Origin of the sequence: Stappia albiluteola (assembly GCF_014050225.1) — a bacterium.
In the GTDB taxonomy this organism is placed as follows: Bacteria; Pseudomonadota; Alphaproteobacteria; order Rhizobiales; family Stappiaceae; genus Hongsoonwoonella; species Hongsoonwoonella albiluteola.
Genome location: NZ_JACFXV010000048.1, coordinates 179136 through 235210, shown reverse-complemented (window position 1 = coordinate 235210; position 56075 = coordinate 179136). Strand labels below are relative to the sequence as shown.

General features: G+C 63.7%; 56 protein-coding genes and 1 other RNA gene (2 of these 57 cut by a window edge). 32 read left to right on the top strand and 25 right to left on the bottom strand.

Features of this window, described 5'->3' with window-relative positions; genetic code table 11:
- The 3 genes in view from H2509_RS09285 to H2509_RS09275 are tightly spaced (at most 45 nt apart) and all read left to right on the top strand, a layout consistent with a single transcriptional unit that may run on beyond the window.
- Positions 1-649, top strand: the 3' portion of a protein-coding gene (locus H2509_RS09285) for an N-formylglutamate amidohydrolase (RefSeq protein WP_182164828.1). Its footprint begins 167 nt before the window's first position; the window shows 649 of its 816 coding nt (coding positions 168-816); the start codon falls outside the window, past its left edge; it ends in the stop codon at positions 647-649.
- A gap of 26 nt (positions 650-675) precedes the next feature.
- Positions 676-981 carry a DUF1244 domain-containing protein gene (locus H2509_RS09280; RefSeq protein ID WP_182164585.1) on the top strand — a complete coding sequence of 102 codons (306 nt, stop codon included), beginning with the start codon at positions 676-678 and terminating at the stop codon, positions 979-981.
- A gap of 45 nt (positions 982-1026) precedes the next feature.
- Positions 1027-1290, top strand: coding sequence for a DUF2312 domain-containing protein (locus H2509_RS09275; protein ID WP_182164583.1), 264 nt, complete (start codon positions 1027-1029; stop codon positions 1288-1290).
- 68 nt (positions 1291-1358) lie between these two features.
- On the opposite strand, the gene H2509_RS09270 is transcribed toward H2509_RS09275, so the two are convergent.
- Together H2509_RS09270 and H2509_RS09265 are read right to left on the bottom strand one after the other, a co-directional pair.
- A complete protein-coding gene (locus H2509_RS09270; protein ID WP_235974844.1) occupies positions 1359-3173 on the bottom strand; it encodes a DUF882 domain-containing protein in 1815 nt (604 codons plus the stop codon).
- 316 nt (positions 3174-3489) lie between these two features.
- Complete coding sequence (locus tag H2509_RS09265; RefSeq protein ID WP_182164579.1) at positions 3490-5043, bottom strand: sigma-54-dependent transcriptional regulator; 1554 nt, start codon at positions 5041-5043, stop codon at positions 3490-3492.
- A gap of 191 nt (positions 5044-5234) precedes the next feature.
- On the opposite strand from H2509_RS09265, the gene H2509_RS09260 reads away from it, so the two are divergent.
- The 7 genes from H2509_RS09260 (at position 5235) to H2509_RS09230 (ending at position 12958) form a co-directional block, all read left to right on the top strand.
- Complete coding sequence (locus tag H2509_RS09260; RefSeq protein WP_182164576.1) at positions 5235-7070, top strand: M3 family oligoendopeptidase; 1836 nt, start codon at positions 5235-5237, stop codon at positions 7068-7070.
- Positions 7071-7082: 12 nt separating this feature from the next.
- Positions 7083-8030, top strand: coding sequence for a heme-dependent oxidative N-demethylase family protein (locus H2509_RS09255; RefSeq protein ID WP_182164574.1), 948 nt, complete (start codon positions 7083-7085; stop codon positions 8028-8030).
- Positions 8027-9412: an ABC1 kinase family protein gene (locus tag H2509_RS09250; RefSeq protein WP_182164572.1), complete on the top strand. Its 1386-nt coding sequence runs from the start codon at positions 8027-8029 to the stop codon at positions 9410-9412. The genes H2509_RS09255 and H2509_RS09250 overlap by 4 nt, the downstream gene beginning before the upstream one ends.
- A gap of 170 nt (positions 9413-9582) precedes the next feature.
- On the top strand, positions 9583-9867 hold the full coding sequence (locus H2509_RS09245) for an aa3-type cytochrome c oxidase subunit IV (protein WP_182164570.1): 285 nt from the start codon (positions 9583-9585) through the stop codon (positions 9865-9867).
- A 54-nt stretch (positions 9868-9921) separates the two neighbouring features.
- Positions 9922-11061 (top strand): Re/Si-specific NAD(P)(+) transhydrogenase subunit alpha, encoded by a 1140-nt coding sequence (locus H2509_RS09240; protein ID WP_182164568.1) that lies wholly within the window; start codon positions 9922-9924, stop codon positions 11059-11061.
- Positions 11062-11070: 9 nt separating this feature from the next.
- Entirely contained in the window at positions 11071-11550 is a 480-nt protein-coding gene (locus H2509_RS09235) for an NAD(P) transhydrogenase subunit alpha (RefSeq protein WP_182164566.1), read from the top strand.
- A gap of 13 nt (positions 11551-11563) precedes the next feature.
- Entirely contained in the window at positions 11564-12958 is a 1395-nt protein-coding gene (locus H2509_RS09230) for an NAD(P)(+) transhydrogenase (Re/Si-specific) subunit beta (RefSeq protein ID WP_182164564.1), read from the top strand.
- Positions 12959-13036: 78 nt separating this feature from the next.
- On the opposite strand, the gene H2509_RS09225 is transcribed toward H2509_RS09230, so the two are convergent.
- Positions 13037-13867 carry a tetratricopeptide repeat protein gene (locus tag H2509_RS09225; RefSeq protein ID WP_182164562.1) on the bottom strand — a complete coding sequence of 277 codons (831 nt, stop codon included), beginning with the start codon at positions 13865-13867 and terminating at the stop codon, positions 13037-13039.
- A 267-nt stretch (positions 13868-14134) separates the two neighbouring features.
- The gene (gene rpsU / locus H2509_RS09220; protein WP_182164560.1) at positions 14135-14362 is read right to left on the bottom strand and encodes a 30S ribosomal protein S21; all 228 of its coding nucleotides are present in this window, start codon (positions 14360-14362) and stop codon (positions 14135-14137) included.
- 370 nt (positions 14363-14732) lie between these two features.
- On the opposite strand from rpsU, the gene H2509_RS09215 reads away from it, so the two are divergent.
- Positions 14733-15524 (top strand): class II glutamine amidotransferase, encoded by a 792-nt coding sequence (locus tag H2509_RS09215; protein ID WP_182164558.1) that lies wholly within the window; start codon positions 14733-14735, stop codon positions 15522-15524.
- A 121-nt stretch (positions 15525-15645) separates the two neighbouring features.
- On the opposite strand, the gene H2509_RS09210 is transcribed toward H2509_RS09215, so the two are convergent.
- Positions 15646-16362: a hypothetical protein gene (locus tag H2509_RS09210; protein ID WP_182164556.1), complete on the bottom strand. Its 717-nt coding sequence runs from the start codon at positions 16360-16362 to the stop codon at positions 15646-15648.
- A 357-nt stretch (positions 16363-16719) separates the two neighbouring features.
- On the opposite strand from H2509_RS09210, the gene H2509_RS09205 reads away from it, so the two are divergent.
- The gene (locus H2509_RS09205; protein WP_182164554.1) at positions 16720-18111 is read left to right on the top strand and encodes an MATE family efflux transporter; all 1392 of its coding nucleotides are present in this window, start codon (positions 16720-16722) and stop codon (positions 18109-18111) included.
- A 21-nt stretch (positions 18112-18132) separates the two neighbouring features.
- On the opposite strand, the gene H2509_RS09200 is transcribed toward H2509_RS09205, so the two are convergent.
- The 3 genes from H2509_RS09200 to H2509_RS09190 form a co-directional block, all read right to left on the bottom strand.
- On the bottom strand, positions 18133-19224 hold the full coding sequence (locus tag H2509_RS09200) for a 5-(carboxyamino)imidazole ribonucleotide synthase (RefSeq protein WP_209001895.1): 1092 nt from the start codon (positions 19222-19224) through the stop codon (positions 18133-18135).
- A gap of 5 nt (positions 19225-19229) precedes the next feature.
- Positions 19230-19727: a 5-(carboxyamino)imidazole ribonucleotide mutase gene (gene purE, locus H2509_RS09195; protein ID WP_182164550.1), complete on the bottom strand. Its 498-nt coding sequence runs from the start codon at positions 19725-19727 to the stop codon at positions 19230-19232.
- 128 nt (positions 19728-19855) lie between these two features.
- Positions 19856-20065 carry a YdcH family protein gene (locus H2509_RS09190; protein WP_182164548.1) on the bottom strand — a complete coding sequence of 70 codons (210 nt, stop codon included), beginning with the start codon at positions 20063-20065 and terminating at the stop codon, positions 19856-19858.
- A gap of 426 nt (positions 20066-20491) precedes the next feature.
- On the opposite strand from H2509_RS09190, the gene H2509_RS09185 reads away from it, so the two are divergent.
- Positions 20492-20671: a YdcH family protein gene (locus H2509_RS09185; RefSeq protein ID WP_182164546.1), complete on the top strand. Its 180-nt coding sequence runs from the start codon at positions 20492-20494 to the stop codon at positions 20669-20671.
- 148 nt (positions 20672-20819) lie between these two features.
- On the opposite strand, the gene H2509_RS09180 is transcribed toward H2509_RS09185, so the two are convergent.
- On the bottom strand, positions 20820-22457 hold the full coding sequence (locus H2509_RS09180) for an acyl-CoA synthetase (protein WP_182164544.1): 1638 nt from the start codon (positions 22455-22457) through the stop codon (positions 20820-20822).
- A gap of 148 nt (positions 22458-22605) precedes the next feature.
- Positions 22606-23367 carry a sulfite exporter TauE/SafE family protein gene (locus H2509_RS09175; protein ID WP_182164542.1) on the bottom strand — a complete coding sequence of 254 codons (762 nt, stop codon included), beginning with the start codon at positions 23365-23367 and terminating at the stop codon, positions 22606-22608.
- Positions 23368-23640: 273 nt separating this feature from the next.
- Here H2509_RS09175 and H2509_RS09170 point away from each other — a divergent pair, with 273 nt between their 5' ends.
- Positions 23641-25548, top strand: coding sequence for a propionyl-CoA synthetase (locus tag H2509_RS09170; RefSeq protein WP_182164540.1), 1908 nt, complete (start codon positions 23641-23643; stop codon positions 25546-25548).
- A gap of 144 nt (positions 25549-25692) precedes the next feature.
- Positions 25693-26478 (top strand): SDR family NAD(P)-dependent oxidoreductase, encoded by a 786-nt coding sequence (locus H2509_RS09165; RefSeq protein ID WP_182164538.1) that lies wholly within the window; start codon positions 25693-25695, stop codon positions 26476-26478.
- Positions 26479-26493: 15 nt separating this feature from the next.
- Here the strand turns inward: H2509_RS09165 and H2509_RS09160 are convergent, their stop codons facing one another.
- On the bottom strand, positions 26494-28341 hold the full coding sequence (locus tag H2509_RS09160) for an ABC transporter transmembrane domain-containing protein (protein WP_209001885.1): 1848 nt from the start codon (positions 28339-28341) through the stop codon (positions 26494-26496).
- 477 nt (positions 28342-28818) lie between these two features.
- Here H2509_RS09160 and rpmE point away from each other — a divergent pair, with 477 nt between their 5' ends.
- Entirely contained in the window at positions 28819-29043 is a 225-nt protein-coding gene (rpmE, locus tag H2509_RS09155) for a 50S ribosomal protein L31 (protein ID WP_182164536.1), read from the top strand.
- A gap of 99 nt (positions 29044-29142) precedes the next feature.
- Here rpmE and rcdA read toward each other — a convergent pair whose 3' ends face one another.
- Both rcdA and H2509_RS09145 read right to left on the bottom strand, forming a co-directional pair.
- Complete coding sequence (gene rcdA, locus H2509_RS09150; RefSeq protein ID WP_182164534.1) at positions 29143-29685, bottom strand: protease adaptor protein RcdA; 543 nt, start codon at positions 29683-29685, stop codon at positions 29143-29145.
- Between the two features lie 451 nt (positions 29686-30136).
- Positions 30137-30334, bottom strand: a complete 198-nt coding sequence (locus H2509_RS09145; RefSeq protein WP_182164532.1) for a DUF1192 domain-containing protein — start codon at positions 30332-30334, stop codon at positions 30137-30139.
- Positions 30335-30477: 143 nt separating this feature from the next.
- Here H2509_RS09145 and H2509_RS09140 point away from each other — a divergent pair, with 143 nt between their 5' ends.
- Positions 30478-31476: an NAD(P)H-quinone oxidoreductase gene (locus H2509_RS09140; protein ID WP_182164530.1), complete on the top strand. Its 999-nt coding sequence runs from the start codon at positions 30478-30480 to the stop codon at positions 31474-31476.
- A gap of 159 nt (positions 31477-31635) precedes the next feature.
- Positions 31636-32361, top strand: coding sequence for a DUF1013 domain-containing protein (locus tag H2509_RS09135; RefSeq protein WP_182164528.1), 726 nt, complete (start codon positions 31636-31638; stop codon positions 32359-32361).
- Between the two features lie 69 nt (positions 32362-32430).
- Here H2509_RS09135 and H2509_RS09130 read toward each other — a convergent pair whose 3' ends face one another.
- The 11 genes from H2509_RS09130 to tkt all read right to left on the bottom strand — a co-directional run bounded on the left by H2509_RS09130 (position 32431) and on the right by tkt (position 44197).
- Positions 32431-32670 carry a DUF1272 domain-containing protein gene (locus H2509_RS09130; RefSeq protein ID WP_182164526.1) on the bottom strand — a complete coding sequence of 80 codons (240 nt, stop codon included), beginning with the start codon at positions 32668-32670 and terminating at the stop codon, positions 32431-32433.
- A 109-nt stretch (positions 32671-32779) separates the two neighbouring features.
- Positions 32780-33811: a peptidoglycan -binding protein gene (locus H2509_RS09125; RefSeq protein WP_182164524.1), complete on the bottom strand. Its 1032-nt coding sequence runs from the start codon at positions 33809-33811 to the stop codon at positions 32780-32782.
- Between the two features lie 6 nt (positions 33812-33817).
- Positions 33818-34813 (bottom strand): flagellar motor protein MotA, encoded by a 996-nt coding sequence (locus H2509_RS09120; protein ID WP_182164522.1) that lies wholly within the window; start codon positions 34811-34813, stop codon positions 33818-33820.
- A 205-nt stretch (positions 34814-35018) separates the two neighbouring features.
- Positions 35019-35813 carry an inositol monophosphatase family protein gene (locus H2509_RS09115; RefSeq protein WP_182164520.1) on the bottom strand — a complete coding sequence of 265 codons (795 nt, stop codon included), beginning with the start codon at positions 35811-35813 and terminating at the stop codon, positions 35019-35021.
- A gap of 126 nt (positions 35814-35939) precedes the next feature.
- Positions 35940-36503, bottom strand: a complete 564-nt coding sequence (gene efp / locus H2509_RS09110) for an elongation factor P (RefSeq protein WP_182164518.1) — start codon at positions 36501-36503, stop codon at positions 35940-35942.
- A gap of 173 nt (positions 36504-36676) precedes the next feature.
- A complete protein-coding gene (locus H2509_RS09105; RefSeq protein WP_182164516.1) occupies positions 36677-37768 on the bottom strand; it encodes an SEL1-like repeat protein in 1092 nt (363 codons plus the stop codon).
- On the bottom strand, positions 37768-38514 hold the full coding sequence (locus H2509_RS09100; RefSeq protein ID WP_328805033.1) for a thiamine phosphate synthase: 747 nt from the start codon (positions 38512-38514) through the stop codon (positions 37768-37770). The genes H2509_RS09105 and H2509_RS09100 overlap by 1 nt, the downstream gene beginning before the upstream one ends.
- Positions 38515-38517: 3 nt before the next feature.
- Positions 38518-39582, bottom strand: a complete 1065-nt coding sequence (gene fba, locus H2509_RS09095; RefSeq protein ID WP_182164512.1) for a class II fructose-bisphosphate aldolase — start codon at positions 39580-39582, stop codon at positions 38518-38520.
- Positions 39583-39812: 230 nt separating this feature from the next.
- Positions 39813-41006 (bottom strand): phosphoglycerate kinase, encoded by a 1194-nt coding sequence (locus tag H2509_RS09090; protein WP_182164510.1) that lies wholly within the window; start codon positions 41004-41006, stop codon positions 39813-39815.
- A gap of 95 nt (positions 41007-41101) precedes the next feature.
- A complete protein-coding gene (gene gap / locus H2509_RS09085) occupies positions 41102-42109 on the bottom strand; it encodes a type I glyceraldehyde-3-phosphate dehydrogenase (protein ID WP_182164508.1) in 1008 nt (335 codons plus the stop codon).
- A gap of 96 nt (positions 42110-42205) precedes the next feature.
- A complete protein-coding gene (tkt, locus tag H2509_RS09080; protein WP_182164506.1) occupies positions 42206-44197 on the bottom strand; it encodes a transketolase in 1992 nt (663 codons plus the stop codon).
- A 483-nt stretch (positions 44198-44680) separates the two neighbouring features.
- Between tkt and H2509_RS09075 the strand changes: the two genes are divergently transcribed.
- From H2509_RS09075 to H2509_RS09050, 6 genes are all read left to right on the top strand, one after another.
- On the top strand, positions 44681-44980 hold the full coding sequence (locus H2509_RS09075; protein WP_182164504.1) for a DUF4164 domain-containing protein: 300 nt from the start codon (positions 44681-44683) through the stop codon (positions 44978-44980).
- A 6-nt stretch (positions 44981-44986) separates the two neighbouring features.
- On the top strand, positions 44987-45364 hold the full coding sequence (locus H2509_RS09070) for a cell division protein ZapA (RefSeq protein WP_182164502.1): 378 nt from the start codon (positions 44987-44989) through the stop codon (positions 45362-45364).
- 161 nt (positions 45365-45525) lie between these two features.
- Positions 45526-45682, top strand: a non-coding RNA gene (gene ssrS, locus H2509_RS09065) — 6S RNA.
- Positions 45683-45802: 120 nt separating this feature from the next.
- A complete protein-coding gene (locus H2509_RS09060) occupies positions 45803-46405 on the top strand; it encodes a 5-formyltetrahydrofolate cyclo-ligase (RefSeq protein ID WP_328805031.1) in 603 nt (200 codons plus the stop codon).
- A gap of 1 nt (position 46406) precedes the next feature.
- On the top strand, positions 46407-47240 hold the full coding sequence (locus H2509_RS09055) for a TIGR00282 family metallophosphoesterase (RefSeq protein WP_182164500.1): 834 nt from the start codon (positions 46407-46409) through the stop codon (positions 47238-47240).
- 191 nt (positions 47241-47431) lie between these two features.
- Positions 47432-48181, top strand: coding sequence for a YebC/PmpR family DNA-binding transcriptional regulator (locus tag H2509_RS09050; protein ID WP_182164498.1), 750 nt, complete (start codon positions 47432-47434; stop codon positions 48179-48181).
- A 293-nt stretch (positions 48182-48474) separates the two neighbouring features.
- On the opposite strand, the gene H2509_RS09045 is transcribed toward H2509_RS09050, so the two are convergent.
- The gene (locus H2509_RS09045; RefSeq protein ID WP_182164496.1) at positions 48475-49239 is read right to left on the bottom strand and encodes a sulfite exporter TauE/SafE family protein; all 765 of its coding nucleotides are present in this window, start codon (positions 49237-49239) and stop codon (positions 48475-48477) included.
- A 320-nt stretch (positions 49240-49559) separates the two neighbouring features.
- On the opposite strand from H2509_RS09045, the gene H2509_RS09040 reads away from it, so the two are divergent.
- The 8 genes from H2509_RS09040 to H2509_RS09005 form a co-directional block, all read left to right on the top strand.
- Positions 49560-51515 carry a putative bifunctional diguanylate cyclase/phosphodiesterase gene (locus tag H2509_RS09040; RefSeq protein ID WP_235974823.1) on the top strand — a complete coding sequence of 652 codons (1956 nt, stop codon included), beginning with the start codon at positions 49560-49562 and terminating at the stop codon, positions 51513-51515.
- 126 nt (positions 51516-51641) lie between these two features.
- Entirely contained in the window at positions 51642-52163 is a 522-nt protein-coding gene (ruvC, locus tag H2509_RS09035; protein WP_182164492.1) for a crossover junction endodeoxyribonuclease RuvC, read from the top strand.
- Positions 52160-52777: a Holliday junction branch migration protein RuvA gene (gene ruvA / locus H2509_RS09030; protein ID WP_182164490.1), complete on the top strand. Its 618-nt coding sequence runs from the start codon at positions 52160-52162 to the stop codon at positions 52775-52777. The genes ruvC and ruvA overlap by 4 nt, the downstream gene beginning before the upstream one ends.
- Positions 52774-53814: a Holliday junction branch migration DNA helicase RuvB gene (ruvB, locus tag H2509_RS09025; protein ID WP_209001883.1), complete on the top strand. Its 1041-nt coding sequence runs from the start codon at positions 52774-52776 to the stop codon at positions 53812-53814. Before ruvA ends, ruvB begins: the two co-directional genes overlap by 4 nt.
- Positions 53807-54292 carry a tol-pal system-associated acyl-CoA thioesterase gene (ybgC, locus tag H2509_RS09020; protein WP_182164488.1) on the top strand — a complete coding sequence of 162 codons (486 nt, stop codon included), beginning with the start codon at positions 53807-53809 and terminating at the stop codon, positions 54290-54292. Before ruvB ends, ybgC begins: the two co-directional genes overlap by 8 nt.
- A gap of 321 nt (positions 54293-54613) precedes the next feature.
- Positions 54614-55327: a protein TolQ gene (gene tolQ / locus H2509_RS09015; protein WP_182164486.1), complete on the top strand. Its 714-nt coding sequence runs from the start codon at positions 54614-54616 to the stop codon at positions 55325-55327.
- A 3-nt stretch (positions 55328-55330) separates the two neighbouring features.
- Complete coding sequence (tolR, locus tag H2509_RS09010; protein WP_182164484.1) at positions 55331-55777, top strand: protein TolR; 447 nt, start codon at positions 55331-55333, stop codon at positions 55775-55777.
- A gap of 3 nt (positions 55778-55780) precedes the next feature.
- On the top strand, positions 55781-56075 hold the start of the coding sequence (locus H2509_RS09005; protein ID WP_182164482.1) for a cell envelope integrity protein TolA. Its footprint extends 689 nt past the window's final position; only the first 295 of its 984 coding nucleotides appear in the window; its start codon is at positions 55781-55783; the stop codon falls past the right edge of the window.

Below are 56075 nucleotides of genomic sequence, written 5' to 3'. Positions count from 1 at the left end.
CGGATATGACATCGGCGTACGGGACCTTACGCTGCTTCTGGCGGAGCGCTTCGATGCCCCGGCCGTGATGACGACCTATTCGCGCCTGCTGATCGATCCGAATCGGGGCGAGGACGATCCTACGCTGGTGATGCGATTGTCCGACGGGGCAGTGGTGCCGGGCAACGCCCGCGTGGATGAAGCCGAGCGCAGTGCGCGGTTGCAGCGCTTCCACAAGCCATATCATGCCGAGATCGATCGGCTGATTGACGTCCATCTCGAGGCGGGAAGGGTCCCCGCGCTTTTGTCAGTGCATTCCTACACGCCGGTCTGGCGAAGTGTGCCGCGCCCCTGGCACGCCGGTGTCCTGTGGGATCGCGACCCGCGCTTTCCTGTAGCGCTGCTGGAAGCGTTGAAAGAGGACGCGGAGCTTGTCGTCGGTGACAACGAACCCTATGACGGTTGTCTGAAGAACGACTGCATGTACAGGCATGGCACGGTGCGCGGGTTGCCGCATGCGCTTCTGGAAGTCAGGCAGGACCTGATCGGCGAGCGCAAGGGCGTCGAAGCCTGGGCCGACCGGCTGACCCCTATTCTGCAGCGACTGCTGAGACTGCAGGAGTTGCATCGTATCGAGCATTTCGGCTCTCGTGCCGACAGTCGGGTGTGAAGATCGTTTCAGCGGAGCGATGACCAGTGACCGAAATTGACGAGAAGACGCAGATCGAGCTTGAAGCTGCCGCATTCCGGCGGTTGCTGTCGCATCTGCGCAACCGTACGGACGTTCAGAATATCGACCTGATGAACCTCGCTGGCTTTTGCCGCAATTGCCTCTCGAACTGGTATCAGGACGCGGCGCGCGACAAGGGGCTCGAATTGGACAGGGAAGAAGCGAGAGAGATCGTCTACGGCATGCCCTATGGCGAGTGGAAGGCGAAGTACCAGGCGGACGCCAGCAAAGAGCAACTGGCGGCCTTCGAGGACAACAAGCCGGATCATTGAGAGGCTTTGGCCTCGGAAATTTCTTGAAGCAGGAGAAAGAGCGTAATGGCCAATCCAGACGGAGTGGCAGCCGATCAGCTGCGTGCCTTCGTGGAGCGCATCGAGCGGCTGGAAGAAGAAAAGAAGGTGATATCGGACGATATCAAGGATGTTTATGCCGAGGCCAAGGGTACCGGTTTCGACATCAAGGTCTTGCGCAAGGTCATTTCGCTGAGAAAGAAAAAGCCTCATGAGCGCGAGGAGGAAGAAGCTGTCCTCGACCTCTACATGCACGCGCTCGGCATGGCCGGTGCGGCCGGCGAGGGCTAGGCAATTCGATACTCCGAAATAAAAAACGGCCCTTGCGGCCGTTTTTTATTTTCCGGATCTGCAATCTCTCAGCGGATAGTCATCACCGGCAGCAGGACAACGGCTTCGCCTTCGAAACTGTCGGCAAGCGGCCACTTGCGGGCTTTCTCGAAGCGAACCGGCAATATCCGGTTGGCCGTTGCCAGCAGTTCGCCAAGCTGACGCTGATTGGGGTGGCTGAAAGAGGCAAAGGCCATCGCCTTGGCGGAAACCCGGCCGGACATGATGCCCGGGGTAGCGGCCCTGTCAGGCAAGGCTGCGAATTGTGCCAGCGGGTCATCGATCGGTGCAATCGGGACCTGGCCCGACAGCGATGGACCGGTGCGCGCCGCCGGTCGAGCCGACTGCGGCGCGGCGTTTTGCGCGGCTCGTCCTGTGAGGGAAGGAGCCGTGCTTCCTCCAAGGCTTGCGGTTGTGGTCGGCGCTGCGCCATACGCGAGGACGGCGTTGCCGAGCGGGGCCTGTCCGCCCTTCTTGCGGCCGACATCGCCTTGAGTTGCAGCAGCGATCGCATCGACGCCATTGGCCGGCGCGGGCCGGGGTATCGCCGCGTGCGATGCAGCTGCAAGCGCCAGGACGGCTTCGGGTTTCACCTGCGGTCTGGAACTGAAGGCCGGCTCGAAGCGCTCGGCTGCCACTGGCGTTATTTCCTGGGCCGCCGACGCTGTCTGGATGAAGCCGCCAAGCGTGTCTGCCGCCGTTTCGATAGCCGGCTTGCCGGTGCGCAGGCGCTGGGCTTGTGCATCGAGCGTGCCCGGTGCCGCAGGCGCTTCGGCAACGGTAATCAGGTTCGCAGGCTTGGAACGGGGAAGGACGCCGGCAAGGATCGTGGCCGCCGGCGCGGCGTCTTCGCCATCCGCCGTATTCTCTTTCTGGATCGGTACGGGCGGTGCTGCGATGGCGACGGCGGCATCTTTGCCGGAGCTCGACCGCCCGGCCGCCTGATCCTGCGCGGCCTTCACGCCTGGGAGTGCGCCATTATCGGCTGTCTCGGGCCTGACGGCAGCAACGCGCACTTTCGTGTCTTCAGCCGAAGCGCTTTCTGTATCCGGACCATTGTCCTCGCCGTCCTCACCATCGCCCGAGAAGAGCGAGGCGAGGAAGCTCTTGCCGGAGGAATTGCCGCCACTCGGGCGGATAATGCCTCCCTGATCGCGGGACGCATTGGTCAGGCTCTGGCCCTTTGTGCTTGGTTCGTCGTTGGAGGCGACAAGCGTCGGTGTCGGGCCTCCCTTCTTGTGGCGAGCCAGGGCCTGCTGGTAACCCGGCATCGGCTTGCCGTCGGAAGGTACGTGGATCGTGACCCCGTCCGGGAAAACCTTGGCGAGCTGCGAACGGGTCATGCGCGGCCAGTGGCGCACGCTTCCGGTATCCATATGTACAAATGGCGATCCGGATGTCGGATAGAAGCCGACGCCGCCGACTTCCTTGCGCAGGCCGAGGGCGCGCAGCTTGGCCAGATCGAAACCGGGGATGAAGAAATCCATCGCCTTGCCGCGGGTGTGCTGGCTGTTTTTTGCCACCCCGCGGGAACGGGAGCGCAGCATGTTGTTCGTGGCGGGAGAACGATAGCCGGAGACGACATGGATCGGCTGGCTGGTGCCCGTCTTCTGGTAGACCTCCCAGATCAGATCGAACAGCTTCGGATCCATCTGGGTGCTTTCATTGCGCCGCCAGTCGCGCAGAAACCGGTTCAGATCGCGCAGGCCGGAAGACACGTAGCGGCCGTTCTTCTTGAAGGTGATCTCCACCCGTTCATGCGTATGGGTGTTGTAGAGCTTGAGCGAGCGCGTTTCGGCGGCTGCCTCGCTGCTAGCGGCAAAAAGCCCGACCCCGATAGTCAAAAGCGCCGCAGTCGCTAGCGACCGGGCGCTGTCTCGAAACTTGTGGACATACGCATCGAGCAAGGTTCGTGTCTCGCTAACTATCCGGCCGCTCAGGGCCGGCCCATCCACCCCCCGAGAAAAGGTTGTAGCGGGCACCGAGTTAAGAAGTTTTTACCGTATTCAAAAATGAGAGCAAATCGTGGCAGATACGCATCACCTCTCGAAATAATGCGCCCGTGGCATAGAAACCACTATCCACCGCCAGAGTCGAGTCGGTTCATTCCTTAAAGAAATCGGTGCCTTAACAATTCCGTAACGTCATGTGTGGGGTGCGTCATTCTGCTGCATCCCGATCGGCGGTTTCTTCGAGGCCATAGTCCTTAAGCTTGCGATAGAGAGTGGAACGGCCGATCGCAAGGCGCCGGGCAACTTCCGTCATTCGTCCGCTGTAATGATCTATCGCCGCTCGAATCATCTCTTCTTCGATTGTAGCGAGCGAGCGGATATGGCCCTCGTCGTCGTGGCTTCGGATGAAGCCGAAGGGGGGTAGCGAGGCGGAGAAGCCCGAAGCCGCTGCCGATGGCGGTTCCGGCGTTGCAGCGGCCTCTCGACGCTCAAGTTCTGCGGCCGGGGTTTCAGCTATCGGCTGCCTCGCGGGAGTGCCCGGGGCTGCATGGCGCGATGATCCCGGCTCCAGCGCCGACGCGATCTGCGGAAAGTCCTCGACCTGCAAATGATCGCCGTCGCACAGGACCACGGCGCGAAAGACAGCGTTCTCCAGCTGCCTGATATTGCCCGGCCAGTGATAGGCCATCAGCATGTTCATGGCATCCGGTGCGACCGAGCGCACTTGTGGCTTGCCCTCCTCAGCGGCGAAACGGGCAAGGAAATGGCGCAGGAGGTCCGGAATGTCCTCGATCCGGTCGCGCAGCGGCGGCAGCCATATCGGGAAGACATTGAGGCGGTAGTAAAGGTCTTCGCGGAAGCGGCCTTCCTTCACGAGATCTATCAGCCGGCGATTTGTCGCCGAAATCAGGCGGAAGTCGATCCGCGCCGGCCGGCGGGCGCCGATCGGATCGATCTCGCCCTCCTGGAGGGCGCGCAGCAGCTTCACCTGGATATCGAGCGGCAGCTCGCCGACCTCATCGAGAAACAGCGTGCCGCCATGCGCTTCCTGGAACTTGCCTGTGTGTTTCTCCACCGCTCCCGTAAAGGCCCCCTTTTCATGGCCGAAGAGAATCGATTCAACCAGATGCTCGGGTATGGCACCGCAGTTCACCGTCACGAAGGGACGTGCCCTCCTGTCGCTGGTGCCCTGGATGGCACGGGCGACCAGTTCCTTGCCGACGCCCGATTCGCCTTCGATCAGGATCGGGATCTGCGACGTCGCCGCCCGGCGTCCCACCCTGAGCACCCGCTCCATGGCTTCGGAGCGCGTGACGATGTCGTCGAAGGTGAAGGTGCCGGCGGTCTGCTTGCGGATGCGGGTGATCTCGCCTTCAAGGGCGGAAGCCCGCAGCAGATTGCGCACCGAAACTTCCAGCCGCTCGGGGGAAACCGGCTTGACGACGAAATCCTGGGCGCCGGCGCGGATCGCATTGACCGCGGTTTCGATACCCGCGTGGGCCGTCTGGACGATGATCGGTACGCCGATACGGCTTTCACGCAGCTTCGTGATGACCCCCATTCCGTCAAGCTCGGGCATAACGAGGTCGAGGATCATCACATCGATGTCGCCACCTTCCGGGCCTGACATGATGTTGAGCGCTTCCAGGCCGTTTTCGGCCGTCCTCACGCGGTAGCCGAAACGCTTGGCAGCCTCTTCCAGCAGGCGCCGCTGGATGGGATCGTCATCGACAACGAGTATCCTGCCGCTGATTTGATCCATGCCTTGCGCCTCGGTCCCGGGAATCTGTGCCAATCCGGGTCAGCCTAGCTGGCGCCGAGTAAACAAATCGTCCATGGATCGGGGTCACATCCGTTTGCCGAGGGATTGATGGGGGCTGCATGCCCTTGCGCTCCCTGCCGGCATGACCAAGATAGTTGTTTGCACTATGCACCGGAAAAATCGGGGTCTTGATGTTGACGTTGTCCGAGAATGCCATTGCCCGTGCCGCCGAGACGGCGGGAGCAGCCGAATCGCTGGGTGATCTGCCGGAATGGAATCTTGCCGATCTCTATTCGGCCATGGACGCGCCGGAAGTCGGGCGCGATCTCGCGAAAGTGGAAGCGGACGCGCGCGCTTTCGAGGAACGCTACAAGGGAAATCTCGCCGCCATCGCCGAGCGCTCCGGAGCTGAACTCGCGGACGCGGTCATGGCCTACGAAAAGATCGACGATCTGATGGGCCGGCTCGCATCCTTCGCGGGCCTTGTCTACGCGGGCAACACCACCGACCCGAAAAGGCAGAAATTCTATGGTGACATACAGGATCGGCTGACCGATGCCAGCACCCACCTGATTTTCTTCACGCTCGAACTGAACCGGATCGCGGACGAGACACTGGACAGGGCGGCGGAAGCGCCGGCACTCGCGCGCTACAAGCCCTGGCTCGCCGATATACGCAAGGAGCGGCCTTATCAGCTCGACGATCAGATCGAGAGGCTCTTCCACGAAAAGCATGTGACGGGCAGAGCCGCCTGGAACCGGCTTTTCGACGAGACAATCGCCGGCCTGCGTTTCGAAGTCGACGGACAAGAACTTTCGATAGAGCCGACGCTGAACCTGCTGCAGAGCAGTGATGGCGAGAAACGCCGCGCCGCTTCGGAGGCGCTTGCGAGGACCTTCAAGGAAAACCTTGGCATCTTCACCCTGATCACCAACACGCTGGCCAAGGACAAAGACATCTCCGACCGGTGGCGCGGCTTCGAGGATGTCGCGGACAGCCGCCATCTTGCGAACCGGGTGGAGCGTGAGGTCGTCGATGCGCTGGTATCGGCTGTGCGCGACGCCTATCCGCGGCTTTCCCATCGCTACTATGCGATGAAGGCGAAATGGCTCGGCATGGAGAAGCTGAACCACTGGGATCGCAACGCGCCGCTGCCGAGTGCCGATACGCGTCCGATTCCCTGGGAGGAAGCGCGGGCCACCGTGCTCGACGCCTATGGCGCCTTCTCGGAGGAACTCGCCGATATCGCCGCTCGGTTCTTCGACCTGGGCTGGATCGATGCGCCGTCGCGGCCGGGCAAGGCGCCGGGTGCCTTCGCGCATCCCACCGTGCCGAGCGCGCACCCCTACGTCCTGCTGAACTATCTCGGCAAGACGCGTGACGTGATGACGCTGGCGCACGAACTCGGTCATGGCGTGCATCAGGTGCTGGCGGCGCCCAACGGCGCGCTGATGGCGCCGACGCCTTTGACGCTCGCCGAAACAGCGAGCGTCTTCGGTGAGATGCTGACCTTCCGCGCCCTACTCGACAAGGCTGAGACAAGGGAAAAGCGGAAGATCATGCTGGCCTCGAAGGTCGAGGACATGCTGAACACGGTCGTGCGTCAGATCGCCTTCTACAGTTTCGAACGCAAGGTTCACGAGGCGCGCAAGGAAGGCGAACTGACAGCGGACTCACTTTGCGAGCTATGGATGTCGGTGCAGGCCGAGAGCCTGGGGCCGGCGATCGCGTTCAGGGAAGGCTATGAGACCTTCTGGACCTATATCCCGCATTTCATACACTCGCCTTTCTACGTCTATGCCTACGCGTTCGGCGATTGCCTCGTGAATTCGCTCTATGCGGTCTATGAGGAGGCTGAGGCCGGTTTCCAGGAGAAGTATTTCGAGCTCCTGAAGGCCGGCGGCACGAAGCATCACTCCGAGCTTCTGGCACCCTTCGGACTTGATGCGACGGATCCCGCCTTCTGGCAGAAGGGCCTTGCGGTTATCGAGCGGCTGATCGACGAGCTGGAAGAAATGGACAGCTGAGAAGGCACCGTCATGGTGGTACGGGACGAAACGGTTTTCGCGCATACGCCCTACGATGGCTCGAGGCAGCCGTTCACGATCGGGCTGGCGCCGCTCGATCTGAAGGACTGGATCGAGCCCGACCACCATTTCGAGGCGCATCTTGCGGAAAAGGAGCGCCTTTTCGAGAACGCTGTCGCACCTGTCTTTTTGGCGGAAGCCGACACGGTTCCCGCGCAAGGGGAAGTGCTGGGCCTGTTGCTGGAGCATTTGCCCCGCCGGTTTCCCGATGTCTACTCGGTAAGTGGCGGGGCCGTTACCCTGCTTGCGTCGGGCAGGCGTTACGAATTTGCCGATTTCGGCGGCAGACCGCTCTTGCTGGCTGCAAAGCTCGTTCAGGAAGATCTGGTGATCATGCGGAAGGGGGAGGGCGGATACCGGCTTGTCGCCGCCGCTCTCGCCTTTCCGTCCTCCTGGTCCCTTGCAGAAAAATTCGGCAGGTCGATGCCGGAGATCCACGAAGGCGTACCGGGTTTCAATGACGGGCGGATGGGGCCGGTGGTTGCCCGGATTTTCGACAATCTTGCGGTCGACCGGCCGGTGTGGCGGCTCAACTGGTCGCTCTACTCGGACCCCGAACTGCATCACCCGATGCCCAAGCAGATTGACCTGAGGGTGACCGACACCTCCTTGCCAGGCCTCCATGTCCGCGTCGAGCGGCAAACGCTGCGCCGCCTGCCCGGGAGCGGCAACATTCTTTTCACCATCAAGATCCATCACGATCCGGTGGCGGCCTTTGCCGCGCATCCCGAAGGCGCCCGCCTTGCCCTGGGCCTTCGTCGGCAATTGCTGGAGCTCACGCCCGAGCAATTGGCCTACAAGGCGCTTTGCCACGCCCGGGCAAGGATTGCCGAGGATTTGCTTCGCCTTGCGGAAAGTTGCGGCAAATCCTCCAAGCAGGAGCTTGCTGCCGCGAAATGAGCACATCCTCCAGGGATCGCGAGAAAAATCGGCTGACGGCGCGCGTCGGTCGTTATGCCAGGGTCGGCAGCAATATGGGCGGGCTCGCTGCAAAGCTCGCCGGCAAACGGCTGTTCGGCCTTGAAGTCGACAATGAACGCCAGGCGGCGGAGCTTGCCGCGGCCCTTGGCGGCCTCAAGGGGCCGCTCATGAAAGTGGCGCAGTTGCTTTCCACGATCCCCGACGCAGTGCCGCCAGAATATGCGACCGAGCTCGCCAAGCTTCAGTCGGCGGCCCCGCCAATGGGGTGGCCCTTCGTGAAGCGGCGGATGACGGCGGAACTTGGAGCCGGCTGGCAGGCGCGTTTCGCTCATTTCGACAAGGAGCCGTCAGCGGCAGCCTCCCTGGGACAGGTTCACGCCGCGGTCCATCCCGACGGAGCGCGGCTTGCCTGCAAGCTGCAATATCCCGATATGGAATCGACCGTCGAGGCGGACCTGAAGCAGCTGGCGCTGCTGTTTTCCATCCACCGGCGGATGCGCCCCGCGATAGATACGACGGAGATCGCCAAGGAAATCGGCGAGCGCGTCCGCGAGGAACTCGACTATGTGCGCGAGGCGCGCAACATCGCCACCTATGCGCATATCTTCGCCGATGAAGCCCGCATACGGGTGCCGGATGTCTACCCGGAGCTTTCCACCAGGCGCCTGTTGACCATGGGGTGGCTGGATGGCAAACCACTGCTCGCTTTTCGGGAGCATTCGCTTGAAGACCGGAACAGGATCGCGCAAGTGATGTTTCGTGCCTGGTGGCATCCCTTCAGCCACTACGGCGTCATTCACGGAGATCCCCATCTCGGCAACTACACCGTCTACGAACAGGACGGTCACCCGGCAGGCATCAACCTGCTCGACTACGGATGCATCCGCATCTTCCCGCCGGGATTCGTTGCGGGCGTGGTGGACCTTTATCGCGGGCTTCTGCACGACAATCGGGAGCAGATCGTTTCCGCCTACGAGAGGTGGGGGTTCAAGGGCCTCACGAACGAACTGATCGAGATCCTCAATATCTGGGCGCGATTCATCTATGGGCCGCTTTTGACGGACAGGGTCCGGGCGATCGCCGAAGGCGTCAGCCCGGCACAATACGGGCGCAAGGAGGCGTTTCGCGTCCATCAGGCTCTCAAGGAGATGGGGCCGGTGACCGTTCCGCGCGAATTCGTCTTCATGGACCGCGCGGCGATCGGGCTGGGCGGCGTGTTCCTTCATTTGCGGGCGGAACTGAATTTTTATCGGTTGTTCAACGAACAGATCGAGGATTTCGAAATCGAGACCGTCGAAACGCGCCAGCGGGACGCTCTCGCGGCTGCATCGAGGGGCGGCAAGGCGAAGGTCAAGGCCTAGCCGGCAAATCCGGTTGTCGCCTCGCGTCCCCGCGACCATATTGCGGGCGGATGCCACGCAGCGTATGAAGGCCGAAGCCGCGCGTAACTTCGCCATGGGGATAGCGTTGCCCGCGGCCGGGGGTCTGTTATAAAGACCTTCGATATTCGACTATTGAATTAGAGGGAAAAATGGCAGAGGTCACCGTGCAGCCATCCGACTTCAACGCCCACAAGGCGACCTACGAAGGCTTCATCAACATCGGCAAGATCAGCGTCGTAGCGCTGTTGAACGTGCTTCTCTGCCTGATCCTGTTCAGTTTCGGCGGTACGGCCGGCACGATTTTCGGCTGGATCCTGATGGTTGCGCTTTTGATTGCCGCCGCCGTCGGCATCGCACTCGGACCCAAGGGATGGGTTCCGTCAGCGGCGGTCTTTGGCTTGAGCGTTCTGGCCGCTATCGTGACGGCAGGCTGACGCAACCCTTCTGTCGTCTGCGGAAGGTATCATCCGGACATGGGGAGGCATTGGATGAAGATCGGTGTGCCTCGCGAAAGCGAGGCGAATGAGACGCGTGTCGCCGCGACGCCCGAAACGGTGAAGAAATTCATCGCACTGGGCTTCGAGGTGGCGGTCGAGAAAGGTGCCGGGACGGCCTCCCGGATCCTGGATGCCGACTTTACCGAAGCTGGCGCGACGATCGCCGCGAGCGCCGAGCAGGCGCTCGCCGATGCCGATGTCGTGCTGAAGGTCCGCCGCCCCTCGGCAGCCGAGCTGGCGCATATCAGGAAGGGGGCCCTGGTGATCGCCACCATGGACCCCTATGGCGCGGAAGCAGAGGTGAAGGCCATGGGCGATGCCGGTGTCACGGCGATCGCCATGGAGTTCATGCCCCGCATCACCCGCGCACAGGTCATGGACGTCCTGTCCTCCCAGGCGAACCTCGCCGGCTATCAGGCCGTGATCGAGGCGGCGGAGGAATATGATCGCGCCTTCCCGATGATGATGACGGCCGCGGGCACGGTTCCCGCCGCCCGTGTGTTCGTGATGGGCGCCGGCGTCGCCGGACTGCAGGCGATTGCGACCGCCCGCCGCCTCGGCGCGCAGGTGACCGCCACGGACGTGCGCCCGGCCGCCAAGGAGCAGGTGGAATCGCTCGGCGCCAAGTTCATCGCGGTGGAGGACGAGGAATTCCGCCAGGCGGAGACGGCCGGCGGTTACGCCAAGCCGATGTCGGAGGAATACCAGAAGAAGCAGCGCGAACTGGTCGCTTCCCACATCGCCAAGCAGGACGTGGTCATCACCACAGCGCTCATCCCGGGCCGGCCCGCGCCGAAGCTCGTGACTTCCGAAATGCTGGCGACGATGAAGCCGGGATCGGTTCTCGTCGATCTGGCCGTCGAGCGCGGCGGCAACGTGGAAGGGGCGAAGCCCGGCAAGATCGCGAAGGTCGGCGACGTCAAGATCATCGGCTATCTCAACATGCCGGGGCGGCTCGCGGCCTCCGCGTCGTCGCTCTACGCCAAGAACCTCTACGCCTTTGCCGAGACTTTGGTCGACAAGGCGGAGAAGAAGCTGGCGGTGAACTGGGATGACGACCTCGTCAAGGCAACGGTTCTGACCAGGGACGGCGCGGTCGTCCATCCGGCCTTCGCGGCAGAGAAGCAATAGGGGGCGACCATGGCCGAACTTTCTCAGAGCGAAGCCCTGGAACGGGCGCAGGCAGCCGCACAGAGCGCCCGCGAAGCGGCAGATCACGCGCAAGCGGCCGCGGATGCCGCGCAATCCTACGCGGACCAGATCGCCGGCGGCCTGGGAGACACGCTTGCCGATGTCGCATCGGCCGCGACCGGCGGAGCGATCGACCCGTTCGTTTTCCGCCTGTCGATTTTCGTGCTGGCGATCTTCGTCGGCTACTACGTGGTGTGGTCGGTAACTCCGGCGCTCCACACGCCTTTGATGTCCGTCACCAACGCCATTTCCTCGGTGATCGTCGTCGGCGCACTTCTCGCGGTCGGTGTCGACCTCGCGGCTGGTGAGGGAACGGTGCTCGCGAGAGCATTCGGGTTCATCGCCCTCGTGCTGGCAAGCGTGAACATATTCGGCGGCTTCCTCGTGACGCAGCGAATGCTCGCCATGTACAAGAAGAAGCAGCGCTAAGGGGGCGTGACGGATGTCAGCTAATATCACCGCCACGCTCTATCTGGTTTCAGGCGTGCTTTTCATTCTTGCGCTGCGCGGGCTGTCGAGCCCGGAATCCTCGCGCAAGGGCAATACGTTCGGCATGGTCGGCATGACCATCGCCATTCTGACGACGCTCGCGGCAACCGGGATTTCGGCCGGCTCGATCGTGCTGATCGCGGCCGGGCTCGGAATCGGCGGCGCGATCGGTGCGCTGATTGCCCGCCGGATCCCGATGACCGCCATGCCGCAGCTTGTTGCGGCCTTCCATTCGCTCGTCGGCCTGGCCGCCGTGCTGGTTGCGGCGGCGGCACTCTATGCGCCGACGGCCTTCGGTATCGGCGAACCGGGCCATATCCACGCACAGGCGCTTGTCGAGATGTCCCTCGGCGTGGCGATCGGCGCGATCACCTTCACCGGCTCGGTCATCGCCTTTGCGAAGCTCGACGGGCGTATGTCCGGCAAGCCGATCCTGCTGCCGGGCCGCCACGTCATCAATATCGCGCTTGCTGCCGGCATCGTCGCGCTGATCGTGGTGCTCACCCAGACGGAAAGCCATTTCGTGTTCTGGCTGATCGTGCTCCTGTCGCTGGCGTTCGGCGGACTGATCATCGTCCCGATCGGCGGCGCCGACATGCCGGTGGTCATCTCGATGCTCAACTCCTATTCGGGTTGGGCGGCCGCCGGTATCGGCTTCACCCTCGGCAACACGGCGTTGATCATCACCGGCGCGCTGGTCGGCTCGTCCGGTGCGATCCTCTCCTACATCATGTGCAAGGGCATGAACCGCTCGTTCCTGTCGGTGATCCTGGGCGGCTTCGGCGGCGAGACGGCGTCCGCCGCGGCCGGCGGCGGCGAGGCGCGTCCTGTGAAGCAGGGCTCCGCGGAAGATGCGGCCTTCATCATGAAGAATTCGTCCAAGGTCATCATCGTGCCGGGCTACGGCATGGCGGTGGCCCAGGCGCAGCATGCGCTTCGCGAAATGGCCGACCAGCTGAAGGCCGAAGGCGTCGAGGTGAAATACGCCATTCACCCGGTCGCGGGCCGCATGCCGGGTCATATGAACGTGCTGCTGGCGGAAGCCAACGTTCCCTATGACGAAGTGTTCGAACTGGAGGACATCAACTCCGAATTCGCGACCGCCGATGTCGCCTATGTGATTGGCGCCAACGACGTCACCAATCCGGCCGCCCGCGACGATCCGCAATCGCCGATCTACGGCATGCCTATCCTCGACGTGGACAAGGCCGGCACCGTGCTGTTCGTCAAGCGCGGCATGGGATCGGGCTATGCCGGCATCGAGAACGAACTGTTCTTCCTCGACAAGACGATGATGCTGTTCGGCGATGCCAAGAAGATGACGGAAGAAATCGTCAAGGCGATGTAGCCGGTCGCGATTGTGTTCAAATGAAAAAGGCGCGCCCGAGGGCGCGCCTTTTGTCTTTCGGCTTTCGTAAGAAACCCGTCAACCGCGATCGAGCCGCCCCACGCCTTCGCGCGCGAGCTTGTTGCCGGAATCGAGGCCGAGGGCACGATTATAGGCACGGCGTGCATCGTTCGTTCGCCCGAGCGCCTCGTAGGCGGCGCCGAGATTGGCCCAGGCAATGGCCGAACGGCTGTCCCGGTTCACGGCGTCCGAGAGATCGGAAAGCGCTGCCTTCGGATCGTTGATCGCCAGATAGGAAATGCCGCGCGCGATGTAGGGCTCGGCCGCATTGGGATCAAGGCCGATCGCCTGGGCAAAGTCTTCTATCGCAAGATCATGCCGGCCCTGGCCCTGATAGATCAGGCCCCGGGCGTGATAGGCGCGGGCGTCACTGGAATCGATGCGGATCGCGGCGTCGAAATCGGCGAGGGCGAGAGTGGATTGCCCTTGCTGGCTGTAGGTGTTGCCGCGCCCGACCAGGGCCACCGTATAGTCGGGCTTGATGCGCAGAGCCGTGTCGTAATCGGTAATCGCGCCGCTGAGATCACCTTTCCGCCGGCGAACAAGCGCGCGATTCGCATAAGCCTGATAGGAATAGGCATCGATACGCAGTGCGGTGTCGAAATCGGCAATCGCCTCGTCAAACCGGCCTGCGCGGCCATAGGCGATGCCCCGGGTGTTGTAGGCCGCCGCGTCGGAGGGATTGGCCTCGATCACCGCGGAAAGCGACTCGATATTCGCGGCGGAAGCCGGCGAGTTGTCGACGTTTCCGTAAATGCTGGAGCTCTGGCAGGCGGCAAGCAGAAGCGCCAGGGAAACCGCGGATAAGCCGGCTCTTCCAAGGAGTTTCCTTGCTTGCGTAACGCTCATTCCTGCAGCTCCCCGCCCGTGGTGTCCAAGTTGCTCCGCGCAGCCCATCAAAACTACAGGCTGCGGCCGCCAATTTCACTCCCGATTGAAGTCGGCCTTTCTCGCCACGCAAGACGTTTATTCTGTGGCGGCAGACCGGCTTCGCGCCAATTTACGTCCGGCGGCGTCAAGCGATCGGATAAAAGCAAACGGACCAGCCGGAGTTCCGGTTGGTCCGCCACAAATTTCTAATCTGCCCGAGTAGGGCCGTCAGGCTTGTCGCCCGTATCAGCGAGCCAGACCCTTGCCGGTCAGAAGACCTTCGCGCTGGGCGCGCTTGCGGGCAAGCTTGCGGGCGCGGCGGATGGCCTCAGCCTTTTCGCGCGCCTTCTTCTCGGAGGGCTTCTCGTAATGGCCGCGAAGCTTCATCTCACGGAAGATGCCCTCGCGCTGCATCTTTTTCTTCAGCGCCTTCAGCGCCTGATCGACGTTGTTGTCGCGAACCAGAACCTGCACGCGTCTTTTCCCATCTTCGTCGCGCCGGGCGGCTGCCTCACGCGCTGAATCCACCAAAATGCTTTTGCTCGGAAGCGGATATCAGGGAAACCCTGCCTGCCGCTAAACGCAAGATTCGCGAAGCCGCGGAGCCTGCACATGGCGACAACGAGCTGACCGCCGCTTTCACGTCGCTCGATGAGGTTGGTTTCCTACCAGACTGCCATGCGGTTGTCCACTGTCTGGAGTCCACTTCCGCCACCAAAACGTCACGGTCCTGCAAAATAGACTTTCGGGGCGAAACCGGCATGAAGAAGTTTGAAATCTTTGCGTGCCAAAAGAAGATAACGCAGCGTGCGATTCGGTTGGCGCGCGAATTGGAGTGCTTTGGATGTGCCGCTGGCTTGCCTATCAGGGGGCGCCGATTTTCCTGGCCGACCTCGTTTCCCGGCCCGGCCACTCCCTCATCGCACAAAGCCGGCGCTGCGCGGAAGCGAAGGTCGACATGAACGGCGATGGCTTCGGCCTTGGCTGGTACGGCGAATGCCCGGAACCGGGCCTTTATCGGGACGTTCATCCGGCCTGGAGCGATGAGAACCTCCTGTCGCTCACGGAGCAGATTCGCTCGCGCCAGTTCTTTGCTCACGTGCGCGCTTCAACCGGTACGGCGACGAGCCGCGCCAATTGCCATCCGTTCCGCTATCGCAACTGGCTGTTCATGCATAATGGCCAGATCGGCGGCTATGAACGCATCCGCAGGAAGGTCGAGGCGCTGATCGACGATCGCGTCTACCCTTCCCGCAGCGGTACGACCGACAGCGAGGCGATCTTCCTGTCTGTCATGAGCCGCAACCCCGAGGAGGATCCCCTTGCTGCGGTAGCCGGCGTTCTGGACAGTATTTTCGCGCTCATGCGGGAAGCCGGCATAGAGGAGCCGCTGCGGTTCACCGCGGCGCTTGCCGATGGCGATCGCCTGCTTGCCATACGCATGGCAAGCGACGGCAATGCTCCGTCGCTGTACTGGCGGCGCTGCGAAAAAGGATTGTCGGTCGTTTCCGAGCCGCTTGACCAGACGAGGGAGGGGTGGAGGGCCGTTCCCGCCGGTCACGCCCTTGTATTCGGCGGCGACGGCGATCCGGTCTTCAAATCGCTCGGGTCAATCGGCGCGTCCCGCGCGGCATGAAAATACCCCGCCAGATCTGAACCGCATCTGACCACAAGTGCATGCCTGAAGCATTGCTCCTGGAGCTATTCCTTATCACGGTAGCGATCCCGCCTTCAGGACAAGCGCTCCGGAAGTTGTCTCACAGGCTTTCCCCGACAGCCAGCCTCTGTGCGTCGGCGGGCACATAGCGGGGATTGGCGCTGACCTTTATGCCGACCCGGTCCCGGTACTCGGTCAACTGGCTCAGCCAGAAGCGGTAGATTTCGCTCATCGCGCGGAAATTCGGCCAGCGGTCGTTCATCACCCAATGGGTAATCGCCGAATGTTCCATCCAGACGAAATGGTAGTTCTGTACCGAGACCGATGAATTGATCGACCATTTCACCGGCTCGATGGGTGGGGCCATTTGCAGTAGCGCCACGCGCATGATCGCGTGGGCCGGGATCGTGCCTTCATAGGCGAACGATCCCATGGCATCGAGCGTCTCCACCGCTTGTCTCAGGTCGTTGTCCAGCGTGCCGCGATAGTGCGCGGCCCTCTCCAGGGGCGAACCGGCTATACCGTCGCTTCCGCGCCTGATCTGCTCATAGGCATACTCGTCGGCCCGATAGCGTGCCGGGTCGAGATGGTCGCCGTCTATTTCCAGTATCGCTGCATATTGGGCCCCGCTTCGCGTGGCGGCTGCGGCCGCAAAATGCACCGCACAGGCGTCCGTCAGGTAGACGTGGCTGCTTGGGCTCCCTGCCTGTTTCGATGACGCCGACGCCAGATCGACGCCCGGCTTGATGCCATCTCGCAATGCGGCCAGCGCAATGTCGCCGGTCGTGCCGTGATAGAAAACCTTCGGGAACTCCACTTTACAACTCCCGGTCACAAGATCTCCGTATAGCCACAATATAGTTGTGATTATGCAGAGTATCTACGCAGTAATCTCACTCAAGAGTGATGTTAAAATAATTAATAATTTCTTTAATCGAGGATATTTCCAAATAAAAACCATTATAATAAAATTGTATATTTGGAAATGCCGCTGGTGCGTCGATTCCGACAATCGTCGCGCGGCAATCGGCCTATTCGTCCTCCCGGGCTCCGGTAGAGTTGATGGGTTCCATCACAAGGTTTGTCTGGACCATGGCGCGGGCGATGGGTAATCGTCGCTCCTCGCGCTCCATTTCGGGCGCGCAGGGAATCAGACGGCTACGGGGTGTTTCAGATGGATCGGTCGGTCGCCGCACCTGCCGTTCGCGGCGGCGTTTTCGCCCTGTGGCGAAGCGATATCCGGCCGACCCTTGCCCTCGGCCTGCCGATCGCGGGCGCGCAGCTGGCCCAGATGGCGATCAATACCACGGACGTGGTGATGGTCGGCTGGCTGGGAGCCGTCGAACTTGCGGCGATGGTGCTTGCCTTCAATCTCTATATCCTGTTCTGGCTTTTCGGAATGGGCATCATCCAGGCCGTCATCCCGCTGGCGGCCAAGGCCCGCGGCGAGCGCCAGCCGCGGGAGCTTCGCCGTGCCGTGCGCATGGGCTTCTGGGTGGTCGCCGCCTACACGCTGCCTGTCATGGTCGCGTTGTGGCACACGGAGGCGATCCTTCTGGCGCTCGGCCAGAAGCCGGAGCTGGCAAGCCTCGCCTCCTCCTATATGCGGGTAATGATGTTCTCCTTCGGCCCGTCGCTCATGCAGATGGCGATCCGCAACTTCGTCACGGTGCTCGAAAAGGCGCAGGTGGTTCTGTGGGCGACGGTCGCCGGGGCGCTGGTCAATGCCGCGCTCGACTACCTGCTGATCTTCGGCCATTTCGGCGCGCCGAGGCTTGGGATGGTCGGAGCCGGCATCGCGTCGGTGGCGACGTCGCTTTCCACGCTGCTGATACTCGTCATCTACGTGATGCGGGACCGGAAGCTGAGGCGATATGCCGTATTCGGGCGTTTGTGGCGGGCGGACTGGCCGGCCTTCCATCAGATCCTGAAGCTCGGCTGGCCGATCGGCGTCACGCTTGTGCTGGAAGTGGCGCTTTTCTCCGGCTCATCGATGATGATGGGCTGGATCGGCACCGTGCAACTGGCAGCCCACGGCATCGCGCTGCAGATCGCCTCGATCACCTTCATGGTGCCGCTCGGTATCGGCCAGGCCGGCATGATCAGGGTCGGCCTGGCGGCGGGTCAAAAGGACGACGCCGCTGTCGGCCGCGCCGGCTGGGTGTCCTTCGCCATCGCCCTTGCCTTCATGGGCTCGACGGCGCTGGCGATGTGGACGGCGCCGGAGGCCCTCGTGTCCCTGTTTCTGGATCAGCGAAACCTGCAATCGGCAGACGTGCTGGCGATCGGCAGCACGTTTCTGCTGGTCGCGGCGCTGTTCCAGATCTTCGACGGCGCTCAGGTGGTCGGCGGCAGCGTGCTGCGTGGCCTGTCCGATACGCGCGTGCCGATGGTCATCGCCATTGCCGGCTACTGGCTGTTCGGCGCGGTCCTGTCCTATGGACTGGCCTTCGTGGCAGGGCTGGGCGGCATCGGCATCTGGTGGGGCCTGGCCTCCGGCCTTGCCTTCGTCGCGCTCGCCTCGATCTATCGCTTCGGCAATCGCAGGCGCTTCGGCCTTGTCTGACCCGAAGCGGCGCGAAGCCATTCAAGGCTTGATGGGCCGCACCCGGTTGACGTGCCCCATCTTGCGGCCGGGGCGCGTCTCCGCCTTGCCGTAAAGGTGCAGCCTTGCGCCCGGATCGGCGAGGATTTCGTGCCAGCGGTCCGCGTCGAAGCCGATCAGGTTCTCCATTTCGACATCAAAGTGCCGTTCGGCAGATCCCAGGGGCCAACCGGCAATGGCGCGGATATGCTGCTCGAACTGGGAGACAAGACAGGCATCTTCCGTCCAGTGGCCGGAATTGTGCACCCTCGGCGCGATCTCGTTGACGAGGAGCCTTTCGGCGCCCGCTTCGCGCAGCAGGAACATCTCCACGCCCATGACACCGACATAGCCGAGCTTTTCCGCAATGGTCTCGGCGATCTGGCGCGCTTCGGCGGCCGTCCTGCCGCCGATGGCCGCCGGTACGGTCGAAGTCTTCAGGATGTGGTGTTCATGCCGGTTTTCGGCGACGTCATAGGCGCGCGCCATGCCGTCCAGGCCGCGCGCCACGATTACCGAAACCTCGCGCTCGAAGGATATGAGGCCTTCCAGGATTGCCGGCACGCTGCCGAGACGCTCATAGGCGCCATCCGCATCGGCACGCGAGCGGATCATCAGCTGACCCTTGCCGTCATAGCCGAAGCGCCGCGTCTTCAGCACGCCCCGGCCGCCGAATTCGGCAAGCGCTTCATCGAGGTCGGCGGTGCTGTCGACGGCCCTGAAGGGGGCGACAGGAATTCCGGCCCCGGCGAGAAAGGTCTTTTCCGTCAGCCGATCCTGGGAAACGTTCAGTGCATAGGGACCGGGCCTGACCGGCCTGAGTGCGGCAAGCACTTCCGCGGTGCGCGCCGGCACGTTTTCGAACTCGTAGGTGATCACGTCGGCGGTTTGAGCGAATGCCGCGAGCGCGGCCTCGTCCTCATAGGCGGCGACGATCGTCTTCGCGGCAACGTCGAAGGCAGGGCTGGCGGGATCGGGACAAAAGACGTGGACATTGAGGCCCAGGCGCGCGGCGGCAAGCGCAAGCATCCGGCCAAGCTGTCCGCCCCCGAGAATGCCGACGGTGTCGCCGGGTTTCATCGCGTAGTCCGGCATGGAGCTCATGCTTCGTCCACCGGGCGTTCGGCCACGGATTCCGATTGACGGGCGCGCCAGGCGTCCAGCCGCTCGCTCAGCGCGGGATCCTGCAGCGCAAGCACGGCAGCGGCGAGCAGGGCCGCATTCACCGCACCCGCCCGGCCGATTGCCAATGTGCCGACCGGGATGCCCGCCGGCATCTGGACGATGGAAAGCAGGCTGTCTTCGCCCTTGAGCGTCCTGGATTCCACCGGCACGCCGAAAACCGGGAGCGGCGTCATCGCCGCCGTCATGCCCGGCAGGTGAGCGGCTCCCCCGGCTCCCGCGATAATGACCTTGAAGCCACTTGCCTTGGCGGATTTGGCGAAGTCGTAAAGGCGGTCGGGCGTGCGATGGGCGGAAACGATCCTGTCGTCGTGGGTAATTCCGAGCGCGTCCAGCGTTTCGGCCGCGTGCCGCATGGTGGCCCAGTCGGACTGGCTGCCCATGATGATTGCCACCGCCGGCTTCCGATCGCTCATTCCCGCCTCGCTCCCTTGCTCTGTCCAAGGCGAAGTGCCATCCGCAAGAGCGGCGGATTATAGGAAGGATGCTGCATTGCGCAAGGGAAGATACAAGGGCCGCAGCCCTTGCGTCCGCAGGCGACTTGTCAGGCGATGATATCGGGAAGAAGCCGGTCTTCCAGGATCGCGATCCTGTCCTTCAGAGACAGCTTTTTCTTTTTCAAACGCTGCAACTGGAGGGCATCGCAGCGGCCCGTTTCGGTCATGGCCGCAATTGCGGTATCAAGATCCCGGTGTTCCTGACGAAGCTTTGCAAGTTCTATTCTCAGAGCTTTCTCGTCTTCTTCGCCCGTCATCTAACCACCCCGCCGGAAACCTCCGATCATTCCGGCGGCACCCTTGTTGGATAGTTTGCCCGCCGAAATGTCGATGGCGCGGACGCTCCCGCAGTAGGCGCAAAAATACCCCTTCCGCTCGCCCGGCCACATTTTCGGCCATCATACTCTGCAGGATTGAAGAGCGGTAGGGGTTGGCACGTTTCGCCGACCGTCGAGGGCAAATCGGCCGCCCCGCTATTTTGCGGAAGGCGTCCGTTGCATGTCATTCGCGGTCCGTCTGCCGGCAGTCACGCCGCGAGCGGAGACCTCGCGATTTTGTGACCACCGGGGGCTGACGGACGACCCGCCGCGACAAAATGGGAGCCAGCATTTATTCGACAGCGAAGGGAGTTCTGTGCGAAACTCTCCCCGTTAACGGCGGATAACGACAAGGAGGTCCAATCCATGTCTATTGAGTCTCATCTGAGCGAACTCGAGCGACGTCATCAGGACCTGGAGCGCAAGCTTCGGGAACTCATGCATCATCCCAGCGTGGATTCGCTCGAGCTTTCTGACCTGAAGCGACAAAAGTTGTTGGTCAAGGATGAGATTGCCCGCTTGAAATCGTCGGAGACCTTGCACTGACGTTCAAGGCACGGCGCCGCGCGTTCGGCGCGGGTGAAAGTCAAAAGGGCCGCGGCGAAAGCTGCGGCCTTTTTGCTTGGAGGGGGATGGCGAAAAGTGTAGGCGGTTCCATATTGCCAAATCCGATTCAGATTTGGCGGGATATGCTCTAGACGGATTTGGCCATTTCGCGCAGCTGGTATTTCTGGATCTTGCCCGTGGAGGTTTTCGGCAGTTCCGTGAAGACGACGTGCCGGGGAACCTTGTAGCGGGCGAGATGCTCCCGGCAGAATTCTATCACTGCGTCCGCGTCGAGACTTGCGCCCGGCTTGAGTTCGACGAAGGCGCAGGGCGTCTCGCCCCATTTCTCGTCCGGCCGCGCCACTACCGCCGCAGCCTGGATTGCCGGGTGCTTGAACAGCACGTCCTCCACCTCGATCGACGAGATATTCTCGCCACCCGAGATGATGACGTCCTTCGAACGGTCCTTGAGCTGGATGTAGCCATCCGGATGAAGCACGCCAAGGTCGCCTGAATGGAACCAGCCGCCGGCAAAAGCCTCGTCCGTCGCCTGCTTGTTCTTCAGATATCCCTTCATCACCACGTTGCCGCGGAACATCACCTCGCCCATCGTCTCGCCGTCGGCGGGGACGCGCGACATGGTCGCCGGGTCCATCACGGTGAGGTCGTCGAGGGCAATGTAGCGCACACCCTGGCGCGCCTTCTTGCGGGCCTGTTCGCTGGAGGGCAGGCCGTCCCACTCGCCCTTCCATTCGTTGACCACCGCCGGTCCGTATGTCTCCGTCAGCCCGTAAAGATGAGTGACGTTGAAGCCGGCGTCCTTCATGGCGGCGAGCACGGATTCGGGAGGAGGAGCGGCCGCGGTGAAGAACTCGACGACGCGGCCCTCGAGATCGCGCTTTTCGGCATCCGGCGTGTTCAGGATCGTCGACATGACGATCGGTGCGCCGCAAAGATGCGTCACGCCTTCATCGGCAAGCGCATCCCAGATCGGCTTCTGGCGGACCCAGCGCAGACATACATGGGTGCCGGCGACGACCGACAGCGACCAGGGAAAGCACCAGCCGTTGCAATGGAACATCGGCAGCGTCCACAGATAGACCGGGTGCTTGGACATCGATGTGGTGACGACATTGGCCTGGGCGAGCAGATAGGCACCGCGATGGTGATAGACGACGCCCTTGGGGTTGCCCGTCGTGCCGGACGTGTAGTTCAGCGAAATCGCGTCCCACTCGTCGGCGGGAAGCTTCCAGTCGAAATGAGGATCGCCCTCGGCAATCAGCGCCTCATACTCCATGGCGCCGAGCATCTCGCCGTCCTGCGGGAACTCCGGATCGTCATAGTCGACGACGAACGGCTTCACTTTCGCCAGCGCCAGCGCTTCCTTCATCACGGGGGCGAATTCCCGATCCGTGATGAGGAACTTGCAGTCGGCGTGATCGAGCTGGAAAGCGAGGATCGCGGCATCGAGACGCGTGTTGAGCGTATGCAGCACGCCGCCGGCCATCGGCACGCCGTAATGCGCTTCAAGCATCGGCGGCGTGTTGGACAGCATCACGCTGACAGTGTCGTTCTTCGAGATCCCGCGCCTGGCGAGCGCTGAGGCAAGCCGGCGCGACCGGGCATAGAAATCCCGGTAGCTGGTGCGGCTCGTCCCATGCACGATCGCTGCACGGTCCGGAAAGATGCCTGCGGTGCGGGCAAGGAAAGACAGGGGCGAAAGCGGCGCATAATTGGCGGCGTTGCGGTCGAGATCGCGCGCGAAGGGGCTATCGGCGGCGGACATTGAATTGCTCCTCCCAATTCTTGTCTGTTCGCAACATGAAAGCGCGAAACCGGTTTGCGTTCAATGCTTTTTTGCAGTGCAACATAATTTCGCGGCTTACAGGCTATCCGCCGCTCGTTTTGCTGCTTCCGGCCATAGCGGAACCGCTTCAGCCGAACGCCCGCAGGCCGTCCCAGATGAGCTTGAAGGAGATGACCAGAACCATGGCGTAGGTGATGCGGTAGAAGGTTTCGGGATTGATGATGCGCACCAGCTTGACGCCGGCGAGGGTGGCGAGCGGCGCCAGCGGCAGCAACATGGCCGAGGTCGCCAGATTGGTCGCGTCGAACTGGCCGAGAAGGAAATAGGGCACGAGTTTCACGGCGTTGACGGCGGAAAAGAAGATCACCGCCGTTCCCGCGAACAGGGTGGGAGCCAGGCGCAGCGGCAGCATGTACATCTGGAAGGGCGGCCCGCCGGTGTGGCTGACGAAGCTGGTGAAGCCGGCGACCATGCCCCAGAACCGGCCGAGCCACGGCCTGTGCGGCCTTGCTTCCGTTCGCCGGGCCGAGCCGAGATAATAATTCAGGGCAAAGAGAAGCGCGACGATGCCGACGATCAGCCGGACATGGCTTTCCGTGACGATTGCCGCCGTGAGATACCCGATCGCAATGCCCGCGAGGGCAGCCGGCAGAAGGATTGCCAGGCTTCTTTTGTCGAAGGTGCCGCGATAGGCGATCAACCCCACCATGTCCATGCAGACGAGGATCGGCAGGAGAATGCCGGCCGCCTGAACGGGCGAGATCGCAAGGCTCATCAAGGGAACGCCGAGCAGCGCGATGGCGCCGCCGAAACCGCCCTTGGACAGTCCGACGATAAGCACCGCCGGAACGGCCAGCGCATAGAAGAGAGGATCGGAAATCGGGGTCATCAGCGGCGAAGGTTTCGAGAGGGACAGGGAATTTCTAGCAGGCCCCTGCCGCAGGGCAATCGCAATCGGGTTTCCCGGCGGGACGGATGAACTCGTGAAAGCGCACTGCCACACCCTACCAATGTCTTACGGAACATTCCCAATCGCCCAATATCTAGGCCGCGCCCGCTTGCATTAGGCTTGCAGCCTGTCGCACTCTCCGCGTGACGGCCGCGGGCCGGGCGGGGAGGCCCATGCCCGCGGCAAGGACGATCCAAGGGAGGATTCGGCGTCATGGCTAGCCGGTACGCGGAAGTCTATGCGGAGTGGCGAAACGATCCGGAAGCATTCTGGGCGAAGGCGGCCGAGGAGATCGACTGGATCAAGCCCTGGGACAAGGTCTTCGATCCCGAAGCCGGCGGCTATGGCCGCTGGTTTACGGGGGCTGAATGCAACACCTGCTACAATTGCCTGGACCGGCATGTGGAGCGGGACCGGCCCGGCCAGCCGGCGCTGATCTACGACAGCCCGATCACGGGCCGCAAGGCGACCTACACCTACGAAGATCTGCTCGAACACGTGAATGCAATGGCGGCAATCCTCCGCGATTTCGGCGTGGAGAAGGGCGACCGCGTGATCATCTACATGCCGATGATCCCCGAAGCGGTGATGGCGATGCTGGCCTGCGCGCGGCTCGGCGCGATCCACTCCGTGGTTTTCGGCGGCTTTGCGGCGCGCGAACTCGCGACCCGCATCGACGATGCCAAGCCGAAGGCGATCGTTTCCGCATCCTGCGGCATCGAGCCGGGCCGTGTCGTCGCCTACAAGCCCCTGCTCGACGAAGCCATCGACCTGAGCAGCCACAAGCCGTCCACCTGCCTGGTGGTGCAGCGCCAGGAAGCGGCGGCGAGCCTGGTTGCCGGGCGCGACCACGATCTCGGCAAGCTGATGGAAGAGGCGATCGCCGCAGGACGCGAGGTCGACTGCGTGCCCGTCAAGGCGACCGACCCGCTCTATATTCTTTATACGTCGGGCACCACGGGACAGCCCAAGGGCGTGGTGCGCGACAATGGCGGCCATATGGTCGCGCTCAAATGGACGATGAAAAACCACTACGGCGTCGATCCGGGCGAGGTCTTCTGGGCCGCCTCCGACGTCGGCTGGGTGGTCGGGCATTCCTACATCGTCTATGCGCCCCTTCTGCATGGCGCGACGACCATCATCTTTGAAGGAAAGCCGGTCGGCACGCCCGATGCCGGTGTCTTCTGGCGCGTCATTTCCGAGCATGGGGTGGTGAGCCTCTTTACCGCGCCGACAGCCTTCCGCGCGATCAAGAAGGAAGACCCCGACGGCAAGCTCATCGGCGAATATGATCTTGGCAGCTTCCGCTCGCTCTTTCTCGCCGGCGAGCGCGCCGACCCGGATACGATCCGCTGGGCGGAAGACAAGCTCGACGTGCCGGTCATCGATCACTGGTGGCAGACGGAGACGGGCTGGGCGATCGTCGGCAATCCGCTGGGGCTCGGCATGCTGCCGGTGAAGCCGGGCTCGCCCACCGTGCCGATGCCTGGATACGACGTCCGCGTTCTCGACGATGCCGGCCATCCGGTGCCGGTCGGCTCGCTCGGCAATGTGGTGGTGAAGCTGCCTTTGCCGCCGGGCTGCCTGCCGACGCTGTGGAACGCGGAAGACCGCTTCCGGGAGAGCTACCTCAGCGAGTTTCCCGGCTACTACAAGACCGCGGATGCCGGGCTCATGGATGAAGACGGCTATCTCTTCATCATGGCAAGGACCGACGACATCATCAATGTCGCGGGCCATCGCCTGTCGACCGGCGGCATGGAGGAGGTGCTTGCCGGCCACAAGGACGTCGCCGAATGCGCGGTCATCGGCATCGCCGACGCGTTGAAGGGGCAGATCCCCTGCGGTTTCGTGGTGCTGAAATCCGGCGTGACCCGGTCGCATGCGGAGATCGAGAAGGAACTGGTCGGACTCGTTCGCGAGAAGATCGGCCCCGTCGCGGCGTTCAAGCTCGCGATCACGGTGGACCGCCTGCCCAAGACCCGCTCGGGCAAGATCCTGCGGGCGACGATGCGCCAGATCGCCGACGGAGAGGATGTGCGCATCCCGGCGACGATCGACGACCCGGCAATCCTCGATGAAATCGGGGCAGCGCTGCGCGAGCACGGCATCGGCGGCTGAAGCCGGCCGTAACCGACCTCGGCCCTGGGGGAAGGCTCATCCCTTTTCCCATGTGCGGCGATGCTTTATGGTCCGCGCGAAAGGCGATGATCGCCTGCCTTCCCGCCGCGACGGCGAGGAGAGGCTGTATCAACGAGGTTTCGCGTGTCCCTGCAGAACAAGGTCGCAATCATTACCGGCGGAGCCAGCGGGATCGGCTTTGCGATAGCGCGCCGGTTTGTATCCGATGGCGCCAAAGTGGTGATTGCCGATATCGACGACGGGCGGGGCGAGGAAGCCGAGAAGGAACTGAAGGACATCGGGGAGGCGGTCTACGTCACTTGCGACGTGGCCGAGAAGCTCGATGTGCGCAACCTCGTCGCCAGCGCCCTCGATGCTTTCGGCGACGTCGATATCCTGGTCAACAACGCCGGGATCGTGGCAGGTGCGGACCTTCTCGAGCTCGACGAGGCCGATTTCGACCGCGTGCTGGCGGTGAACCTGAAGGGCGCCTTTCTTTGCCTGCAGGCGGTGGCGCGTCATCTGGTCGATCGGGTGAAGGCGGGCGGCGAGCCTGGCACCATCATCAACATCTCATCGATCAACGCGGTTCTCGCGATTGCCGACCAGGTGCCCTATTCGATCTCCAAGGGCGGCGTGAACCAGTTGACCAGGGTCAGCGCGCTTGCGCTTGCGCCCTATGGCATTCGCGTCAACGCCATCGGTCCGGGTTCCATCTCGACGGATATGCTGGCGACCGTGCTGGAAGACGAGCAGGCCCGCGACAAGGTCCTCTCGCGCACTCCGCTGGGCAGGGTGGGCGAACCGAGGGAAATTGCCGCCGTTGCCGCGTTCCTCGCCTCGGACGGTGCAAGCTACGTGACGGGCCAGACGATCTATGCCGATGGCGGCCGCCTGCCCCTCAACTATTTCGCCAAGGAAGCCGATTGACGTCAGACGCCCCGCTTATTCGGCGGCGGCATCCTCGCGCCCGTTACCAAAGGCCTGGGCGCCATATTCGAACTGCAACCGGGCGAGCTTCGCATAGATGCCGCCTTGAGCGACGAGTTCGTCATGGCGGCCGGTTTCGACGATGCGGCCCTGGTCCATGACGATGATCCGGTCCGCCTTGAGCACCGTCGCGAGGCGATGGGCGATGACAAGCGTGGTGCGTCCCTCCATCAGCCTTTCGAGGGCGGCCTGCACCAGCTTCTCGCTTTCGGCATCCAGCGCGCTCGTTGCCTCGTCGAGCAGCAGCACCGGAGCGTCCTTGAGAATGGCGCGGGCTATGGCAATGCGCTGGCGCTGACCGCCGGAGAGCGTGACGCCGCGTTCGCCGATCATGGTGTCGTAGCCCTGGCTCATCGCCGAAATGAAGTCGTCGGCAAGGGCTGCCTGTGCGGCCTCGCGGATCTCCTCATTGCTTGCGCCCGGCTTGCCGTAGGCGATGTTTTCCGCCGCGCTTGCGCCGAAAACCACCGTGTCCTGCGGCACCAGCGCGATCTGGCGGCGGATATCCTTCGGATCGCAGTCGCGAAGGTCCAGTCCGTCGATCCGCACGCTTCCGGATGTGGGATCGTAGAAGCGCATCAGCAGATGGAAGAGCGTCGATTTGCCGGCGCCAGACGGGCCGACGATGGCTATCGTCTCGCCCGGCCTCACCTGAAGCGACAGATCATGCAGCACCGGGACTTCATGGCCGCTTTGATAGGTGAAGGACACGGCCTCGAAATCCACGGCGCCCGAAAGGCGGGCGGGCAGTTTGCGCGGCTCGGCGGGAGCGGCGATCTGCGGGCGGATTGCGAGAATTTCGGCAAGGCGTTCGGCGGCGCCGGCGGCGAGCGAGATTTCGCCCCACACCTGGCTCAATTCGCCAAGCGCCCCGGCGGCAAAGATCGAATAGAGCAGGAACTGGCCGAGTTCGCCGGCGGTCGTGCGGCCGGTGAAGACGTCGCTTGCGCCGATCCAGAGCACGGCGACGACGCTGGAGGAAATGACGAAGATCGCGAAGGCGGTCAGCAATGCGCGGGCACGGATGGCGGTCTGCGCGGCGCCGAAGGCTGCTTCGACGGCTCCCGAGAAGCGCCGGCTGGCGAAAGCTTCGTTGGTGAAGGCCTGGAGCGTGCGGATCGCGCCGATAGCCTCGGACGCATAGGCGGACGCATCGGCGAGGGTGTCCTGCGCCAGGCGCGATTTGCGCCGGACGGAGCGGCCGAAGGCGATCAACGGCAGGACTATGATGGGGATGGCGCCGAGCACGACCAGCGACAGCCGCGGGCTCGATACGACCATCATCGTCGACGCGCCAAGGAACATCACCAGATTGCGCATGGCGATGGATGCGCTGGCGCCGACGGCCGACTTGACCTGCGTCGTGTCCGCCGTCAGCCGGGATACCATCTCCCCGGACTTCGCCTTGTCGAAGAAGGCGGGCGAGAGCATCGTCAGATGGGAGAAGACGTCGGCGCGCAGATCGGCGACGATGCGTTCGCCGAGCGTCGTCACCAGATAGTAGCGCAGCGCGCTGAAGCCGGCGAGGCCGGCCACCACCAGGATCAAGACCGCGAAGTAGCTGTTGATCAGCGCCGCATTGTCGCTGGCAAAGCCATTGTCGATCATCCGCCGGATGGCGACAGGCAGGATCAGGGTTGCGCAGGCCGCGCCGACGAGGGCAAAGAGCGCGGCAGCGACGCGCCCCTTGTAGCGGGCGAGATAGGGCACCAGGGCGGCAAGCGGGCGGATCGATCGGCTCTGCCGGCCGTCCCCGGCATTTTCCTGGTTGGCTGCGATGCTGGCGCTGGTCTTGCGGGCCAAGGCGATGCTGCGTCCTTTATTGTGAGGGGGCGAATTTGCTTCGCACCCTGGCCTGTCCGGGTTGCCGATTGAATAGCAGAATAAGTCCGGAAAGAAAGCTGCGGCAATTTGCGGCCTTTGTCAGGTCGCAGTTGGCGGTCTGGCCCTTGTCTTGAAAGGCGGTCTGAGGTATGGAGGCTCGCTAGCGGAGCGAATTTGACATTTGAGTCCCGATTGCAGCGAGGCTCGCGCTCAAATGTCAAATTCAAAAGCTCCACTACAAACATTATTTCCTAGTGGTCCTTTTGATCCCGACATTTGCTCAGGCGAGTGCTGCTAAGGGAGGCAAATGTCGGTATCGGATCACTAGAGGGTTTCGGGCCGCGTCTTTGGACGAAAGATGGCGGCCCTTGTTGTTGGAGCGTTGCCCTGCGGGCGAGCCGGACCGGCGAATGAGCTCCGCAAAGAACACCGCAGAGGCATCGGAAAGGACTGGCCATGAAGAAAGACATCCATCCCGACTATCACACGATCAAGGTCGTGATGACGGACGGCAGCGAATTCTTTACCCGCTCCACCTACGGCGCGGAAGGCGACACGCTGAACCTCGATATCGACCCGCGCACCCATCCGGCCTGGACCGGCGGTGACCGTCAGCTCGTCGATCGTGGCGGCCGCGTGTCCCGCTTCAAGAACAAGTATGCGGGCTTCCTCGGCTCTTAAGACCGAGCGAAAGCGAAGGTCCAATAAAAAACCCGGCCTGTCGGCCGGGTTTTTTATTGCTCGCGGATATGGCGGCCCGGCTTCGCGTGCCATGCGACCTCAATTGAGGTCGCGGGCGCCGAATGCCGCGTGCAGACGTTCCATATGGTGGGACAGAGGATGCACCTGCGGTGCGGCGACCGGCTCGCTGTCGGCGTGCTCGTGTATCATGCGATCAATATGCACGATCCGCTCCTGCAGGCGGAGCGATCGTTCGATCAGGTCCTGCAATCGGCGCGGCAGCTCATCCCAGCCCATACCGTTGCGGCTTGTGGACAGCTTGTCCAGGCGGACCTTGTTTTTCTCGCTTCCGGCCTGTTCGGCGGTCATCTCGCCTTCGTTGACCGCACGCTGCAGAAGAAGCCAGGAGGCAAGCTGCATCAGCCGCGTCGTCAGGCGCATGGATTCAGTGGCGTAGGTGAGGGAGGCCGAGCGCGGCAGCGACTTGGATTCCTGCCGGCCGTCGCCGTCCAGATAGGCGGCGGTCTCCTCCACGAGGCTCATTCCTTCCCGGTAGAGGGCCGAAAACATCTCGGAATTCGCCAGGCGGTCGACGAAGGAAATCGTACGGGTCGCCGCGCTTTGTGTGATGAAGTCCGTCATCTTGGCCGAATTACCTTCCCCTGGGCACGTGTCCTCCGTGACCGCCCCAAAAATGCATTTTTCCGATCGCGTGCCAGGCCCAGTCCCCGGCGCCTCGATCTCATGCGGAAACATGTGCCGTTTCGGATCAGCGGTCGTGTGTCAACCGGAGCCTCGCAAACCCCATGCCAAAACCCGCCGCCATGGAATGGCGACCCCTTTTGGATACACGCTCGGAGAAGATAAAAAAAGAGCCGCGACAAGCGCGGCTCGAAGTCATTAACAGGGAGGCGTCAAACAGAGTGGACAGGAGCCACTCGAAATCCAGATGACTGGATGTCTTTCGTTATAAATTGGAAAGCTTAATAATTGGTAAATGATTAAAATTTTAATGTTCCGTTTGGGGACAGTTCGCCGTCATATCTGTCGTGATTGGGCAATTCCTTAATTTCTTTAGGTAATTTATTGAGGCCTATTTCCGGAACAGGGCGTCGGCGGCGGCGCGAACGCTGCTTCGACCGTCCCGCTCTTTGGTGACGCGTTCGATTTCTTGCGCCAGCAAGACAAGGCGTTCCGAAAGCTCGTCCACGGAAAGACGAGACAGATCGTCTCCGATTGCGACAGGTGCGGCCGCAGGCTTGACCGGCAATTCATCGTCCCTGGATGCCATGAAATTTCTCCCCTTTGCCAGACGGGAATTGTCCCCGCTATCCTGCGCCATTGCCGAACCCTTGAGAAGGGATCGGCTCGAAGACGACGGCCGCGCGCCCTATACCACCCTTGTCAGACTCTCCTTGTCCAGGACTTCCCGCCATGACCGAATTGCCGCGTTTCATGACTGCCATCGTTGCGAAAGCTCCGGGAGGGCCGGATGTGCTGGCGAGCGAAGAGCGGCCTGTTCCGGCGCCCGGCGAGGGCGAGGTGCTGATCAAGGTTGCGGCGGCCGGCGTGAACCGCCCGGACGTGCTGCAGCGGCAGGGGCACTATCCGCCGCCTCCCGGAGCCTCCGATATTCTCGGTCTTGAAGTCTCCGGTACCGTCGCGGCGCTGGGACGGGGCGTTACGGATCTGGCGCTCGGGAAAGCGGTCGCCGCGCTCGTGCCCGGCGGCGGTTATGCCGAATATTGCGCCGTTCACGCCTCCAATACCCTGCCAATTCCGCACGGGCTGTCGATGGTCGAGGCTGCGGCCCTTCCGGAGACGTTCTTTACGGTCTGGAGCAACGTGTTCGACCGGGTCGGGCTGAAATCCGGCGAGCGCTTTCTCGTTCATGGCGGCACGTCCGGTATCGGGACGACGGCGATCCAGCTTGCCAGGGCTTTCGGAGCGGAGGTCTTCACCACTGTCGGTTCGGACGAGAAAGTGGAAGCCGTGAAGGCGCTCGGCGCCGATCACGCGATCAACTACAACAGGCAGGATTTCGTCGCGGAGTTCCTGAAGATCACCGACAAGGCCGGCATCGATGTCATTCTCGATATGGTCGGAGGCGACTATGTGGAGCGAAACTGGACGGTGGCGGCCGTCGAAGGACGGATCTGCCAGATCGCCAACCTCAACGGCGTGGCCGAGCAGGTGAATTTCAACCGCCTGATGGTCAAGCGGCTCGTCCATACCGGCTCCACCCTTCGGGCGCGGGATGTGGCTTTCAAGGCCGCCATCGCGCGGAATCTCAAGGACAGGGTCTGGCCGTTGATCGAGGCCGGCAAGGTGAAGCCCGTGATGGATTCGACCTTCCCTCTGGCGAATGCGGCGGAGGCCCATGCGAGGATGGAAAGCTCCGGCCATATCGGGAAGATCGTCCTGACGGTTTGAAGGACAAATGACCGAGGTTCGGTGGAGCGAAGGTTTGATTTATCGCGCGCAAATGCTTATAAGGCAGCAACTCCCTTCATCGTGATAGGACGTTGCTCTCTGCCTGGCATTCGCGCAAGCGGGCCCAAGACCGGCAGAGCACACAGGAGGATTTTATCGATGGCGAACACGCCGCTTATGCCGAAGGCGACCGCCGTCTGGCTGGTCGACAATACTTCGCTCAGCTTCGATCAGATCGCAGCCTTCTGCAAACTGCACCCGCTCGAGGTCAAGGCGATCGCCGATGGAGACGCGGCCCAGGGCATCAAGGGCCTTGATCCGATCATTACGGGTCAGCTCTCGCGCGAGGAGATCGAACGGGCGCAGCGCGATCCCATTTATCGTCTGAAGGTCCAGGAGCCGAAGACGCGCGTGCCGGAAACGAAGCGCCGCGGGCCCCGCTACACGCCGGTTTCCCGTCGCCAGGACCGCCCGAACGCGATCCTCTGGCTCGTGCGCAACCATCCTGAACTCAAGGATGCGCAGATCATGCGTCTTGTCGGCACCACCAAGCCGACGATCGAGGCAATCCGCGAGCGCACCCACTGGAATTCCGCAAGCCTGACGCCGTCCGACCCGGTGACGCTCGGCCTGTGCAGCCAGATCGAGCTCGACATGGAAGTGGAGAAGGCAGCGAAATACGCGCCGCCCCGCGCCGAAGGCGAGCCGGGCAGCGAGACCCTGCTGCCGGTCGAGGAGACGACCAACGAGGACGCGATGGCCGCAGCCTTTGCCCGTCCGGCGCCGAAGCAGCAGCCCGAGGACGAGGAGATCGATGCCGACGCGGTCTTCGCCAAGCTCAATTCGCTGAAAGGGCGCCCCGTCGACGAAGACGACGAGGACTGAGCCTGCAGGCATTGCGAATATTGGAAAGGCCGCCGGAGCTTCCGTGCGGCCTTTTTCTTTGACCGGAAATCAGACGCAGCCGGCTTCCTTGACAACCCGCCTCGTCGAGGCCGGATACTTCAAGAGCTTTTCCGCCGGGCGTACCGGCCGCGTCGTGAAATTGCCGCCGCAATTCGGGCAGCGCCCCTTGAGCACGCCTTCCACGCAATCCCGGCAGAACGTGCATTCGAAAGTGCAGATCATCGCGTCTTCCGCGTCCGGCGGGAGATCGCGGTCGCAGCATTCGCAGCTTGGCCTCAGTTCGAGCATGACGATATCCTCCTTGCCGCAAGACTGCGTCAAGGCGATCGCCCGATAAAGGGCCAGTCGAAGAGGAATTCGTCGTGCCGGATATCCGGCCGCGAAAATCAACGTCCGGTCAGCGTTCGGTCAACTTCAACTCGATGCGGCGGTTGCGCGCCAGCGCCTCGTCGGTGTCGCCTTCGTCGAGCGGCTGGAACTCGCCGAAGCCGGCCGCCACCAGACGCTTGGGATCGACGCCCTGATCGATGAGGAAGCGGACGACCGAAATGGCGCGGGCCGCCGACAGATCCCAGTTGCTGCGGAACCGCCCCGTACCGGAAAGCGGGCGATTGTCCGTATGGCCGTCGACGCGCAGCACCCAGTTGATTTCCGGCGGGATCTGGCCGCTCAGCTCCTTGATGGCATCGGCAAGCTTCGTCATCTCAAGCTCGCCCTGCGGATTGATCTCGTCGGAGCCGGACGGGAAGAGCACTTCGGACTGGAAGACGAAACGGTCCCCCACGACGCGGATATCGGAACGCTGCGACAGAATCTCGCGCAGCCGGCCGAAGAAGTCGGAGCGATAGCGGGACAGTTCCTGCACGCGCTGCGCCAAAGCGACGTTCAGCCGCTTGCCGAGATCGGCGATCTTGGCCTGGCTGTCCTGATCGCGCTTTTCCGACGCCTCGAGAGCGGCCTCCAGCGCTCCGATCTGGCGGCGGAGGGCGGAAATCTGCTGATTGAGCAACTCGACCTGCGCGAGCGCACGGTCGGAGATCTGCTTCTGGTCGTCCAGCTGCCCTTCCAGGAGGGCGATCTGGCCGCCGGCCTGCGATGCCGTGTCGGTGGAGGACGAAAGAAGGCCTTGCAGGCGGTCGCGTTCCGCCGTCGCGTCGCCGAGATTGGCCTGAAGGGCCGCGATCGTATCCTGCAGGTCGCGTTTGCCGGCGCGTTCCAGCGCCAGCAGTTCGGTCAGTTCGCTGATCTGGGCGTTGAGGCGGTTCAGCACCGTGTCGCGGCCGGACAGCTGCTGGCTCAGGAAGAACTGCGCCAGCATGAAGATCGACAGCAGGAAGATGATGACCAGAAGCAGCGTCGCCATGGCGTCGACGAAGCCCGGCCAGAAATCCGTCCTCGTGTCGCGTCTGCGGAGGCGTGTGCCGGCCATCGCGCGCTATTCCTTGGCCCGTTCGAAGGCGTCCGTCAGCGTCTTCAGCAGCACTTCGATGCGCTTCTGCTGCGCGGCCTGATCCTCCGCCCATTCGCGCATCATCTGCTGTTCGGTGCGCACATGCTGGACGAGGCCCTGAATGCCTTCCGCCAGGTTGGCCATGGCCAGGCTGGACGTTCGCGATCCCCCGCCGGCGCTGCCGGCCGACTCCTGAACCGCGCGGCGGAGCTGATCGATGGCGACCTGCAGGCTCGTCGTGTTCTGGCCGGCGACGTCCTCCGGCTCGATATCGGTGACGGTGGAAAGCCAGTCTTCCAGTTCGTTGTAGAAGCGGTTCTGCGCCTGTCCCGACTGGAGGTCGAGGAAGCCGAGGATCAGCGATCCGGTAAGGCCGAAGAGCGACGACGAAAACGCCGTTCCCATGCCCGACAGCGGGGCCTCGAGGCCGGCTTTCAGATCCTCGAAGATCACGTTGGCGTCGCCCGAGCCGACATCGAGTGACTGGATCGTGGCGCCGACGGCGCTGACCGTCTGCAGCAGGCCCCAGAAAGTGCCGAGCAGCCCGAGAAAGACGAGAAGGCCCGTGAGGTAGCGCGCCATTTCGCGCGCCTCGTCCAGGCGGGTGCTGATGGAATCGAGGATCGAGCGCATGGTGGCGTGCGAGAGCGTCATCTCGCCCACCTTGTTGCCGAGCAGCGTCGCCATCGGCGCCAGCAGCACCGGCGGCCGCCGCACCTCCAGGCCGGGATCGCCGATGCGGAAACCGTTGACCCAGCCGACTTCCGGGAACAGCCTGAGAACCTGCCGGAACGTGAGCAGGATGCCGATCACGCCGACCCCGATGATGAGGCCGTTCAACCCGGGATTGCTGACGAAGGCTGCGGTGATTTGTCTGAAAAGGATCAGGCTGATCAGGGCGGCAATGACCAGGAAGATGATCATCCGCCACAGGTAGACCCAGGGGCTGGACAGGCTGTAGGGATCGAAATCTCGTGCCATGCGCTTGGTGCCGGTGTCCCTCTTTGCTGTGGGTCCTTGATAGCGTGATTTTCCCGCCGCTGGAAACCCGAAATAGAGGGCGGCAGGCGTTAATCACCGGCCACCGGCTACCTCAAGCGGAAGTGAAGATCGGATCAGCGTGGCGAACGCAGGCGCCGGAAAGCTGTTTTCCCGGCGCATCGCGAGGTCAATGAAAGGCTCGGGATCAGCCGCGCGCCTTGACCAGAAGCTGGCGAAGCTGCGCCTGGATCTTCTCGTTGCCGGCCACGATCGAGCGCTTCTCGAACATCTTGTCGCCGCCGTCGAGATCCGTGACGAAGCCGCCTGCCTCGCGCACCATCAGCAGGCCGGCAGCGGTGTCCCAGGGCGCAAGGCCGTGTTCCCAATAGGCGTCGAGCCGGCCGGACGCCGTCCAGGCAAGGTCGAGGGCGGCGGCGCCGCAGCGGCGAATGCCGGCGACCTCGCCCATGACATGGCGCATTTCCACCAAGCAGCGGGCATGGTCGCCCTTGCCCAGGAACGGAATTCCGGTGCCGATCACGCAGTCGGGAAGGGCGGCCCTGCCGGCGACCCGCAACCGGCGATCGTTGAGAAACGCACCGCCCCCGCGCTCGGCCGTGTAAAGCTCGTCCATTGCCGGGTTGAAGATCACGCCGGCCACGATCTGCCCCTGTCGCTCAAGCGCGATGGATACCGCGAAGATCGGAATGCCATGCAGGAAATTGGTGGTGCCGTCGAGCGGATCGACGATCCAGCGATGCTGCGGATCGCTGCCTTCGATCGTGCCGCTTTCCTCCATCAGCAGGCCGTAGCCAGGGCGCGCCTTCTGCAGTTCCTCGCGCACGATCTTCTCCGCGCGATGGTCGGCGGCGGAAACGAAGTCGCTCGGCCCCTTGCGCGAAACCTGGAGGTTCTCCACCTCGCCGAAATCGCGGGCGAGGCTGCGGCCGGCCTTCATGGCGGCCTGGACCATAACGTTGAGAAGGGCGGAACGCGCCATCGGAAAAGCCTGCTCTTTTCAAGAACCAATCGCCGTGACGGCCACGCCGATTGTCCCAAGCGGGAAATCAAATACGAAATGTCGGACGGACGCGGGCCCGGCACCGAGCCCGTTCCTGCAATGGCCTTAGTCGGCGCGGCGGACGTATTCGACCGCCTCGGTGTCGACGATGATTTTTTCGCCGGCGGTGATGAAGGGCGGCACGAGCACGCGAACGCCGTTCTCAAGCAGGGCGGGCTTGTAGGAAGACGACTGCGTCTGGCCTTTCACCACGGCGTCCGCCTCGGTGATTTGCAGCGTAACGAACTGCGGCAGCGTGATGCCGATCGGCTTATCCTCGTGCAGTTCCACCGTCACCATCATGCCGTCCTGCAGGAAAGCGGCACGCTCGCCGACGAACTCGGACTGCAGCTCGAGCTGCTCGTAGGTCTCCGTGTCCATGAAGATCAGCATGTCTTCCTGGGTGTAGAGATACTGGAAGTCCTTCTGTTCCAGGCGGACGCGCTCGACCTTGTCTTCCGAACGGAACCGCTCGTTGAGCTTGCGTCCGTCGAGCAGGTTCTTCATCTCGACCTGGGCGAAGGCGCCGCCCTTGCCGGGCTTCACGTGCTGGACCTTGACGACGGCCCACAGCGTGTCCTGATGCTGCAGCACGTTGCCGGGCTTGATTTCGTTACCGTTGATCTTCATGTGCGGGACCGTTCGTTCGTCAGGAAAGAAATTCCGGATTGATCTGGAATGCGGGCGCCTCGATTTTCCGGCCGCGCAGGGATAGGCGTGTCGGCAGGCATGGGCGCGGCTCGCGCGCGGCCTGTCCAACACAAAACCGCCTTTCAATCAAGCAAAATCGCCCGCAAGCCCCGTTATGGGCTGTCCGAAGCCGCGTCCCTGGGCGGCGTCGCGACCACCTGGCCAAAGGCGTTCGCCTGACGCTGGGCTTCCTCGCGCTGATCGTCGTCCAGACCGGCCAGAATGCCGTCGAGCTGCAAGTCGGAGACACCTGCCGCGCGGGCCAGCAGATGCCACTTGGCGCCCTCGACCGGATCGGCCGGGCGGCCCCGGCCGTAGAAATAGACCCGCGCCAGCCTGTTCATGGCGACCGGGTTGCCGGCCCGGGCGGCAAGTTCGAACCAGGCGGCGGCTTCCGTCTCGTTGGGGTCGACGCCCTGTCCCTTGAAGCGCAGGATGCCGTAATAGACCTGTGCGCCGATATGGCCGCGTCTCGCGGCACGCCCCATCCAGAAAGCGCCGCGACCATCGTTTCGCACATCCGCCGGCCCCTCCAGATAGGCCAGCGCCAGTGTGTATTGCGCTTCCACGTCGCCGAGGTCGGCAGCCCGCTCCAGAAGATCGCGGGCCTTTATCGGGTCATAGGGGCGCCCATCGCCCGACTGGTAGATGATGGCGAGATTGTAAATGGCCTCGGGAATGTTGACTTCCGCGCCGATTTCGAAGAGGTCGGCCGCCTTTTTCTTGTCCTGCGGCACACCCTGGCCGACGAGATAGAGCTGGCCGAGCCGGCCGGCGGCGCGTTTGTCGCCGGACTCGACGGCCAGCTGATACCAGCTTGCCGCCTTTTCCTTGTCCTGGGGAATGCCGAGACCCGTCTCATAGAGCACGCCGAGCAGCGTCTGCGCCTGCGGATCGCCCGCTTCGGCGCGCGGCGTGGCAAGCGCGAGTGCCGTCAGGTACCAGCCGCGCTGGAAGGCGCCGTAGGCAAAATCGCCATCGTCGCCATTCGTTGCGGACGGTTCCGGAGGAGCCTGCCTGTGCGGGCCCGGGAGAGCAGGATCCGCCGTTTCGGCCGGCAGCGGAAAGCCCTCTGCCGGGAGGGGCGGAATGAGTGTCGGTGGTTGGTTCTCCGCCGCCTTTTCCTGCGCGAACGCACCGGCCGCAAACAGGCCGGCGGCCGCGGCCACGAGCAATCCGGCAAGTCTGGGGCGGGTGGCGGACATTACTCCTCCGCTGCTTCAAGCTCGTAGGATGCCAGGGTTTCGTTGGCCAGACGAACGGCGGCAGCGGGTCCCTCCGGATAGGTCCACACGCCATCGCGCAAGGCAACGAAATCCGCGCCGGTCGCGGCACAGGGGCCCACCGACGCCAGATCCGTACCGCCAAGCGCTACGCAGGGAATCTCGAAGAGCTCCGACCACCAGTCGGCGAGGTCGAGCGTCTTGCGATGCGCTTCCGGACTTTCGTCGAGATCCAGCAGGCCGAAGAAGACGTAATCGACGCCGGTTTCGGCAAGCTCCATCGCCTCGTGGCGCGTCTTGATTCCGCCTGCGCCGACGATCCGTGAAGGCTTGAAGGTTTCGGTCGCCAGTTTCAGGTCGGCAAGGCCGGTATCGCAATGGATGCCATCGGCGCGGGCGCGGCCTGCAATGCGGGTATCGTTACCGATCAGGACCGCTGCTCCCGCCGCCTGACCCATTTCGACCATGCGCGCAGCCACCTTCTGGAACGCGACGTCGTCGAGCCCGCCCCGCGTCACGAGCAGGCAGGCGACATCGCCGGCTGCAAGCGCTGCTTCGAGTTGAGGCAGGAATTCATCGGGCTTGTAGCTGGCAGGCGTCACGAGAAACAGGCGCGGGTGCAAATCGATGGGCTCCGATGAGGTCAGCTGGAACAAAGTGTCACTCTTCCCCGTGACGGGAAAGAGGCGAAGGGGGCCGGCTTGCGGCCCCCGGTTCAAAAAATTCACGCTTCAGGCGATCTTCGGGTCCAGATCGCCAGCCGCGTAGCGCCTGGCCATGTCGGCCAGCGGGATCGGCTTGATCTTGCCTGCCTGTCCGGCGGTGCCGAACTGCTCCAGACGATCCTTGCAGAGTTTCGTCATGGCTTCCATGGCCGGCTTCAGATACTTGCGCGGATCGAATTCGCCCGGATGCTCGGCCAGGATGCGGCGGATCTGGCCGGTCATCGCCATGCGGTTGTCGGTGTCGATATTGATCTTGCGCACGCCGTTCTTGATGCCGTGCTGAATCTCTTCCACCGGCACGCCCCAGGTCTGCGGCATCTTGCCGCCGTACTGGTTGATGATGTCCTGCAGGTCCTGCGGAACCGACGAGGAGCCGTGCATCACCAGATGCGTCTGCGGCAGGCGGCGGTGGATCTCCTCGATCACGTTCATGGCGAGGATCGCACCGTCCGGCTTGCGGCTGAACTTGTAGGCGCCGTGCGAGGTGCCCATGGCGATCGCCAGCGCGTCGACTTTGGTTTCCCTGACGAACTTGACCGCTTCTTCGGGGTCGGTCAGGAGCTGGTCGTGGCTGAGCTTGCCTTCGGCGCCATGGCCGTCTTCCTTGTCGCCCATGCCGGTTTCCAGCGAGCCGAGAACGCCAAGCTCGCCTTCCACGGAAATGCCGCCCAGGTGGGCCATGTCGGTCACCGTCTTCGTCACGCCGACATTGTAGGTCCAGTCCGCCGGCGTCTTGCCGTCCTCGCGCAGCGAGCCGTCCATCATCACCGAGGTGAAGCCCGCCTGAATCGCGGTCATGCAGGTGGCGGCGTTGTTGCCATGGTCCAGATGCACGCAGACGGGGATATGCGGATAGATTTCGGTCACGGCGTCCATCATGTGCTTCAGCATGACGTCATGGGCATAGGCGCGCGCGCCGCGGCTTGCCTGGATGATCACCGGCGCGTCGGTGGCATCCGCCGCCGCCATGATGGCCAGCGCCTGCTCCATGTTGTTGATGTTGAAGGCGGGCACGCCATAGCCGTGTTCCGCGGCATGATCGAGAAGTTGACGCAATGTGATGCGGGCCATTCCGGTCTCCCTTTTTTATAGCTGCCCGCGCCCCGCAGGCCGGCCTTGTTGCAAAGGCGCTCGTGCGGACGCGGCATGCCGTATGCGGCAATTGCCGAAACCGCCGCAGACCGTTACTCCCGGGTCAGGCGGCGATATCCGGTGAAGTCAATTCCGGTTGCGCCGGTCTAGCTCTTTCAAGCCATCAATGCCCCTGCGCCTTTGGTCGAAGTGGCACCAAACCGCCGCGCTCAGGCCCTCTCCAGGGCGATGACGCCGGGTAGTGCCTTGCCTTCCAGCCATTCCAGGAAGGCGCCGCCGGCGGTCGAGACATAAGAGAAATCGTCGCCGACGCCAGCATGGTTGAGGGCCGCCACCGTATCGCCGCCTCCGGCAACGGAGGTCAGGCCGCCTGCCCGGGTGCGTTCCGCCGCATGACGGGCCGCCGCGACCGTTGCCTTGTCGAAGGGCGAAATCTCGAAGGCACCAAGCGGTCCGTTCCAGACCAGGGTGCGGGCGGTGTCGATATGGGCGTTCACGTCCGCGATGGAAGCCGCGCCGACGTCGAGGATCATCGCGTCGGCAGGGATCGCATCGAGCGCCACGGTCTCGTTGGCCGCGCCCGCCTTGAATTCGCGGGCGATCACCGCATCCTGCGGCAGGACGATCTCGCAGCCGGCCTTTTCGGCGGCCACGAGGATGCGCTGCGCCGTATCCTTCAGGTCGTGCTCGCAAAGCGACTTGCCGACATCGATCCCCCTGGCGGCCAGGAACGTGTTGGCCATGCCGCCGCCAATCACCAGCATGTCCACTTTGGAGACGAGGTTCTCCAGCAGGTCGATCTTGGAGGAAACCTTGGCGCCGCCCACGACCGCAAGCACCGGACGCCGCGGCGTGGAGAGGGCGGCGGCGAGCGCTTCCAGTTCGGCCTGCATGCTGCGTCCGGCATAGGCCGGCAGGAGACGGGCAAGGCCCTCGGTCGAGGAATGGGCGCGATGGGCTGCGGAAAAGGCGTCGTTCACGTAGAGGTCGCCATTCGCCGCGAGCGCTTCGGTGAATTCGGCGTCGTTCTTTTCCTCGCCCACATGGAAGCGGGTGTTTTCAAGCAGCGCGACACTGCCGTCGGCGAGGCCGTCCACGACGCTCTTCGCAGCGTCTCCGATACAGTCGGAGGCAAAGGCCACGGGCTGGCCGAGACGTTCGGAAAGCGCCTGTGCCACGGGCGCCAGGCTCATCTCCGCGACCGGCTTGCCTTTCGGGCGGCCGAAATGCGCCAGCAGCACGACGCGCCCGCCCTTGGCTGCGATATCGCGGATCGTCGGCAGCACGCGGTCGATGCGGGTGAAGTCGCTGACCTTGCCGCCGTCCATCGGCACGTTGAGGTCGACACGGGTCAGGACGCGCTTACCGGCGAGGTCGGCGTCGTCGATGGTCTTGAAGGTCATGGTATCAAACCGGCACTGCGGCGAAGGCGCCTGTGAATTTCAGTTCGCGGAGCAAAAAGGCCCGCTCGGGTCGAACGGGCCTTTTCCTGTCTAGCTCAGATCAGCTTCGCCATGGCGACGGCGGTATCGCCCATGCGGTTGGAGAAGCCCCATTCGTTGTCGTACCAGGCCAGGACGCGGCAGAAGCGCTTGTCCATGACCTTGGTCTGGTCGAGATGGAAGATCGCCGAGCGCGGGTCATGATTGAAGTCCATGGAGACGTTCGGCTCGTCGGTGTAGCCGAAGGTCTCCTTCATCGGACCGTCGACCGCGGCGCGGACCGCAGCGTTGAGCTCTTCGGGCGTGGTATCGCGCTTGGCGATGAACTTGAAGTCGATCACCGAGACGTTCGGGGTCGGGACGCGGATCGACACGCCGTCAAGCTTGCCGACGAGCTCCGGCAGGACGAGGCCGACGGCCTTCGCCGCACCCGTCGAGGTCGGGATCATCGACATCGCGGCGGCGCGCGCCCGGTAGAGGTCCTTGTGCATGGTGTCGAGGGTGGGCTGGTCACCCGTGTAGGAGTGAACCGTGGTCATGAAGCCCGTCTCGATGCCGACCGCGTTGTGCAGCACATGGGCGGTGGTGGCCAGGCAGTTGGTGGTGCACGACGCGTTGGAGACGACGATGTCGTCCCGGGTCAGCGTGTCGTGATTGACGCCGTAGACGATGGTCTTGTCGGCACCGGTGGCGGGAGCCGAGACCAGCACGCGCTTGGAGCCGTTCTCCAGATGGGCGGCCGCCTTCTCGCGGGTGACGAAGATGCCGGTGCATTCCAGCGCGATGTCGACGCCGAGCTCGCCCCAGGGCAGTTCCTTCGGGTCGCGGATCGCGGTGACCTTCATCGGCCCGCGACCGGCGTCGATGGTGTCGTCCTTCACCGTCACCTTTGCCGGGAAGCGGCCATGCACGGAATCGTAGCGCAGCAGATGCGCGTTGGTCTCGACCGGGCCGAGATCGTTGAGCGCGACGACCTCGATGTCGGTACGTCCCGATTCAATGATCGCGCGCAGGACGTTACGGCCGATCCGACCGAAACCGTTGATCGCTACTTTCACCGCCATGTTTCACTCCCGTCATCACGGACGCCGCGCGCCCTTCGCTATCCTTCCATCCGCCCTTGGGAAGCGGATGGGTTCGACCAAGATATTGGGCAGTCCTCAGGCCTTGGCGAGCTTCGCCCGCGCGGCTGCGACGACCGCTTCCCGGGTAATGCCGAAATGCCTGTACAATTCTTCGTAAGGACCGCTGGCGCCGAAGCCGGTCATGCCGATGAATATGCCGTCGGTGCCGATGAAACGGTCCCACCCCATGCGGATGCCCGTCTCGACGGCGATCCTCACCGGCGCATTGCCGACGATCGACGCCTTGTAGTCCTCCGACTGGGCTTCGAAAAGCTCGAAGGAAGGCACGGAAACGACGCGAACCTGCACGCCGCCGGCCGCCAGTTCCGCCTTCGCCTCCACGGCGAGGCCGACTTCGGAACCGGAGGCGAAGATTGTGACCTGCGGCTCGTCGTTGCAGTCGCTGATCACATAGGCGCCGCGGGCGGAAAGGTTCTCGCTCTCGTAGCTGGCGCGAAGCGCGGCAAGGTTCTGGCGGGTCAGCGCCAGCACGCTCGGCGTCTCGCGGGCCTCCAGCGCCAGCTCCCAGCATTCCAGCGTTTCGGTGACGTCGGCCGGGCGGAAGAAATTAAGGTTCGGAATGGCGCGCAGGGCTGCGTAATGCTCCACCGGCTGGTGCGTCGGGCCATCCTCGCCAAGGCCGATGGAGTCATGCGTCATGACGTGGATGACGCGCTGCTTCATCAGGGCGGAAAGGCGCATGGCCGGGCGGGCATAGTCGGAAAACACCAGGAAGGTGCCCGAATAGGGGATAAGGCCGCGATGCAGGGCGATGCCGTTCATTGCCGCCGCCATGCCGTGCTCGCGGATGCCCCAGTGGACGTAGCGGCCGCTGAAGTCCTCCGGCGTGATCGCCCTGGTCTGCGAGGTCTTGGTGTTGTTGGAACCCGTCAGGTCGGCCGATCCGCCGATGGTCTCCGGAACCGCGGCATTGATCGTCTCCAGCACCAGTTCGGAAGCCTTGCGGGTGGCAAGGGTCGGCTTTTCGGCGGCAAGCTTCTGCTTCAGGTTCTGCATGGCCTGCCTGAAGCCCGTCGGCAGGTCGCCGCGGATGCGACGCTCGAATTCGCCGCGGATTTCGGCGTCGGCCGAGGCAAGACGCTTTTCCCACTCCTTGCGCGCCTGGCCGGAGCGCAGGCCTGCGATGCGCCAGGCATCGAGCACGTCGGAGGGAACCTCGAACGGCGCGTGGGACCAGCCGAGCGCCTTGCGGGTGGCCTCGAGCTCTTCCTTGCCGAGCGGCGAGCCGTGGACCTTCTCCGAGCCGGCCTTGTTCGGCGCGCCAAAGCCAATGGTGGTCCTGGCGGCGATCAGCGTCGGCCGCTCCGCTTCCTGCGCGGTCGCGAGGGCGGCGGCGATCGCTGCCGGATCATGGCCGTCGATGGAAATCGTCTGCCAGCCGGATGCCTCGAAACGCTCGATCTGGTCGGTGCTGTCGGAGACCGAGACCTTGCCGTCGATCGAAATGCCGTTGTCGTCCCAGATGACGATGAGCTTGTTGAGCTTCAGATGGCCGGCGAGCGAGATCGCTTCCTGGGAAATGCCTTCCATCAGGCAGCCGTCGCCGACGATCGCATAGGTATGATGGTCGACAAGATCGTCGCCGAAGTTCGCAGCCATCATTCTTTCGGCCATCGCCATGCCGACGGCATTGGCAAGACCCTGGCCGAGCGGGCCCGTGGTCGTCTCGATGCCGGCGCCGTGGCCGTATTCGGGATGGCCGGCGGTCAATGCGCCGATCTGACGGAAATTCTTGAGCTGGTCGAGGGTGAAATCCTCAGAGCCCAGCAGGTAATGCACCGCGTAAAGCAGCATCGAGCCGTGCCCGGCCGACAGCACGAAGCGGTCGCGGTCGGGCCAGTGCGGCCGCGTCGGATCGAATTTCAGGAACTGGGTGAAGAGTACGGTGGCGATGTCGGCGGCGCCCATGGGCAGGCCGGGGTGACCGGACTTCGCCTTCTCCACGGCATCGGCTGCAAGAAAGCGGATCGCATTTGCCATGCGATTGTGTTTGGCAATGTCGGTCATCGAGGTTCCGTCGCTCGCACCGGCCCTGCCGCCGGCTCAGATGAAAGAGGTTCAGCGCGCCGCCCGGTCACGATGCGGGCGCATGCCGCTGCCTCGGCAGAATGCGGCGGCGCGGGTCGGCTCTCCACACGTTCTTGGGACCCGATTTCAAGCTCGACGGCGGCCCATGCTGCGAGGCGGCCCGACAAATAACAGGAACGCCTGCCGAGTCAACAAAAGCGAGAGGAAAGAACAGCCGAAAGGGGCGACATGAAAGCCCCAAGGCAAGTCACCTGTGGGAAGTGCCTGCATCCATGTGAAAAATCACAAGCTCGCCAAATTTTACCTCAAATTGGTCACCATCTATCGCAAGGAAAGGGAATCGCGCATTCTTTCAACATTGACGCAAGGTTAGATGTTGAAATGGGTTTACATCGAACCGTCGCGCCTTGACCTGGCAGGTCTGTCCGGTCCATCGCAGGAGCGAAAGGTGTACTTGAGACGATGACCATGGTCGGGGAAACGGGAGCTAATCAATCGGTAGCGGAATCGCTCGACCGTCTGCTGCAGGCAATCGGCAAGCTGGAAACCGTCGTCGAGCGGCGCCTGGAGATGGACCGCTCGCTCGGGTCGCTGCATGACGACGTTCAGCGGCTGGGCGAAGACCGGTCGCAGCTCGCCGAGACGCTCGACAAGGCGGAAGGACGGGCCGCGAGGCTGGAAGAGGCCAACCGCGAGGTTTCGCGCCGCCTCGTTTCGGCGATGGAATCCATCCGTTCCGTCCTGGAAACCCATGGGGGCTGATCGTCGATGCCGCAAATCACGGTGACAATCAATGGCCGGTCGTTTCGCATGGCTTGCGATGAAGGCGAGGAAGAGCGGCTGACGGCGCTGGCCACCCGCTTCGACGGCACGATCGAAACGCTGCGGGGCAGCTTCGGCGAAATCGGCGACCTCAGGCTGACGGTGATGGCGGGGATCATGGTCACCGACGAACTGGCGGAGATGGAACGCCGGCTGAAGGCGCTGGAAGGGGAAATGCAGAGCCTGCGCGACTCCGGTTCCAGCATCGCCGAGGATGCCGAGCGCGACCGCCAGCAACTTGCGGAAGGTCTGGAGGAGGCGGCGAAGCGAATCGAGCAGCTCGCCGAGAGCCTGACCCGCTCGATGCGGCCCGCTGATACCTGAGATGCCGGGCGGCCGTTGGCGCAAGGCCCCGGCAGGAGTGACTTGTTCGTGACTTTCGATGCCGCATCCCGGCGAATTTGATCCGCTTTCCTGTGACTGACCCTTTGCCGCCGAAAGACGGCAGTGGCAATCGGCATCTCTTGAAGCTATATGAGCAGTCGGCGTGGCTGCGCGGTGCGTCAGGAGACATATCCCCGGGGCCTTACGCATCCCTCGGGAGCTGTTCTTGCCCTTGCCCGTGGGCTCGGGCACACGGCGCCCACCTACGATTGTAGGTTTCCCGGGATTGCAACCTCCGACGGCCGAGGTGGCCACGCCATTTTCCCTCATCTCGATTTGGACGCCGTCCGGCGATCCGGGAGGTTGACCGGGACGACGCCAGTTGCAAGGCTCGGCCGATTGCCGCAATGAGGCAGTTGCAACGGCAAGGATGACGGCGTGAGCGAGAATTCAGCGATAGACGGCGGCGGCAACCGGCAGGCCAAGGCGGCCCTGCGGGAAGAAGCGCTTCGCCGCAGGGGAGGGCTCAGCCCGGAAGCGCGGATCGAGGGGTCGCTGGCGGTGGCCGACCGGATCGCCGAACTTTCGTTCGAGCCCGGCGCGGTCGTTTCCGGCTTCTGGCCGATCCGTGACGAGATCGACCCGCGCCCGGCCATGCACAACCTCCGCCAGCACGGGCACAGGCTCTGCCTGCCGGCGATCGTCGAGGGGAAACTGGTGTTCCGCCGCCTCGATCCCGAAACGCGACTGGTCAAGGCGGGCTTCGGCACGGTCGAGCCCGGCCCGGAGGCGGACGTGCTGTCGCCGGCGGTCATGCTGGTGCCGCTTGCCGCCTTCGACAGGGTTGGCCACAGGCTCGGCTACGGCAAGGGATATTACGACCAGGCGATCGGGGCCTTGCGCTCCACGGCAAAACCCTTATGCATCGGCGTCGCCTTCTCGGTGCAGGAAGTGCCGGCGGTTCCCTTCGAGGATCACGACCAGCCGCTCTCCCTCATCGTGACGGAACGCGAAATCATTCACTGCAGGGAGTTCGTCTGACATGCGCCTGCTCTTTCTCGGCGATCTTGTCGGACGGACCGGCAGAACGGCGGCGATCGAAGCGTTGCCCGGCCTCATCGAGGACAATGCAATCGACTTCGTTATTGTGAACGGCGAGAACTCGGCGCGCGGCTTCGGCATTACCGAAGAAATTCTGCGCGACGTGCTGGACGCCGGCGCCGATGTGGTCACCACCGGCAATCACGTCTGGGACCAGCGCGAGACACTCGTCTATATCGAACGGCAGGACCGCCTGCTGCGGCCGGTGAACTTTCCTCCCGGCACCCCGGGCCGGGGCGCCCATCTCTATACGGCGCGCAATGGAGCGCGCGTGCTGGTGATCAACGCGATGGGCCGCATTTACATGGACAGCCTGGACGACCCCTTCGCGGCGGTCGAGGCGGCGCTGGAAGCCTGTCCCCTGCGCGAAGTGGCGGATGCGATCGTCATCGACTTCCACGCGGAGGCAACGAGCGAGAAACAGGCGATGGGCCATTTCGTCGACGGGCGGGTGAGTCTCGTCGTCGGCACCCATACCCACGTGCCGACCGCCGACCACCAGATCCTGCCGGGCGGCACGGCCTACATGAGTGACGCGGGAATGTGCGGCGATTACGATTCCGTGCTCGGCATGGACAAGGAAGAGCCGATCAGCCGCTTCCTGCGCAAGATCCCGACGGCACGCTTCGCGCCGGCGGAAGGCGAGGCGACGGTATGCGGCGTGGCGGTGGAGATCGACGACGCAACCGGGCTTGCAACCGACGTGGCGCCGCTTCGCATCGGCGGGCGGCTCGCGCAGGTGACGCCGCCCTTCTGGCCGGACGGGAAGCGGTAGGGCGCGGACCCGGGGCCCAATCGACCCGCCCTAGATTTTCGCGCCCGCCGCGCCTATAAGCTGGTCCGATTGACAGCTTGCCCGCGGGAGGAAGGCGCGACAGCCCAGCCGCCCCTCCGCCTTCGCTGGCCGCTCCGGCGCGGGGCGACCGCGACCAACCAGATCGAACAGACCACAAGCCGGGATACGACATGGCCGGACATTCACAATTCAAGAACATCATGCATCGCAAGGGACGGCAGGATGCTGTCCGCTCGAAGCTCTTCTCCAAGCTTTCCAAGGAAATTACGGTGGCGGCCAAGGCCGGCGGCCCCGATCCGGATGCGAACCCGCGCCTGCGCCTGGCGATCCAGAACGCCAAGGCCCAGTCGATGCCCAAGGACAACATCCAGCGGGCGATCAACAAGTCGCAGGCGGGCGAAGGCGACAACTACGAAGAGATCCGCTACGAAGGCTACGGCCCGGGCGGCGTCGCCGTGATCGTCGAGGCGCTGACCGACAACCGCAACCGTTCCGCCTCCAACGTCCGCTCCTATTTCACCAAATGCGGCGGCTCGATGGGCGAGACGGGCTCCGTCTCCTTCATGTTCGACCGGGTGGGCGAGATCGTCTACAAGCCGGAAGCCGGCAGCGCGGAAGCCGTGCTGGAAGCGGCGATCGAGGCGGGGGCCGACGACGTGCAATCGGACGAGGAAGGGCACGTGGTGACCTGCGCCTTCGAGAGCCTGGGCGAGGTTTCGAAGGCCCTGGAAGAAGCGCTGGGCGAGGCCGACACCGTCAACACCGTCTGGAAGCCGCAGACGCTGTCGCCGATCGACGCGGAAAAGGCGCAGACGATGATGAAGCTCATCGGCCTGCTCGAGGATGACGACGACGTCCAGAACGTCTACGCCAACTACGACATCGACGCCGAGACGCTGGCCAGCCTGACGGCCGCCTGATCAAGTTCATCGCATTGAATCGATCGAATGGCGGGAGCGATCCCGCCATTTTTATTTGCCGAGGGCAACCGGGAACACTCGGCATTTCGGCAATCCAGGCGGCGGAATGTCAATCGCCGCGTGCGAAAGATCTCTGGATTCCGGCTCTCGCCATGCGCTGCCGCGCCCGCGGGCCGGGATGACGACGGATCGTGGGATGGGCGTTTGCCGCAAACACGCATGGATGCATCGGGCGGGCCAGCGCATGGCGATCCGGGCGCCCGGGAAAGGGCGTTTCTTGCCGCGAAAGCGATCTAGCGACGCAGAAGGCCGTCGAGCGCGGGCAGGCTGGTGATCGCGGCTAACGCGATCAGCCCATAGGCCACGCTGCGGTAGAGCCGCGGACTTGCCCTGCCGAAGCCGCGCGCGCCGATGAACAGCGCCACCGCGTAGGCAGGCGCGGCAAACAGGAGCAGCCTCGCCACGTCGCCGGTGAAGAAGCCGCCGGTTACGTAAGCGACGAAGGTCATGATGCTGGCCAGCGCGAAGAACACCATCAGGTTGGCGCGGATGATTGCGGGATTGTCCGGACCCGACAGCCAGAAGGCGACGACGGGCGGGCCGGAAATCTGGCTGAGGCCGCCGAGAAAGCCGGCGCTGGCGCCGACGCCGAGGGAGACCGGCACAGTCGGGACGCCATGATAGCGCCAGCCGGTGGCAAGCAGGGCGCAAAGCCCGAGCACGATGCCCGAGATGACCCAGCGCAGGACGAGGATATCCGCGACCGCCAGCGCGTAGGCGCCGAGCGGCACGAAAAGCGCGGCCCCGATAGCTGCCGGAATCACCGTCCGCCACTGGCAGATGCGAAAGGAGCGCGCCACGATCGGCAGCGTGATGAGGCTGTCGACCACGAGGAAACTCGCCGCCGCGACGCGCGGGTCGATCAGCGCCGAGGCGACCGGCATGAAGATCATGCCCGCGCCGAAACCGGCGAAGCCGCGCACGATGCCGCCGATGACGACGGCGGCAATCGCGATTGTGAGGCCGCCATTGTCCAGGCTGGCAATGAATTCGGGCATTGGAATGCCAACCCAGGTTCAGATGTCGATGTGGAATCATACAAAGGTGCGGACGGCCGCGTTGGGATTCGCGCCCGCAATCAGGGTTACTGCTTATCAATCCGCGGCGCTGCGTCAACAGAACCGCAACTTTCTATCGATATAAATGTGTCGGGAGTGGGCATCTTTGCGGATTGTCGTTTATGGTCAGTGTTATCAGCTGCATATTGTATGATCACAATATCGCGCTCGTCATTCTTGCCGCCATTATCTGCGTTTTCGGCTCCGCCGTTACCTTGCGGCTTCTTCGCCGTGGCGTCTGCACGCGGGGAAGCCAGAGGTTGGGCTGGCAATTCCTTGCCGCCGTCGCGGGCGGGGGCGGCGTGTGGGCGACGCACTTCGTCGCCATGCTGGCCTACCAGCCGCAGGTGCCGGTAACCTTCGACCCGGCAATGACGGTGCTGTCGCTCGTGGTTGCGATGGCCGGGCTCTTCGGTGCCTTTCTCGTCAGCGGAGCACGGGCAAGCCGGGTGTTTCCCGCAATGGGCGGCGCACTGGCCGGCCTGTCGATTGCCGCCATGCATTTCACGGGCATGTTCGCCTACCGGGTCATCGGCCTGGTCGAGTGGCGGCACGATTTTATCGCCGCGGCGATCCTGCTCGCGGTGGTCTGCTCGTCCGCGGCGCTGTCCCTGCTGTGCCGTCGCCATCTGGGATCGTCGCGTTACTGGGGTGCGGTTGCGCTGATGGTGGCCGGCATCGTCAGCCTCCATTTCACCGCCATGACCGCCTTCCGCGTCACGCCGATGGCGCAGACATTCCCCGAGGTCGACGCACATGCGGTCGTCGCGCTCGCTTTGGCCATTGCGGTCGCCGCTATCATCATCGTCGGCACCGGGCTGACGAGCTACCTGATCGATATCAACGTACGGGCGGATTCCAACAAGCAGATCCGCCACATGGCGACGCATGACGCGCTGACCGGGCTGCCCAACCGCGCCAGCTTCAAGAGCAGGCTTGCCGAGGCTCATCGCGAAGCCCGGGAGGCGGACGGAAAGTTCGCCGTCATCGTCATCGATCTCAACCGCTTCAAGGACATCAACGATACGCTTGGCCATGCCGCCGGGGACGAGGCGCTGAAGACCCTTGCCCGCCGCATGGCGCGGGCGCTCGAGGGAGCGGAATTCGTGGCGCGTCTGGGTGGCGACGAATTCGCGGCGATCCGGAGGTTTGAAGACAAGAGCGAGATCGCGGCCTTTGCGGATCGTCTCGCCGGCGTCTTCAGCCAGCCCATGAAGATCAGCGCGATGGAAGCCGCCGTTGGAGCGAGTCTCGGTGCGGCCGTCTGGCCGGATGACGCCGAGGACGTCGACGAGCTGATCAACAATGCCGATCTTGCCATGTATCACGCCAAGGTCGGCTACCGCGAGACGATCTGCTTCTACGACGCCGAGATCGGCGCGGCCGTCCGCAAGCGGAGGCAACTGGCCGAGGCCCTGAGATACGCGCTGGAGCACGATGAGCTCGAAGTGCATTATCAGGTGCAGATGTCGCTCGCCGCCGGGGAAATCCACGGATACGAGGCGCTGCTCAGGTGGACGCATCCGCAGTTCGGGCCGATCCCCCCTTCCGATTTCATTCCGCTGGCCGAGGAAAACGGCCTGATTTCCTCCCTGGGAGCCTGGGTGTTGCGGCGGGCGTGCATGGACGCTGCCGAATGGGAGTCCGGCTACCGGGTGGCGGTCAACGTTTCCGCCGTGCAGTTCATGGACTCAAACCTGCCGCGCCTCGTGCATGAGGTGCTGGTCGAGACGGGCCTTGCGCCGCACCGGCTGGAGCTTGAACTGACCGAGACCGCGCTCGTCAAGGACAAGTCGCGTTCGCTGCATGTCATGCGCCAGATCAAGGCGCTGGGCGTGGCCATGGCGCTGGACGATTTCGGAAGCGGTTACTCTTCCCTCGAAACGCTGCGGACGTTCCCCTTCGACAAGATCAAGCTCGACAAGGCATTCGTGGACGGCATTCAGGAAGACCGCCAGTCCATGGCGATCGTCCGCGCCGTGCTGGCGCTCGGCAAGAGCCTGGAGATCCCGGTCCTGGCCGAAGGTATCGAGACAGGCGATCAGATGTCGATCCTGCGTGCCGAGGGCTGCGACGAGGGGCAGGGCTATCTGCTGGGGCGGCCCATGCCGATCGGGGACCTGGCCCGCCATGGCCGGTCGACGCGCGCCGATGCGCTGCAGGATGGCGAGAAGCCAGGCGACGCGGTAGCGACCGGAAAGGTCGCGACGGCCTGATGTGGCGAGAAACGCCACCGAAAATGGCGATATAGGACCGCCTCAAGCGGTTTCCCAGCACTTTTCCGGCGGCGCGCGCTGCCCGGCGCTGGTGTCGGCCGGATTTTGGCGTTACCGATTTGTTCCATGATGCATCCGATTCGAATCCTCGGCATCGATCCGGGCTTGCGCCGCACCGGCTGGGGCCTGATCGAGGCGATGGGCAACCGGCTCGTCTTCCTCGCTTCCGGCACCGTGACCTCGGACAACCGGCTGGATCTCGCCGAGCGGCTGCGTCAGCTCCATGACGGGCTGCTGGATGTGATTGCGCGTCACGAGCCGCAGGAAGCGGCGGTGGAACTGACCTTCGTCAACAAGGATGCCGGCGCGACGCTGAAGCTCGGCCAGGCGCGCGGTGTGGCCATGCTGGTGCCGGCCCTGCACGGGCTGAAGGTGGCCGAATACGCGCCCAACCTCGTCAAGAAGACCGTGGTCGGCACCGGGCACGCGGAGAAGGAGCAGATCCGCATGATGGTGAAGGTCCTGATGCCGAAGGCGAGTTTCAATTCCGACGACGCCGCCGACGCGCTGGCCATCGCCGTCTGCCACGCCCAGCATCGCGGCACGCCGCAGAGCCGGCTGGCGGAAGCGGGGGCGGGCGCGCGATGATCGGCAAGCTGAAGGGCACTGTCGACAGCCTCGCCGAGGATCACCTGATCCTCGACGTACATGGCGTCGGCTACCAGGTCTTCTGCCCGGCCCGCATCCTCCAGGGGCTGCCGTCGGCTGGCGAGGCGGCGATCCTCTTCATCGAGACGATCGTGCGCGAGGACCTGATCCGCCTCTACGGTTTCGCAAGCGAGGCGGAGCGCGAATGGTTCCGCCTGCTGATGACGGTGCAGGGCGTTGGCGCCAAGGTGGCGCTCGGCCTGCTCGGCGTCCTCAAGGCGCCCGAGATCGCCAATGCGATCGCCTTTGGCGACAAGGCGATGATCTCGCGGGCGCCCGGTGTCGGCAAGCGGGTTGCGGAGCGCATCATCGCGGAGCTGAAGGACAAGGCGCCGGCTTTCGGCGGCGTCGACGAGGCGGCGGTCACCGTGGCGCGCGGCGTGGAGGCCGGTGTTGCCGGCAACGGCGTGCGCGATGCGGTCTCCGCGCTGGTCAACCTCGGCTATTCGCAGGCGCAGGCGAGCGGCGCGGTGGCGCGCGCCTCCGCTTCCGCCGGCGAGGCGGCCACGACTGAAACGCTGATCCGTCTCGGGCTCAAGGAGCTTGCCTCATGATCGACGGGGAAAGCCGTATTGTCAGCCCTTCGGTGCGCGGCGACGAGATCGACACGACCATGCGTCCGCAGGCGCTCGACGAATTCGTCGGCCAGGCGCAGGCGCGCGCCAACCTGAAGATCTTCATCGAGGCGGCCAAGGCGCGCGGCGAGGCGCTGGACCACGTGCTTTTCGTCGGCCCTCCCGGCCTCGGCAAGACGACGCTTGCCCAGATCATGGCGCGCGAGCTCGGCGTCAATTTCCGCGCCACCTCCGGGCCGGTGATCGCCAAGGCGGGTGATCTCGCCGCGCTGCTGACCAATCTGGAGGAGCGCGACGTCCTGTTCATCGACGAGATCCACCGCCTCAACCCGGCGGTGGAGGAAGTGCTTTATCCGGCGATGGAGGATTTCCAGCTCGACCTGATCATCGGCGAGGGACCGGCGGCGCGCTCGGTGAAGATCGACCTGGCGAAGTTCACGCTGGTCGCCGCGACCACGCGTCTCGGCCTCCTGACGACGCCGCTGCGCGACCGCTTCGGCATTCCCGTACGCCTGCAGTTCTACACGGTCGAGGAGCTTGAGCTTATCGTGCGGCGCGGCGCCCGCATCCTCGGCCTCGCCATGACCGGCGACGGGGCGACGGAAATCGCCAAGCGCTCGCGCGGGACGCCGCGCATCGCCGGCCGCCTGCTGCGCCGGGTGCGCGATTTCGCCGTCGTCGGCGGGAACGGCAAGGTTGACGCCGCCGTCGCCGATCGCGCGCTTACCCAGCTTGAGGTGGACAGCGCCGGTCTCGACCAGCTCGACCGCCGCTACCTGACGCAGATCGCGCTCAATTTCGGCGGCGGTCCGGTCGGCATCGAGACGATCGCCGCCGCCCTTTCGGAGCCGCGCGACGCGATCGAGGAGATCGTCGAGCCCTATCTGATCCAGAACGGTTATATCCAGCGCACGCCGCGCGGCCGCATCCTGACGCCGCAGGCCTTCCGCCACCTTGGCCTCGCCGTGCCGACCCGCGCCGATCAGCCGCAGGTCGGGCTGTTCGACGATGAGTGACGCGGGCAATCGCCCCTCTGCCTGGCCCGATCTCGCGGGCCGGCTGACGGGGGCAGGCCACATTCTGCCCGTGCGCATCTATTACGAGGACACGGATTTTTCCGGCGTCGTCTATCATGCCGCCTACCTGAAGTTCCTGGAGCGCGGACGCTCCGACTTCCTGCGCCTTTGCGGCATCCATCACAACGAACTGGACGACGGCCTGCACGGCGAGCGGCTCGCTTTTGCCGCACGGCGGATGGAGATCGATTTCCTGAAGCCCGCCCGCATCGACGATGTGCTTGAAATCGTGACGGTTCTGGAAGAGGCCAAGGGCGCGCGGATTGTCCTTCGCCAGGAAGCGCGGCGGGACGACGAGGTTCTGATGGCGGCGCAGGTGACGATCGCGGTGATTTCGCGCGACGGCAAGCCGCGCCGACTGCCCGCCGGCCTTGCCGAAAGGCTCCGGCCGGCAGCGGGCGACGCCGGAACCCGATGACGCGATGACGCGATTGTGTCGAGGGTTATTTTGATTTTAACGCGTCCGTAACCCTAACGGGTCATTAATCGTATTTGACCTCAATGCCTTTCGGGGACGGGATCTGCAATATCGACCGCAATTATGTAAGCCGATTTTGCAAGGCCCGGACCTAAGTCCCAGTTTTGCCAGAATCGAGCGTCAGTGAGACGGCGATTGCAGCCATGTGGACGGGCAGCGGTTTTGGGGTTGCCGGTCCGGGGATCGGCTGAAGGCCGGTTAGGCCGAAAAGCCAGCATCCGGCGCCGGGGCGGCCGGATTGGGCAAGAGGTTTGAACATACATGACCACGGTGGAACTCGCGCAGTCGACGGTCGCAGCGGCGGATAGCGATATCTCCTTCTTCTCGCTGTTCCTGCAGGCGCATATCGTCGTCAAGCTGGTGATGATCGGCCTGCTCGCCGCATCGGTGTGGTGCTGGGCGATCATAGTCGACAAATGGTTCCTTTATCTGCGCACCAAACGGCAGATGAACCGCTTCGAGACGGTGTTCTGGTCCGGCCAGTCGCTGGAGGAGCTGTACAAGACGCTCGCCAACCGGGCCAACCATTCCATGGCCGCTCTCTTCGTCGCGGCGATGCGCGAATGGAAGCGCAGCCACGAGACGGCGAAGCCGGCGATCGCCAGCCTGCAGCAGCGCATCGACCGCGTGATGGACGTGACGATCGCGCGCGAGCAGGAGCGGCTGGAAAGCCGCCTGCTGGTGCTGGCGACAGTCGGCTCGGCCGCTCCCTTCATCGGCCTGTTCGGCACGGTGTGGGGCATCATGACCGCGTTCCAGGCGATCGCGGCATCGAAGAACACCAATCTGGCGGTGGTCGCGCCCGGCATCGCCGAGGCGCTGTTTGCTACCGCGCTGGGCCTGCTCGCAGCCATTCCGGCGGTCATCGCCTACAACAAGCTGTCGTCGGATGCGACCAGGCTCTCCGGCCGGATGGAAGGCTTCGCCGACGAGTTTTCCGCCATCCTGTCCCGTCAGATCGACGAGAGGATGTGACCGATGGCGATGCAACTCAACAGTGCCGGGGCTGGCGGAGGCCGCAGGCGTGGCCGCAGGCGCTCGCAGCCGCTGAGCGAGATCAACGTCACGCCTTTCGTCGACGTGATGCTGGTGCTCCTGATCATCTTCATGATCGCGGCCCCGCTGCTGACCGTCGGCGTGCCGATCGATCTGCCGGAGTCCCGGGCCAAGCCGCTCGAGGGCGATACCGAGCCAATCACGATCTCCGTGAGTTCGGGCGGCCAGGTCTACATCCAGGACACTGAAATCGCGGTCGAGGAACTGATCGCCAAGCTGCAGGCGATTGCCGCCAACGGCTATGAGGAGCGCATCTACGTGCGCGGCGACCGGGATTCCGACTACGGCACGATCATGAACGTCATGGGCCGCATCAATGCGGCCGGCTACAAGCGCCTCGGTCTCGTCACCCTTGAGGAGCAGCAATAGCGCATGCGTGCCGGGCTCATCGCGTCCACTGTCGGCCATCTGGCCATTCTGCTTTGGGGGGTAATCGCCTTCCCGGACGCGCGCCCGTTCGATGTGCCCCCGGTGGACAGCCTGCCGGTCGATCTCGTGCCGATCTCCGATCTCACCAAACTGAGGAAGGGCGAGAAAACGGCGGAACTGCGCGAGGAAGAGGCGCCGAAGCCGACGGAAAAGAAGGCCGAGGCGCCACAGCCCGACGCCAAGACCGGCGACGCGAAAAAGGAACAGCCGACGCCATCGGTTCCGGAAGCCAAGAACC

Excerpts from the sequence above, each read along its gene's own strand:
- gap (WP_182164508.1), bottom strand. The coding sequence starts at position 42,109 with ATGGCGGTGAAAGTAGCGATCAACGGTTTCGGTCGGATCGGCCGTAAC.
- H2509_RS09260 (WP_182164576.1), top strand. The coding sequence starts at position 5,235 with ATGTTGACGTTGTCCGAGAATGCCATTGCCCGTGCCGCCGAGACGGCG.
- H2509_RS09250 (WP_182164572.1), top strand. The coding sequence starts at position 8,027 with ATGAGCACATCCTCCAGGGATCGCGAGAAAAATCGGCTGACGGCGCGC.
- ruvB (WP_209001883.1), top strand. The coding sequence starts at position 52,774 with ATGATCGACGGGGAAAGCCGTATTGTCAGCCCTTCGGTGCGCGGCGAC.
- ruvA (WP_182164490.1), top strand. The coding sequence starts at position 52,160 with ATGATCGGCAAGCTGAAGGGCACTGTCGACAGCCTCGCCGAGGATCAC.
- tolR (WP_182164484.1), top strand. The coding sequence starts at position 55,331 with ATGGCGATGCAACTCAACAGTGCCGGGGCTGGCGGAGGCCGCAGGCGT.
- H2509_RS09205 (WP_182164554.1), top strand. The coding sequence starts at position 16,720 with ATGGATCGGTCGGTCGCCGCACCTGCCGTTCGCGGCGGCGTTTTCGCC.
- H2509_RS09185 (WP_182164546.1), top strand. The coding sequence starts at position 20,492 with ATGTCTATTGAGTCTCATCTGAGCGAACTCGAGCGACGTCATCAGGAC.
- H2509_RS09245 (WP_182164570.1), top strand. The coding sequence starts at position 9,583 with ATGGCAGAGGTCACCGTGCAGCCATCCGACTTCAACGCCCACAAGGCG.
- H2509_RS09050 (WP_182164498.1), top strand. The coding sequence starts at position 47,432 with ATGGCCGGACATTCACAATTCAAGAACATCATGCATCGCAAGGGACGG.
- rpmE (WP_182164536.1), top strand. The coding sequence starts at position 28,819 with ATGAAGAAAGACATCCATCCCGACTATCACACGATCAAGGTCGTGATG.
- purE (WP_182164550.1), bottom strand. The coding sequence starts at position 19,727 with ATGAGCGATCGGAAGCCGGCGGTGGCAATCATCATGGGCAGCCAGTCC.
- H2509_RS09105 (WP_182164516.1), bottom strand. The coding sequence starts at position 37,768 with ATGTCCGCCACCCGCCCCAGACTTGCCGGATTGCTCGTGGCCGCGGCC.
- ybgC (WP_182164488.1), top strand. The coding sequence starts at position 53,807 with ATGAGTGACGCGGGCAATCGCCCCTCTGCCTGGCCCGATCTCGCGGGC.
- H2509_RS09070 (WP_182164502.1), top strand. The coding sequence starts at position 44,987 with ATGCCGCAAATCACGGTGACAATCAATGGCCGGTCGTTTCGCATGGCT.
- H2509_RS09255 (WP_182164574.1), top strand. The coding sequence starts at position 7,083 with ATGGTGGTACGGGACGAAACGGTTTTCGCGCATACGCCCTACGATGGC.
- H2509_RS09175 (WP_182164542.1), bottom strand. The coding sequence starts at position 23,367 with ATGACCCCGATTTCCGATCCTCTCTTCTATGCGCTGGCCGTTCCGGCG.
- fba (WP_182164512.1), bottom strand. The coding sequence starts at position 39,582 with ATGGCCCGCATCACATTGCGTCAACTTCTCGATCATGCCGCGGAACAC.
- H2509_RS09135 (WP_182164528.1), top strand. The coding sequence starts at position 31,636 with ATGGCGAACACGCCGCTTATGCCGAAGGCGACCGCCGTCTGGCTGGTC.
- efp (WP_182164518.1), bottom strand. The coding sequence starts at position 36,503 with ATGAAGATCAACGGTAACGAAATCAAGCCCGGCAACGTGCTGCAGCAT.
- ruvC (WP_182164492.1), top strand. The coding sequence starts at position 51,642 with ATGATGCATCCGATTCGAATCCTCGGCATCGATCCGGGCTTGCGCCGC.
- H2509_RS09275 (WP_182164583.1), top strand. The coding sequence starts at position 1,027 with ATGGCCAATCCAGACGGAGTGGCAGCCGATCAGCTGCGTGCCTTCGTG.
- H2509_RS09265 (WP_182164579.1), bottom strand. The coding sequence starts at position 5,043 with ATGGATCAAATCAGCGGCAGGATACTCGTTGTCGATGACGATCCCATC.
- H2509_RS09145 (WP_182164532.1), bottom strand. The coding sequence starts at position 30,334 with ATGGCATCCAGGGACGATGAATTGCCGGTCAAGCCTGCGGCCGCACCT.
- H2509_RS09045 (WP_182164496.1), bottom strand. The coding sequence starts at position 49,239 with ATGCCCGAATTCATTGCCAGCCTGGACAATGGCGGCCTCACAATCGCG.
- H2509_RS09120 (WP_182164522.1), bottom strand. The coding sequence starts at position 34,813 with ATGGCACGAGATTTCGATCCCTACAGCCTGTCCAGCCCCTGGGTCTAC.
- H2509_RS09075 (WP_182164504.1), top strand. The coding sequence starts at position 44,681 with ATGACCATGGTCGGGGAAACGGGAGCTAATCAATCGGTAGCGGAATCG.
- H2509_RS09190 (WP_182164548.1), bottom strand. The coding sequence starts at position 20,065 with ATGACGGGCGAAGAAGACGAGAAAGCTCTGAGAATAGAACTTGCAAAG.
- H2509_RS09140 (WP_182164530.1), top strand. The coding sequence starts at position 30,478 with ATGACCGAATTGCCGCGTTTCATGACTGCCATCGTTGCGAAAGCTCCG.
- H2509_RS09130 (WP_182164526.1), bottom strand. The coding sequence starts at position 32,670 with ATGCTCGAACTGAGGCCAAGCTGCGAATGCTGCGACCGCGATCTCCCG.
- H2509_RS09170 (WP_182164540.1), top strand. The coding sequence starts at position 23,641 with ATGGCTAGCCGGTACGCGGAAGTCTATGCGGAGTGGCGAAACGATCCG.
- H2509_RS09235 (WP_182164566.1), top strand. The coding sequence starts at position 11,071 with ATGGCCGAACTTTCTCAGAGCGAAGCCCTGGAACGGGCGCAGGCAGCC.
- H2509_RS09240 (WP_182164568.1), top strand. The coding sequence starts at position 9,922 with ATGAAGATCGGTGTGCCTCGCGAAAGCGAGGCGAATGAGACGCGTGTC.
- tolQ (WP_182164486.1), top strand. The coding sequence starts at position 54,614 with ATGACCACGGTGGAACTCGCGCAGTCGACGGTCGCAGCGGCGGATAGC.
- H2509_RS09090 (WP_182164510.1), bottom strand. The coding sequence starts at position 41,006 with ATGACCTTCAAGACCATCGACGACGCCGACCTCGCCGGTAAGCGCGTC.
- H2509_RS09115 (WP_182164520.1), bottom strand. The coding sequence starts at position 35,813 with ATGGCGCGTTCCGCCCTTCTCAACGTTATGGTCCAGGCCGCCATGAAG.
- H2509_RS09125 (WP_182164524.1), bottom strand. The coding sequence starts at position 33,811 with ATGGCCGGCACACGCCTCCGCAGACGCGACACGAGGACGGATTTCTGG.
- H2509_RS09230 (WP_182164564.1), top strand. The coding sequence starts at position 11,564 with ATGTCAGCTAATATCACCGCCACGCTCTATCTGGTTTCAGGCGTGCTT.
- tkt (WP_182164506.1), bottom strand. The coding sequence starts at position 44,197 with ATGACCGACATTGCCAAACACAATCGCATGGCAAATGCGATCCGCTTT.
- H2509_RS09055 (WP_182164500.1), top strand. The coding sequence starts at position 46,407 with ATGCGCCTGCTCTTTCTCGGCGATCTTGTCGGACGGACCGGCAGAACG.
- H2509_RS09215 (WP_182164558.1), top strand. The coding sequence starts at position 14,733 with ATGTGCCGCTGGCTTGCCTATCAGGGGGCGCCGATTTTCCTGGCCGAC.
- rcdA (WP_182164534.1), bottom strand. The coding sequence starts at position 29,685 with ATGACGGACTTCATCACACAAAGCGCGGCGACCCGTACGATTTCCTTC.
- H2509_RS09225 (WP_182164562.1), bottom strand. The coding sequence starts at position 13,867 with ATGAGCGTTACGCAAGCAAGGAAACTCCTTGGAAGAGCCGGCTTATCC.
- H2509_RS09200 (WP_209001895.1), bottom strand. The coding sequence starts at position 19,224 with ATGCCGGACTACGCGATGAAACCCGGCGACACCGTCGGCATTCTCGGG.
- H2509_RS09180 (WP_182164544.1), bottom strand. The coding sequence starts at position 22,457 with ATGTCCGCCGCCGATAGCCCCTTCGCGCGCGATCTCGACCGCAACGCC.